The sequence below is a fragment of the Bifidobacterium italicum genome, from assembly GCF_002286915.1.
GTDB classification, from domain to species: domain Bacteria; phylum Actinomycetota; class Actinomycetes; order Actinomycetales; family Bifidobacteriaceae; genus Bifidobacterium; species Bifidobacterium italicum.
On sequence record NZ_MVOG01000010.1, the window covers coordinates 1 to 57671 of the forward strand.

Here is a 57671-nt window from a genome sequence, read left to right on the forward strand (position 1 = left end):
CGAGCGCCGCGACGACGGCCGCGATCGACGAGCCGGTGCTCGCGATGTCGGTCGTCGACGACGCGCCGCCGCCGAGGGACGGACCGCTCTGGCCCGGCGTGCCCGCGGCGCCGCCGGACGGCTTCGTCGCGCCGCCGTTGTCGTCGCNGTCGCCGTTGTCGCCGTTGTCGTCATCGCCGTCGGACGGCGTGTCGACGCGTTCGAAGACGGCGTCGACGTATACGGCCTCGCCCGGCATCGTGAAGGTGCCGTCGGCGGCGACGTCGACGCCGCCCTTCGTCACCTTCCAGCCGGCGAGGCGCCAGCCGGCGTCGGGGGCCGCGGTCAGCGTCACCTTCGTGCCGGGCGCGACGTCGCGCGTCAGGTCGGCGCTCGCGGCACCGCCTTCACCGGCGCCGACGTGCACCGGGAACATCGTGTTCGCCACGCGCCACAGCTGGGTGCCGTAGAACGGGTTGGCGGTGCCGATGAGCATGTGGTCGTCGGTGTTGACGAAGATGCGCAGGCCGTGGTTGAAGGGGTCGCCGAAGCCGTCGTCGGACACGGTCGCGACGTCGACGCCGCCGTCAGCCCCCTCTGTGATCTCGAAGAGGTTGAAGCCGCGCTTCGACTTGGACAGGTACGGCAGCGACTTGAGGAAGGCCTTGAGGTTGTCGACGCTGAGCAGCTTGACGAGCGTCTCGTAGACCTTCTTGAGGCTCTCCGGCATCTGCGGCACGGAGGCGAGCAGCTGCTCGGTCTCCTCGTACATCCCGGCGAAGTCCTCGGAGGCCTTCTCGTCGAGCTGCGCGCCGAGCACGGTGAGCAGGTCGTTCGCATGGAGCAGCCGCGCGGCCGATTCCTCGTCGGACAGGCTCCCGGGGACGATCGATCCGTCGTTGAGGCCGTCGATGAGCGCGTTGCGCTGTTCGTCGCTCAGCGTGACCTTCGCCGCCGCCTCGTCATCGCCGTCCATGTCGGCGAGCGTCGCCATGTGCAGGCGCGCGTCGGCGGCCTCGACGGCCCAGTCGACGAGGGCGTCGGCGTCGTCGGAGCGCGGACGCGCGGGCACCCGCGCCGTGCCGTCGTCCTCGGCGGCGAGCGTCGCCGCGCCGGTCTTGTCGCGGTCGAGGATGAGTTCGATGAAGGTGCGCAGGTAGTGGACGGTGTTGTTCCAGTCCTTCTCGCTCATGTTGAGGACGTCGCCGTTCGTGAACTGCGCAATCGGTTCGAGCAGCGTCGTCGTGTTCATCGTCGACAGGTACATTTTGCCTTCATGCACGGTCGTCTGCCACGTGTACTGGTTCATGTGGTTGCCGTATCCGGAGCCCAGGCCGGTCGTACCGCCGTCGGGGAAGGTCCCGTTCGGGTCGCCGACGAGCATCTCGATGTCCTCATTGGCGTCCATGCGGTAGAGGTTGATCGACTGTTCGAGGTTCGTCGCCTGCGTCACGAAGTTCATGCGCAGCGCGAAGCCCTGCAGCGCGCTCGAGACGTCGTTGTAGTCGCCGATGTACAGATGGTCGTTGTAGATCTGCAGCGTGCAGGCGCCGGCGCTCACGCGGCTCTCGTCCATGCCGAAGGTGTATTTCGCGCCCTTCGTCTTGTCGCCGACGAGCGGACGCCACGTCCAGTCGGCCTTCTCGGTCGGGTCGCCGTTGTTCTCGCCGACGTAGATCGCGAAGGAGCGCACGGTGCCGGTCTGCTCGTTGCGCGTCTCGACGCTGCCGGTGCACACGACGACGTACAGCTTGCCGTTGAACTCGAGCACCTGATAGATGCCGCCGCCTCCGTTGACGTCGGAGCGGTGGATCGCCGGCAGGCCGTCGAAGCTGTCCATGTCGGCGATGACCTTGTAGGAGCCGGGCACCGACGGCGTCTTCGATGCGACGAGGTAGGCCGCGCCCTTGCCGTCGGCGGTCGGCTTGAGGTCGCCGGCGATGAGCGCGTCCTTGAACGAGCCGATCGCGCGCGTCGACGTGAACACGTTCTGCTTGACGAGCTCGCGGAAGCCGGCGGCGTCGACGCTGTCGTAGACCTTCGTCAGGCGGTCGCCGTCGGACGGGTCGACCTCGTAGATACACGGGAAGCCGTTCTGCATCGCCATCGCCGTGCCGATCTCCTGGGCCGTCAGCTCGGTGTTGTTCGTGTCCATGACCATGCCCTCGAAGTACAGCTTGCCGTTCATCTTGAACGCGCTGCGGAAGGTCGGAATGACGCCTTTGCCGCCGTCGACGCCTTCGGACTGGGACATGAGGATCTTCGTCTCGCCGGTCTTCACGTTGAACTTGAACAGCACGCCGCCGGCGCTCTTGCCGTCCGGCTCGCCGAGGTACATGTTGCCGGCGTAGAGCGTCTGGATCAGCGCGGTCGCCTCCTCGACGCTCATGCCCATGTTGGCCGACAGGCTGCCTTTGAGGATCGCCTGCACGCCGAGGCCGCCGTACATCGTGCCGATGTAGACCCAGTCGCCTGCCGATTCGGCCGCGTAGCTGTAGGACTGGCCGCGGTCGCCCTGACCCTGGTCCTTGGCCGAGATCGCGCCGTTGCCGATGTAGTCGACGACGCCGTCGGCGGTCTCGAGACCGTTTTCGGGATGGCTGACCTTCTGGAAGGCCATGCCGTTGCCGGCCGTGTAGACGTTCGCGATGCGCCCGTCAAGATCGGTCTCCTGCGCGCCGGCGGGGCCGGCGAGAGCGCCGATGAGCACGGCGCATGCCGAAAGCGCGCCGATGGCGGCGCGTAGTTTGGTGGTCATTGTTCTCCTCAGGGATGGTTCCGGTGGGGTGCAAAGGCCAGACATTGTGCTGACGGCGAACAAGCTTAGCATGCCGGAAGGCCCCGGCAGGCCGTTTGCGCGCGACGTTTGCACCCATGCCACGCAACGTGTCCCCGGCGCCACGGCATGTGGCCGATGCATAGCTGTGCGGACATGCCGCGATATGCGAAACGGGGAGGCGGACCCGAAGGTCCGTCTCCCCGTTTCCGGTCGGCGCGGCGCCGTTCAGCCGGACGGCGTCACGTCAGCGTCCGCCGTTCAGTGCGAGCGGCGTTCGCGGTTCGCCACGAGCAGCACGGCGGCGGCGATGATCGCGACCGCGGCGACGACGATGACGATGGCGACCGAGGAACCGGTCGAGGCCATGTCGCTCACCGCGCCGGCGGCGTTCGACGCGCCGTCGGAGCCGGTGTCCACATGGTCGTTCGCACCCGGCTGGCCCGGCTGGCCCGGGTTGGCCGGCTGGTCCGGGTTGGTCGGGTCGTCCGGCTCGACCGGATCGACGAGCGCCGACTCCGGACCGAGCACGAGCGCGCTGCCGGCCGGCACGACGACCGCGTCGCCGTCACGGACGGCGATCTTCGCTCCGGCGACCGACGCGTCGACGCCCTGCACGGCCTCGTCGGCCTGCGCCGCGGCCTCGGGGGCGTGGCGGTAGGTGCGGCCGTTCGAGACGAGCACGCCGTAGTCGCCCGCGGTGACTCCCGGCAGCGAGACCGCGTCGGCGTTGTTGTTGAGCGCGACGACGTAGGTGCCACTGTCATCGGAGATCTCGTAGGCCACGACGCCGTCGGCGGACTTGAGGACCTTCGAGTTCTTGCCGATCGCGTCGTAGTCGCCGATGCGGAACGCGGCCGTCTTCTTGCGCAGCGCGATGAGGTCGGCCACATACTGGGCGTTGTCGCCGTAGGCGGCGTCGTTCAGGCGGTCCCAGTCGAGCGCGTTCTTCGTGGCGGCGTTCTTGTAGCTGTTGCCGTCGCCGTCCTTCGAACGCAGGAACTCCTGTCCGAGCTGGATCTCGGAGATGCCGTTGGCGAGGAAGACCGACGAGTTCGCGAGCTTCGAGGCGGCCACCTTCTGCGCGACTTGGCCCTCGTCGAGTTCGCCGTCGGTCTTGGCGCCGAACATCGAGACGTTGAGCTTGTCGTTGAGCGTCAGGTTGTCGTGGATCTCGACGTAGTTGACGATCTGGTTCGCGTTGTCGTACTTGACGTTGGCGTTGCCGTTCGTGCAGTACGCGCCGTCGAACTCGTCGCCGTTGCGGCAGCCGAGCATGTTGTTGAGGATCAGCTGCTCGGTGTCGGCCTTGCCGGTCGCGAAACCGGTGTCCTCGTCGGAGAACACGGAGCCCTTGAGCCCGTCGCGGATCGAGTCGTTGAAGAACGCGACCGTCGAGTTGTGGGTGTCGAGCTCGTAGGCGTTCGGCTGGATCGACATGAGGGACTTGTCCATCGTCGTGTTCATGTCCCAGCCCTCGCCGACGATGACGATCGACGGGTCGATCGCGTCGAGCGCGGCGCGCACGGCCTTCATCGTCTCGAGGTCATGCAGGCCCATGAGGTCGAAGCGGAAGCCGTCCATGTTGTATTCCTTCGCCCAGTAGGTGACGGAATCGACGATGTACTTGCGCATCATCGCACGTTCGGACGCCGTGTCGTTGCCGCAGCCGGAGTTGGAGACGAGCGAGCCGTTCTGGTAGCGGAAGTAGTATCCCGGCACCGTCAGGTTGAACGGGTTCGTGTTGACGTCGCCGACGTGGTTGTAGACGACGTCCATGATCACGCGAAGGCCGTTCCTGTGCAGCCCGTTGACCATCTCCTTGGCTTCGACGATGCGCGCCTTCGGATCGGCCGCGTTCGACGAGTAGGAGCCTTCCGGAACGTTGTAGTTCTCCGGATCGTAGCCCCAGTTGTAGTTGTTGTCGTCGGTCGGCTTCGTCTCGTCGACGCTCAGGTAGTCGTACATCGGCTGGATCTGCACATGCGTGACGCCGAGTTCCTTGAGGTAGTCGACGCCGGTCGCCTTGCCCTCGGAGTTCTTCGTGCCGTTCTCGATCATGCCGAGGTACTTGCCGCGGTTGGCTTCCGAGACGCCGGAGTTGGCGTTGCTCGAGAAGTCGTGCACATGGGTCTCGGCGATGACCGCGTCCGTGTTCTTCGAGAACGGGGCCATGCGGTCGGAGCCTTCAACCGTCGTCTGCTCGTCGGACAGGACGACGGAGCGGCGGCCGTTGACGACCGATGCGCGCGCGTACGGATCCGGCGAGTCGTTCTTCGTGCCGTCGGCGAAGGAGACGCGGTAGACGTAGGCGGTGCCCGGCGCGACCGTCTCGGTCGCGGACCACACGCCCTTGGCGCCGCGCTTCATCGCGACCGTCTTGTCCTCGGGCGCGTCGGCGGTGTCGGAGGCCTTGAACGTGACGAGCTCGACCTTCGCCGCGGTCGGCGCCCACAACTTGAACGTGGAGCCGTCCTTGCCCCAGGTCGCGCCGAGATCGTCGCCGTCGTAGGCGTATTCCTTGTCGAATGCGTCGGTGCGCACGACGGATCCGGCGACGGCGTCGGCGGAGCCGAAGCCTTCGATCGTCACCGTGTACTTCGCGGTCAGGTCGAGGTCGTCCTTGAGCGTGACCGTGACGACGGTGCCGTCGGTCTTCACGTCGGCGATCGCGAGCTTGTTGCCGTCGGCGTCGGTCACCTTGACGTCCGACGCCTTGACGTCGGCCGGCTTCGTGAGCTTCGCGTCGATCGCGTTGTTCTGCGCGATCTCGGCCGTGGAGATGCGGGCGCCGAGCGCCGGACGCGCCGTGTAGACGGTCGGGTCGTCCTGCATGAGCCACACCTCGGCCTTCGCGGTGCCGTCGTTGCTGAAGACGAGCGCGTCGGCGCTCATCTTGATGTCGCCGTCAGAGCCGTCCTTCTTCTTCCACTCGTCGACGCCGTAGCGGCGCAGCAGGCCGAAGTCGGAGTCACCGTTCGAAGCCTGGTAGGTGTAGTTGGAGAAGGAGGCCGTGGCCAGCTCGCCCCAGTCGTCATGGCTCGTGAACTTCGCGGCGAAGCCGTTGCTGTTCGAGTTCCACATCCACAGATCCCACTGCGGGACCTTCGTGTCGGCGTCGGCGGCGTCGAAGTACAGGCCGTCGTTGCGCATGTAGTGGACGGTCACGTCGACCTTGTCCGCCTTGCACTTGTAGTCGGCGGGAGCCTCGGTGAGCGTCGCGTTTGCGTCGCCGGTGCCGTCGACCCACACCTCGACGGTGCCGGTCTTGCTCACGGTGACGCTGCGGTCGCCGCCGAACTTGTTCCAGTCCTCGGTCGTGATGATGAAGCCGAGGTCCTCGAACTTGCCGTCGAAGGTGAGGTCCGCGACCTTGCCGTAGCAATCCTCGCCGGTGAACGGATGGTTCACGGCCGTCATGTCGGCGCCGGCGGTGTCCTTGCCCCAGACGTAGACGCCGCGGTTCGCGGTGGCCTCATCGGCCGCCGGCTTGTAGTGCACGACGAGACGGGTCTGCGCGCCGATCGCCTCCGGGTTGCCCACGCTGAGCGCGCCGTTCTCGACGCCGACCTGCGTGATGCCCTTGGCGATCAGGTAGTTGGAGCCGTTGTTGCTGTCCCAGTCGCTACCGCCGTCGTTGAAGCAGATCTGGTGCTCCTCGCCCTTGGTGTCGATCGTCTTCTTGTAGTAGCCCTGCGCGTCCGGTCCTTCCATCTCCTCGCCGGGGGCGGCCGTCCAGTCGCTGCCGGCGCCGTGGTGCACGAAGACCTTGTCCCACTTCTTGGTCGGCTTGTACCAGACGGTCGTCGTCTGGTCGTCCGGCTTGACGGTGGTGTCCGGGATCACGACGTCCGGGGTGCTCGGATCGACGACCACGTCGGAGGCCGGGTGCGTCGCCTTCGTGGCGCCGCCGTAGATCGCGACGGCCTGCATCGCCGGCACCGTCGTCTTGACCTTGCCGCCGGAGACGGTGACCGTCTTCGAGCAGTCCTGCACGGCGTAGACGTCGCAGTACTCGCCGTCGGGCATCGAGGTCGCGTATTCGGCCTCCTTGTCCTCGGTCGAGTTGTTGATCGCGACGAAGCCCTTGTCACCGCGCGAGAACGCGATGTTGTTGGCGCCGTCGTCCTGCCAATCGGAGACCGACGTGCCGTCGACGTAGTTGTGGAAGGCGATCATGCCGCGCGTCGTCGTCCAACGCTGCTGGCAGTTCCAGTCGCCGTCCTTCGTCGAGCACGCCTGGTCGAAGTCGACGTCCGGCACCGAGGTCTCGGTCGCGCCAGGGGCGCCGGCGGCGTTGTCGTCGTACTTGTAGTCGGAGAGCAGACGTGGCGTGCCGTAGTCATAGGCGAGCATGAATGCGTTCGCGAGCGCGTACATCGAATCGTTCTTGTACGTGATCGCACCGTCGTTGCGAGCGGTGTCCCAGTTCGTCACGAAGACGTTCGCGTCCTTGGACGCAATCGCGTTCGGATTCGACGACAGGTCGCCGATGCGCGTCGAGAGGTCCTTGAGTTCGGCGATCTTGCCCTTGAACTTCGCGTTGAGGTCCGACTTGTAGTCGAACTGCGTCACGGTGCCGGTCTCCAGGTAATTGCGCGGCTGGATGCCGGGCGCTTCGCTCGCATTGCCGATGACTTCCTGGATCCAGTAGATGTCGTTGGCGTTCTTGCCGACCTTCGTGGCCATCTGGTCCTTGATGGCCTTCATGTCCTCGTTGTTGATGTGCTTGACCGCGTCCATGCGGAAGCCCTTGACGCCCATCTTGTAGAGCTTGGCGAGGTAGTCGGACTGGATGTCCTGCACCTTGGCCGACGACGTGTCGAAGTCCCACATCGAGTTCAGGCGGCCTTCCTGCACCTCCTGCTGGTTCTTGTAATCGGAGACGCTTGCGCCGTTGTTGTAGTCATGGAAGTCGGCGGCGGTCACACCTTGCGGATATTGGCCGTTTTCGCCGGTGAAGCCCGGATAGTCGCCGGTCAAGCCGTTGTACTTTGTGCCCGCCACACCGGTCTGCTCGCCTGCAGCGACATCCAAACCGGTCGTCTGGTTGAGCACGACGTCGGCGATGATGCCGACGCCCGCCGCGTCGCAGGTCTCGATCATGTCCTGGAACTCGGCTTCGGTGCCGAGCTTCGAATCGAGCCTGTAGCTGACCGGCTGGTAGCTCGTCCACCACTGCGTGCCCTGGATCGACTCCTGCGGCGGCGAGACCTCGACGTATTTGACGCCCTGCGGCCCGTAGGTGTTCGTGCACTCCTTCGCGATCGACTTCCAGGTCTGCTGGAACGCGATGACCTGCACGTCGGTCGCCGCGGGAAGCGCCGTGCTTCCCGTGTCGGCAGGGGCGGCGTTGGCCGCCATCGGCACCGTGAGCAGCGCACCCGAGCAGGCCATGGCGAAGGCCACGCCCATCCCGGTCGTGCGGCGCATCGCAGTGCGGAACTGCTGATTCACCATATGTTGTCATTCCCTTTTTCTCTGACCGGCCAGGTCCGCCGGCGGCATCGCGATGCCGGCCGTCTCGCCCATCCGGTTTGCCAATGTATGCAGACCCGCTTGCATATCATGCAAGGATTTCCGGGGCATTCGCCAACGAATGGTGCATACGTTTGCAGCGAAATCATCCCTCATAATACCTCAGCTGTGAGCAAAAATCCACCGGAACGCGCGTGCGTGGACGATGCACGTCCCCCTTTCCCCTCCCCCACCACCTTGCTGGGGCCTCTTCAGCCATCGTCGCCCCATGCGGCAGCCAACCCGGAGTCACTTCGGAAACCGCCGATGGCATCCGTATCTGTGGGACGACGAAAAACGTCCGGGTCCCGCAATCCTCTTGGATTATTGCGGGACCCCGACGTCGTCCGCCGCGATATACGCGGACTTCAGGAAATGCACTCCGGCTTCGAACGCGTTCAACCCTTCGTCAGTTCGGCGACGGCCTCGAGCGCGAGCTTGTAGCCGAGGAAGCCGAGGCCGGTGATCGTGCCGGTGGCGACCGGGCTGATCACTGAACGCTTGCGGAACTCGTCGCGCGCCGCCGGGTTCGAGATGTGCACCTCGATAAGCGGCATGTCCGCATCGAGCACCATGTGCGCCGCGTCGGCGAGCGCATACGAATAATGCGTGAACGCCGCCGGGTTCATGACGACCGCCTTCTGCCGCTCGGCGGCCTCGTGCATCCACTGCACCATCTGCGCCTCGTCGTCGGTCTGCCGCACGTCCACGTCGAGCCCGAGGGACTCGCCCCACTGCGTGCACAGCCTGCGCAGCTGCTCGAGGTCCTGCCTGCCGTACACGTCCGGCTGGCGCACCCCGAGGCGACCGAGGTTCGGCCCGTTCACGACGATCACGTTGACCGGCTCATTTTCGGCCATATCCACTCCATTCCTTGGAAAACGTTGTCAGCCCCATGATAGTGCGCGATGGTGCCGGGCGCCGTGCGCGTCATGCCTGCTGGCGCACACGTTCGAAGGCCTCGCGCACCGTCTGCGGGTCGGGGTCGTCGAGGTGGAACGGCCTGCCGATCTCCTCGAGGCCGACGAAGCGCAGCGTGTTTCCGCGCGCCTTCTTGTCGCGGTGCATCAGCGCGAGCACCTCGTCGAATCCGGCGCCGTTCCACGAGGTCGGCAATCCCAGACGGTCGAGCAGGTCGTAGGTGTATTCGACGGTCGGGCGGTCGAGGTGCCCGGTCAGGTTGGACAGCTCGGCCGCGTAGACCATGCCCACGGCGACCGCGTTGCCGTGCCTCCAGCGGAAATGCTCGAGCTGTTCGATCGCGTGGCCGAAGGTGTGCCCGTAGTTGAGGAATTCGCGCAGTCCAGCCTCCTTGAGGTCGGCGCGGACGTGGTGGGCCTTGACGCGCACCGTGCGTTCGATGAGTTCGGCGACGACCGGCTTGAGCGGCGAGTCGAGGAAGGCCTCTCCGTCGAAGGCGCGCAGCTCGTCGGCGTGGTCCTCGAGGATCGTGAGGATCTCGGGATCGCGGATGAAGCCGGACTTGGCGACCTCGCCGAGGCCTTCGATGAAGATGTCGTTCGGCAGCGACGTCAGCGTCCTCAAATCGGCGAGCACGCCCGCGGGCGTGTAGAACGAACCGACGAGGTTTTTGCCCTGCGGCGTGTTGACGCCGGTCTTGCCGCCGGTGGAGGCGTCGACCATCGCGAGCAGCGACGTCGGGCAGTTCACGTAGCGGATGCCGCGCATCCACGTGGCGGCGACGAATCCGGCGAGGTCGGTGCAGGCTCCCCCGCCGAGGCCGACGATCGCGTCGGAGCGCGTGAAGCCCTCGTTGCCGAGCCGCTGCCAGATGCCGTCGGCGACCTGCACGGTCTTGCCGGCCTCGGCGTCCGGGATCACGATGTCGCTCACCTCGTAGCCGGCCTTGCGCAGGATCGCGCGCGCCCTGTCGGAGTGCCGCTGTACCGACTGCGTGTGGATCAGCGCGACGCGCACCGGACCTGCGCCGAGCACGTCGGGCAGATGGTTGAGCGCGCCCTCGCCGATCCTCACGTCGTAGGGTTCGATGCCGGCGCCGTCCACATGGACGATTCCCTCGTTCGTCATTTCGATCATCTTCCTTGCCGCTGCCTTCGGCGTCATGCCGTGCGTGCGCACGATCACGTTCGCCACCTGCCTGTAGACCGGGTCGCGCTGTTCGTAAAGCGCCATCCAGCGCGCGTCGGCGTCGCCGTCGAGCATAGGGCGTCCACCTCCCCTGCGCGCGCGCTCCATCGCCTCCGACGGATCGGCGAGCAGGTAGATGACGCGCCCGCCGTGTTCGGCGTAGTCATGCAGCGCCTCGCGCACGGCCGGCGTCATCGGCGCGCCGCCGCCGAGCGCGTAGATGCCGTCGAAGGAGCCGAGCGTCTCGGCGACGGTCCTTCGCTCGACCTCGCGGAACGCCGCCTCGCCGTGCCGCGCAAAGTACTTCGGGATCGACATGCCGATCGCGTCCTCGATCTGCTGGTCCGCATCCGCGAAGCCGATGCCGAGCATCTGCGACATCTCCTTGCCCAGCCGCGTCTTGCCTGCGCCCATCATGCCGACGATGACGGCCGCCGGGCGCCTGCGCGCGCCGGTGTCGTGTCTGCTGTGCGTTGCCATTGGCCGTCCTCCCGCGCGCTCAGCGCATGTGCTCGGGCCACGAGGCGACGTACGACTCGATGTTGCGTCGCGTCTCGTCGACGCTGTCTCCGCCGAACTTCTCGAGCAGGTACTTGGCGAGCGTGAGCCTGACCATCGCCTCGGCGACGACGGCCGCAGCGGGCACCGCCGTGCTGTCGGAACGCTGGTTGATCGCCTGCGCCGCCTCGCCGGTCGTCACGTCGACGGTGCGCAGCGCCTTCGGGATCGAGGGGATCGGCTTCATCGCGGCGCGCACGCGGATCGGCTGACCGTTGGACATGCCGCCCTCGATGCCGCCGGCGCGGTTCGTCAGACGTTCGATACGGCCGTCGGCGCCGGCGACCATCTCGTCGTGCGCCTGCGAGCCGGGACGCATCGCCTCGAGGAAGCCGTCGCCGATCTCGACGCCCTTGATCGCCTGGATGCCCATGAGCGCGGAGGCGAGCGCCGCGTCGAGCCTGCGGTCGGACTCCACGTAGGTGCCGACGCCGGCCGGCATGCCGTAGGCGATTACCTCGATGACGCCGCCGAGCGTGTCCGCGTTCGCCTTCGCCTCGTCGATGCGGGCGATCATGCGCGCCTCGGCGTCCTTGTCGAGCGTGCGCACCGGGGACGCATCGAGCATGTCGACGTCGTCGGGCGTCGGCAGCGGCATCGCCGTCGGATCGTCGACGCCGGCGCCGCCGATCGAGACGACATGGGAGACGGTGCGCACGCCGGCCACCTGTTCGAGCAGCTGGCGCGCCACCTCGCCGAGCGCGACGCGCGACGCCGTCTCGCGCGCGCTCGAGCGTTCGAGCACCGGCCGGGCGTCGTCGAAGCCGTATTTGCGCATGCCGGTGAGGTCGGCGTGCCCCGGGCGCGGACGGCTCAGCGGGGCGTTGCGGCCCTCGCGCGCGAGCTCATGGTCGAGCGGGTCGGCGCTCATGACCTCGGTCCACTTCGGCCATTCGGTGTTGCCGATCTCGATCGCGATCGGCGAGCCGAGCGTGCTGCCGAAGCGCACGCCGGTGAGCATGCGCACCTGGTCCTGCTCGAACTTCATGCGCGCGCCGCGGCCGTAGCCGAGACGGCGCCGCGCGAGCGCGCCGCGGATGTCGTCCGACGTGATCTTCACTCCTGCGGGGACGCCTTCGATCATCGCGACGAGCGCCTCGCCATGCGATTCGCCAGCGGTCTGCCAACGCAACATGCCAACTCCTTTGGTCCGTGGGAAAACTGTGACTATCTTAACGGTATGCCGTACCTTTGCTGCCTGCCCGGACTGCTTTGTGGAATCGCGGCGTGCGTGACCGACCTGCGTCGGCGCACGGTCCCGCGGCGGCTGATCATGGCCGGGATCACGACCCAGCTTCTGGCATGCGTGCTGCTGGCGTGGATCGCAGGCGACCCATCCGCGCCGTTGCGCGCCTGCGCCGGCCTGATGTGCGGCGCAGGAGTCCAGCTCGCGCTCGCCCTCATCCGCCCCGGCGCGCTCGGCTTCGGCGACGTCACCGCGAGCGCGCTCGTCGGCTGCGTCGTCGGCGTGTTCGGCCCCGTCCCCTTCGCGCGATGGTGGCTGCTCATGGGGGTCTGCGGCCTGCTGTGGCTGGCGGTGTGGTCCCAGTATGCGAAACGGCGCCCCGGCGTGGACGCCAGAGTGCCGTTCGTCCCGGTGGTCGTGACGGCGGGGCTGCTCGCCGTGCTCTCCACGGTCGCGAACTGAGGTGCGGATGTTCCCTCAGTTCGCGTGCTCGTTGTTTGCCTTGTATTCCTGCACGTACTGCTCGAACTGGTCGTAGCTGGACGTGAACTTCGTCTCGCCGGTCTTCAGGTCGGTCGTCACGAAGTACAGCCAATCGCCGTCCTCGGGGTGCATCGCCGCCTCGATCGCGTCGTCGCCGGGGTTGGAGATCGGCGTCGGCGGCAGTCCCTTGTTCACGCGCGTGTTGAAGGGGTTCGATCCGTCGTTGAGCTGTTCGTTCGTCAGCTCGGTGCCGTTGATCTTGAAGCCGTAGGCGACCGTCGAGTCCATGCCGAGCGGCATGTCGTCCTTGAGCCTGTTCTCGATGACGCGGCTGACCTTGCCGTAGTACTCCTGCGAGTTGACCTCGGCCTCGACGATCGACGCGATGATCAGGATGCGCTCGCGCTGGTCGCCTTCGGGCACGCCGAGCGCGTTGAGCTTCTCGATCCTCGCCTGCACCATCTGCTGCAGGATCGAGGCCGGCGTCGGGTCGTCGCCGATGTTGTACACGCCGGGTTCGAGCCATCCCTCGAGCTTGCCCTTCGCGCAGGCGGGCAGGATCGCCCCCGTCTTCGCGGCGTCGCCCACGTAGTCCTCGAATTCCTTGAGGGCGATGCCCGAGGATTCGGCGGCCGTCTTGAGTACGTCGTCGAGGCGTTCGCCCTGGCGCACCTCGACGAAGCCCTTCGCGTTGCCCTCGTCGGAGAGGATCTTCGCGGCTGCCGACGCCTTCATATGGTGTTTGAGCTCGTATGTGCCCGGATACAGCGTGTAGGAGTTGCTCGCGACGACGCTCGTGAACGCGTCGACCGATTTGATGACGTCCGCGCGCCGCAGTCCTTCGGCGATCTCGGCGACTCCCTGTCCGGATTCGACGGTGAAGGCGACGTCCCCATCCCCCGGCCCCGGATAGTCGTCGACGACCGAGGTGTCGGCGAGCGTGTCGCGGCGCCACTGCTTGATCTTGCCGACCGCGAGGACGCCCAGGCCGACGCACAGCGCGACGACGACGATCGAGGCGATGACGACGACGAGGCGCTTGCGACGCCTGTGCTTGCGGCGCCGGCGCATGTCGCGGCGCGAGCGCGGCGGCTCCGGCGGCATCGACGGGCCGTCACCGGAGTCGGTCCGTCCGGCTTCGGAACCGTCGTCCCAAGCGTCGTCGCTGAAAAAATCGTGGAAATCCTCAGGCACTCTCACTCCTCTGAACCGTGCGCGTCAGCGCCGTGCCCGCTCCAACGCCGTCTGCAGGATCGTCACCGCTGACTGCTGGTCGACGACGGCGCGGTGCCGACGGGTGCCCAGCTGCGCATCGAGCAGCCGACGATGCGCGTCGACCGTCGTAAGGCGTTCATCTATGAGCATAATATCAGGCATCCAGTCGATGCCGGACAGATCGTCTTCCATTTCGGCCTCGAGCCGCGCGCCGAGCGCCTTCGCCCACCGGCGCGCCTTCTTCGCGCTTTTGCCCTCGGTGCCGTCCATCTGCAGCGGCAGGCCGACGACGACGCATGCGACGCGTTCGTCCTCGATGACGTTGAGGACGTCGTCGAAAGCCTGGAAATAATCCCCGCGCACGGTGATGTTCCCCGCGGGGTGGGCGAGGGTCAGCTCCGGGTCGGACAATGCGAGTCCGACCCGGGCGTTCCCCAGATCGATGCCTAGCCAAACCATACGGCGTCGGATCAGGCCTTGCGCGCGTCCTTGACGAGCGCCGCGACGGCGTCGTCGATCTTCGACGCGTCGGAGCCGCCGCCCTGGGCGAAGTCCGGCTTGCCGCCACCGCCACCGCCGAGGATCTTCGACGCTCCGCGCACGAGGTCGCCGGCCTTGATGCCTTCCTTGCGGGCCTCCTCGTTCGTCGCGACGGCGACCATCGGCTTGTCGTCCTCGTTGACGCCGGCGAGCGCCACGACGACCGGCCGGTCGTCGCCCAGGCGGTTGCGGATGTCCATGACGGTCTTGCGCAGCACGTCGAAGGAGCCGAAGTGGCCGACGTTCTTCGCGGCGACGACGATCGGCGCGTCGGACGCCTTCGCGTCCTCGACGATCTGCGGGACGGACGCGGCGAGCTGCGCCTCGTACATCGCCGCGAGGCGGCGGTCGGAGTCCTTGAGCTTGGCGAGCAGCGTGCTGACGCGCTCGGCGAGCTCGTCGGGGCGCGCGTTGAGCGTGTCGGACAGCTGCGAGACGAGCGCGTGCTCGCGGGCGTTGTAGTCGTAGGCGCCCTGGCCGACGAGCGCGTCCACGCGGCGCACGCCGGAGCCGACCGACGCCTCCGACATGATGTTGACGAGACCGATCTTGCCGGCGAAGTCGACGTGCGTGCCGCCGCACAGCTCGCGGCTCCAGCCGTCGTCGCCGATCGTGACGACGCGCACGACGTCGCCGTACTTCTCGCCGAACAGATGCATCGCGCCGAGCGCGATCGCGTCGTCGAACTTCATCTCCTGCGTCGAGACGTGCAGGTTGTCGCGCACGCGGTCGTTGACGCGCGCCTCGACGGCGCTCATCAGCTGCTTCGTCGGGGCCTTCGGCCACTGGAAGTCGAAGCGCAGGCGGTTCGGCGCATCCTCGGAACCGCGCTGCGTGGCCTGGGGGCCGAGCTCCTCGCGCAGCGCCTTGTGCACGATGTGCGTGGCGGTGTGCGAGCGGGCGATCGCGCCGCGGCGCTCGATGTCGATCTCGGCGGTCACCTCGGCGCCGACGACGAGCGTGCCCTCGATGAGGCGGCACTGGTGCACGATGAGGTCCTTGATCGGCTTCTGCACGTCGTCGACCTCGAGCACGGCGCCGTCGTCGGAGACGATGTCGCCCTGGTCGGCGAGCTGTCCGCCGGCCTCGGCGTAGAACGGCGTGCGGTCGAGGATGACCTCGACGGTCGCCGGCGCGGAGACGGCCGGCACGGCGCCGACGCCCTCCATCATGATGCCGAGGACGCGGCTGCGCGACGTCATGTCGGTGTAGCCCAGGAACTCGATCGGCGCCTCGAGCTTGTTCTTGAAGTCGTCGTATTCGCTCAGGTCCACGTTGTGGCGCTTCTTGAGCGCGTCCTGGCGGGCGCGCGACTTCTGCTCGTTCATGAGCTCGCGGAACTTCTCCTCGTCCACCTTGACGCCCTGCTCGGCCGCCATCTCGAGCGTGAGCTCGATCGGGAAGCCGTAGGTGTCGTGGAGCGTGAAGGCGGCGTCGCCGGAGACGACCGGCTGCGCGCCGTCCCGCTTGCCGGCCTCGTCCTTCGCCTTGTTCACGGCCATGTCGAAGATCTCGATGCCGTTCGTCAGCGTGCGGCGGAACGCGTCCTCCTCGCCGTAGGCGGCCTCGGAGACGTCGTGGAACGTGTTCGCGAGCTCCGGGTAGTTCGGCTCCATCGCGGCCTCGGACACCGGCAGCAGCTCGGGCATGACCGGCGTCGTGACGCCGAGCACGCGCATCGCCTCGATCGTGCGGCGCAGCAGACGGCGCAGCACGTAGCCGCGGCCGGCGTTGCTCGGGCGCACGCCGTCGCTCATGATCATCAGCGCGGAACGCACGTGGTCGGCGACGACGCGCATCTTGACGTCGGCATCCTTGTCCTCTCCGTACTTGATGCCCGAGAGCTTCTCGGCGGCCTCGATGACCGGGAAGACCTCGTCGGTCTCGTAGATGTTCTGCTTGCCCTGCAGCAGGTAGGCGAGACGTTCGAGGCCGGCGCCGGTGTCGATGTTCTTGTGCTTGAGCTCGCCGGCGATGTGCAGCTCGGTCTTCGACTTGACGTTGTCGACCATGTAGTTCTCGAAGACGAGGTCCCAGATCTCGATATAACGGTTCTCGTCGGCGATCGGGCCGCCCTCCTTGCCGTATTCGGGACCGCGGTCGACGTAGATCTCGGAGCACGGGCCGCCGGGGCCGGGGCCGCCGGTCGTCCAGAAGTTGTCCTCCATGCCGAGGATCTGGATGTGCTCGGGGTCGACGCCCTCGTTCTTCCAGATCGCGCGCGCCTCGTCGTCGTCGGTGAAGGTCGTCATCCACAGCTTCTCGGGGTCGAAGCCGTAGCCGCCCTGCTCGACCGGGCTCGTCAGCAGCTCGTAGGCGTAGTGGATCGCCTCCTCCTTGAAGTAGTCGCCGAAGGAGAAGTTGCCGAGCATCTGGAAGAAGGTGCCGTGGCGGGTCGTCTTGCCGACCTCGTCGATGTCGAGCGTGCGCACGCACTTCTGGTTGCTGGCCATGCGGTGGCTCGGCGGCGTCTGCTCGCCCATCAGGTACGGGATGAACGGCACCATGCCGGCGATCGTGAAGAGCGTCGTCGGATTCGGCGAGATGAGCGAGGCGGACGGCACGATGAGGTGGTCCTGCTTCTTGAAGTAGTTGAGATATCGCTGGGCGATCTCCGCGGTGCGCATTGCTTGCGGCTCCTTATGTACTTTGGTGTCCGTGGATGGATGATGAACAATGTTGAACAATGAAAAAGCCAGGGACGGGCCGCTCTCCTGCGCGAGCCCGCGCCCGGGCGCCACGCCGGCGTCCGGCTCAGGAGAGCCTATCCATGTAGCGGCTGTTGAGCTCCGCCTCGCGGGCGCGGCGCACGTCGGTGAACTCGGTGACGAGCCCCTGCAGCGTGCGCACACCGACATGCTCCTGGTCGGGGCCCAGCAGGAACTGGCGCGCCTTGTCGGGGGTATTGGCCTTCACGTAGGCGTTGGCCTTGCTGACGGCGACGACGCCGGCGATCATACCGAGCGCGATCCACAGTAGACGTTTGCGCATGGCTCACTCCCCCTTGGTCCCGGTGGCGGCCTTGGCGGCCTGCGCCGGCTGCTGCCCCTTGTTCATGAACGAGCGTGCCGTGGTCCTCAGCGCGTAGAAGGTCGACGCGAGCTTGATGATCGGTTTGCCGAGGAAGGAGCCGTACAGATTCGTCAGCGCGCCGATGTTGTTGGCGGTGCTCGAGGCGGCCGACGAGATCTCGTTGACGTCGGCGAGCGACTTGTTGACCTGCTGCACCGTCGTCACACCCTCGTCGAGCGCGGGCAGCGCATGGTCCCCGGTCTCCTTGACGGTGTCGGCCAGCTGGTCGAACAGCTTGCCCAGACGGATCAGCGGATAGATCAGGAATCCGGCGAGCACGGCGAACGCTATCGCCGCGATCAGACCAGCAATTTCTCCAGCACCCATGTTCTCGTGCACCTCTTTCCTGTCACGACGTGCATGTCACGGCACGTTTTCCTACCCGCCTTAGGGTACCCAATCGCCCAGACGGGGCGTTCAGCGCCGGTTGTAGGAGACGACGGCGAGCGCCGAGCCGAAGTCGGCGCCGGTGTCCAGATCGAATTCGCTGACCGATCCGTTCGCCGGCCGCTCGCTCAGGGCGTAGCCCTCCGGGGCGAAGCGCTGCATGAGGCTCAGCAGCGTGTTGCCGTGGGAGATCTGCAGGACGTGGTCGCCGTCCTCGAGCGCCGGGTTCGCCGCGATGAGCGCGTAGCCGCCGGCGATGCGCTCCCAGTACTCGGCGTCCGACTCGGCGTCGTGGAAGGGGTCGGCCTCCTTGAGGAAGTCGCGGGTCGCGGCGACGCCGTAGCGTTCGACGATCGCGTTGTAGGAGGGCGCCCCGTGCGGGCCGCCGGCGGCGAGCCACGCCATGTCCATGTCCTGGCCCTCCCAATAGCCGTAGCACTGCTCGCGGAAGTGCATGTCGGCGATCAGCGGCGGACGCGCGTGACCGTGGGATTCGTTGACGTCGAGGATGCGTTCGGCGGTTACCTGCGCGCGCGTCGTGTCCGAGCAGTAGGCGGCGGCGAAGTCGACGCCGGCGAGCAGTTCGCCGGCGCGCGTCGCGTCATCGAGGCCCGCCGCCGTCAGCGGCGAGTTCGACCAACCCTGCAGACGGTTGTAGCGGTTGAAAAGGGTCTGTCCATGGCGGACGAGATGCAGATGAAGGATCATGGTTTCTGATTATCGCACCAGGTTGCCCTATAATCGGCTCATGAAAGGTTTCCTTATTCGCTGGGCGATCCTGACGATCGCCGCGGGCGTCATGGTCGTGCTGCTGCCGGGCATGCATGCCGTGGGCGCCCCGCCGATCCTCGGCGTCGCCGCGTTCTCGTTGTTCATGGCCCTGCTCAACGCGTCGATCAAACCGGTCGTGCAGATGCTCGCGCTGCCGTTCTCGATCCTGACCTTCGGTCTCCTCGCCCTCGTCATCAACTGGTTGTTCATGGAGCTCGCCTCATGGCTCGCGCTCAGCCTGTTCGGCGTCGGCGTCACGATCGACGGCTTCCTGTGGGCGGTGCTCGGATCGCTGATCATGTCGATCGTCAGCGGCATCGTCAGCGCCGCGTTCTCCTCCTGATCATCGCCGCCGTTCCCCTCCAACACGTAAGGCCCCGCGATCTGCATCGCGGGGCCTTACGCTGTATGTCCTTATACTGTATCGGTTTACAGTATGTGAATCCAGATCAGCGGGCGTAGAATTCGACCACGTACTGGATGTTGACCTGCACCGGGATCTCCTCCGCCTCGGGCTTGCGGGTCAGCGTAGCCTTGAGCTGGGCGATGTTGACGTCCAGATAGCCCGGGACCGGCGGCAGCACGTCGCGGTGCGTGCCTTCGGCGGCGATCTGGAACGGGACCATCGTCTGGCTCTTCGGCTTGACCTGGATGGTCTGGCCCGGCTTGACGCGGTAGGACGGGCGGTCGACGATGTTGCCGTCGACGAGGATGTGGCGGTGCACCACGAACTGGCGGGCCTGCGCGGTCGTGCGGGCGATGCCGGCACGCAGCACGAGGGCGTCGAGGCGCGTCTCGAGATCGGTCAGCATCGCGTTGCCGGTCTGGCCGGCGGTGTGCGTGCCCTTCTCGTAGGCGGCGCGCAGCTGCTTCTCGGAGATGCCGTACTGGGCGCGCAGACGCTGCTTCTCGCGCAGACGGACCGCGTAATCGGATTCTGCGCGGCGACGGGTGCGGCCGTGCTCACCGGGGGCATACGGACGCTTTTCGAAGATGCGCTGAGCCTTCGGGGTCAGTGCGATGCCGAGGGCGCGCGAGAGGCGCACCTGACGGCGGGAACGCTGAACGTTCGTCATTGGTTATCCTTCTTTGTTCTGTCGTTGTCTGAACGGAACACGGCGTGGGTCCCACGCCATGCGAGCCAGCCTCTCCAGCGCTTCGCCGTGCATTGCACGAACGATCCGCGACGGACCGCCGATCCGCTGACGGGCCAAGGCTCCAGACGGCGCCGTCCCATTCGAAACGGCACCAATCGTCGATTGTACACCGCAGCCATGGACGAACGCGCGGCGCCCTCATGGCCGGCCGCCGGGAAGGTCCTCAGAGCTTCTCGATTGGCGCGACGCGCAGCATGAGCCTCTTGACGCCGTCGGATCCGAAGTCGACGGTGATGATCGAGTTGCGGCCCTTGTCCTGCGTCTCGAGGACGGTGCCGAGGCCGAAGCTGTCGTGCGAGACCTTGTCGCCGACGTGGAAGTCGTTGATGTCGAGACGATTGTCCTTGTCGAGCGCCGACGCCGGCTTCGGCGACGACTTCGGCGACGTCCTGCGCGTCGTCACCTTCCCCGAGCGCGACGATGCGGACGCCGCCGAGCCGAAGCGCGACGACGAACGCGTCGACGTCGGGGAGGAGCCGCTCACGCCGTAGCTGAAATGGGCGCCGCCGTTGCCCGACGAGGACGAGGAGGAGCGCTCGCGTGCGGCCGAGCCGAAACGCGGCGCCGCGGCGCTGCTGGACGACCGGCCGCGCGATGACGAACCATAGGACGACGAGCCATAGGACGATCCGCCGTACGACGACGAACCGTACGACGACGAACCATACGAGGAACGCCCGTACGCCGATCCGCCGTAGGACGGCTCGGCGAAACCGTCGTCCCAGCCGCCGAACTCGTCGAGGCCGGCGTCCCAGTCGTCGCCGCGACCGTACGACGAGCCGCCATCGGAGCCGCGTCCCCAGCCCGAGCGCATGCGTTCGACGCCGGCCTCACGGCGCTTCCAGTCGATGAGTTCGTCGGGGATCTCGTCGAGGAACTGGCTCGGCATCATCTCGCTCGCCCTGCCCCACTGCGCGCGCACGGCGGCGCGGGTGATGTACAGGTGCCGCTTGGCGCGCGTGATGCCCACATAGGCCAGACGCCGTTCCTCGCTCAGCTCGCTCGTGTCCTCCATCGCGCGCGAATGCGGGAACGTGCCCTGCTCCATGCCGGTGAGGAAGACGACCGGGTATTCGAGGCCCTTCGCCGTGTGCAGCGTCATCAGCGTGACCTTGCCGGTGTCCTCGGCCTCGTCGGGCAGCTGGTCGGAGTCGGCGACGAGCGCCGTCGTCTCGAGGAAGCCGGCGAGCGTCGCGTCGGGCGTGTTCTGCTCGTATTCGGCGGCCACCGACTGCAGCTGCGAGAGGTTCTCGACGCGCGACTGGTCCTGCGGGTCGGTCGACTTCTGCAGCTCCTCGAGCAGCCCGCTCTGCGCGAGCACCTCGGCGACGACCTGCGACGGCTGGCGGTCGTGCTCGGCCGCGAAGGTGCGCAGCTGCGTCATCATCGCCGCGAAGCGCTTGAGCGGGTTGAGCGTACGCGTCGTCATCCCCTCGATCCGGTCGGCCTGCTCGATGCCCTGCCAGAAGGTCAGTCCGCGTTCGTCGGCCCAGACGGTGACCATCGACTCGGCGCGCGCCCCGAGGCCGCGCTTGGGCACGTTGAGGATGCGGCGCATGTTGATGCCGTCCGCCGGGTTGACGATCGCCTGCAGGTACGCGAGCGCGTCCTTGACCTCACGCCGCTCGTAGAACTTCGTGCCGCCGATGAGCTGGTACGGCACATGCGCCTGGATGAGCCCCTCCTCGAGCGATCGCGACTGCGCGTTCGCCCGGTACATGACGGCGACGTCGGAGTAGCGCACGCCCTCCTCCTCGTGCAGCCGGCGGATCTCGTGGGCGATCCAGTGCGCCTCGAGCTGCGCGGTGTCGGCGGCGTAGCCGGTGATCGGCGCGCCCTTGCCGGCGGCCGTCCACAGCTTCTTCGGCTTGCGTCCCTCGTTGTGCGCGATGACGGCGTTCGCGGCGTCGAGGATCGTCTGCGTGGAGCGGTAGTTCTGCTCGAGCATGATCGTGCGCGCATCCGGGAAGTCCTGCTCGAAATCCTGGATGTTGCTGATGTCGGCGCCGCGGAACGCGTAGATCGACTGGTCGGAGTCGCCGACGACGGTGATCCACGCCGGCCCCTGGCGCCCCGCCCCCACGGCGTCCGACGACGGCCGTTCCCCCGAGTCGACGCCGGCGAGTTCGCGCACGAGCACGTACTGCGCGTGGTTCGTGTCCTGGTATTCGTCGACGAGGATGTAACGGAACCTGCGGCGGTAGTATTCGGCGACGTCCGGCTGCGTGCGCAGCAGTTCGACGGTGCGCACGATGAGGTCGTCGAAGTCGACGGCGTTCGCGAGCGCGAGCCGGTGCTGGTATTCGGCGTAGACGATCGCGTAGAGCTCCTCGACGTTGCCGATGTGCCCGATGCGGAAGCCGCGCGTGCCCGGGCGGAAGTCGGGCGCGTACTGGGCGAGCGTCTCGCGCACGCCGGTGAGTCCGTTCTTGTAGTCGGAGATGCGCGCGAGGATCTGGCGCGGCGTGTAGCGCTTGACGTCGATGTTGAAGTCGGTGGCGATGAGCTTGACGAGGCGTTCGCAGTCGGCGGTGTCGTAGATCGTGAACCCGGATTTCAGGCCGATCCTCTCTCCGTCGCGGCGCAGGATGCGCACGCACGCGGAGTGGAACGTGGAGACCCACATGCGCTGCGCGACCGGCCCGATGAGCGTCGACAGGCGTTCGCGCATCTCGGCGGCGGCCTTGTTCGTGAACGTGATCGCGAGGATCTGGCTCGGCCATGCGCCGAAGCGGGTGAGGATCCATGCGATGCGGCGCGTCAGCACGCGCGTCTTGCCTGATCCCGCGCCCGCGCCGATGAGCAGCGCGGGACCCCGGAACTGCACGGCCTGCGCCTGCTGCTCGTTGAGATCGCCGATGAGTTCCTGCGGCGAGCGGACGATGACCTCCGGATCGTTGTGCACTGTCGTGTCCTTTCGTTGCCTGCGTTCGCATGTGTCCGCCGTGCCCTCCCCGGGGACGCGCGCCTGCGTCCCGGGCGGCGCCCCTACGGATGGGTGGTCTCCGTTACGGGCGGCATCAGTCGTACGTATCACGCACGGCGCTTCACCCGCTCGTTACAGGTGGTACTTGACGAAAACCGGCTTTCATTTCTAGCACACGCTTTGGTCAGCAGCCGACGGCCATGGCGACGATGTGCCCAGAGACAATCGAGCGAATTGCCGTACTCAGGAATCGTTAGGCGCGCGCCCTCTTCATGCCTTCGGCAGTCGCGAGAAGACCATAGAAGTCGCGCATGGCCTTATTCGTTATCCGGTTCACGCACAATTCACTTTCAGCCACTCCCCCGCGGGCGTCCAGCCATGGGGTTTCCGACCGGGTCTGATTGATCAGCTCGTAAGGCTTCAGGTCGCCGTAGGCGTCCAGCACGGCGTCGATGCTTTCCCGCTCGTCGGCTGTGATGTTCGAAGCGTCTCCGATGCCGGCGGGTGGTTGGCTGATGCTGATCATGCCGCGATGCTCGTGGTACAGGTCCGGCATGATCGGGCCGTTCATCCACGCTTCGACCCGTTCCGGAAACAAGGAATGCCCTGTCCATGCCAAATGCCAAGCCTGCGCATAGTAGCAGAGTTTCTGGAGTTTCATCGTCGTCATGCGTCCTTGTTGTTGCAGGATGTACGCGGCGACGTCGAACACATCAGCCATGGTTTCTTGTCTTTCGTGTTGCGATGGCTAGGTGGGAAGCTGCCCCCCATGCGCGCGGGGTTGCCGTTCGTGCCGTGCGCTGCGGCTGACCGTTTCAGTCGTTCTTATGCGCCGCCTTCCTCCGGGCGGCCAGCCCTGTCATGATCGACGCCGCCGCACGGGCCTGCGCCTGCTTCCTCAGGTTCCGTTGCGCCGTCCGCATCGACTCCCCGCGAAGCTCCTCCAGCCGGGAGGAATCAGCCAGTCCGGGAATCGTCGTCAATCGCATCATGTGCCTCATGGTTCCATCGTAGCCTCCACGAGGCCACCGCCCTCAAGAACCGTGCAACGACGACCCGCCCGTCGGCGGCAGGCCGCCAAATCCCGCCCCTCCCCATCGTCCCGCGGGAAACGTGATGAGCCCGCGGATGGACCGGACCGGTCAGGTATGCTTCTTTTTGCTCGGCCACACCTCATGGTTCTTGTCCCACCACAGGATATGGAACTCATGGCCGACAAGGAAACCGTACAATCGTGCCGTTCCGCCAAGACGGAACCTGGCTATGGAATCGCCGTCGCACTCGTAACGTTCGCCCAACCGTTGCCGCGCGCTCCTGTTCGGGCAATCACTGAAATTCGTATACAGGCGGAAAGCCCCATAGTCAGGGCTGAGTATCTCGCCCAGAGTGCAGCGTTCGAACTCCCGAAGCTTGCTCAGCAGGTTCACATGATCGGCTTGGGTGATGTTCGCCAACGACCACGGGCAATCCTCGGCGATGTCCACGCAGTCGAAGCGGAACACGATATGGTGTGTGTTTGGCCGGCCGTCGAAACTATCGGCGTTCTTGGGTACCCTGCATGTGGCCGCCCTGCCAAGCGCCGCCTGCGGGACCCGTCCCATGGGACTCTGCGGCTTCACACGGCCGAATGAAGGCTTGTGACGTGCCATCAGTCCGTGAGGGAACCATAGTATTCGGCCATGGCGGCCAAGGTTATCGTCTTGGTGCACCGGGCGCCCACTGGCAGATCCCCGCGCGCATCCTTCCATGGGGCTTCATGGTGGGTGAGCTCACTGAGATGATAGGCGCCCATGGGCGCGTAGAAGCGCAGCACCTCATCGATGTCCTTGCGCTCCCCCTCGGTCAGATTCTGCGGGTCGCCTTTGGCAAGCTCGGATGCGTCAATGTCGAACCTGCCCTTGTGCAGCCGGTACAGTTCCGGCGCCACGGGGCCGTTCGCCCACGCCTCGATCCGTTCCGAAAACAGCGACTTCTCCGCCCATACCAGATGCCATGCCTGCGCGTAATAGCAGAGCTTCTGCAGTTTCATCGTCGTCATGCGCCCCTGCTGCTGCAGGATGTACGCGGCGACGTCGAACACGTTGGCCATGATACTCTCCGCCCTTTTCATGCCGTTACGGTTCCCGTGCCATTGAACGACTCCAGTATCCCACGACACGCCATGGCGGCACAAATCTATATCTAGGGCGCGTCCCCGCCCATGGACACAACATACGGCCCAGCACGCACGGCCCACGCCCCCCACTGAACGGCGAAGGGCGGCACCGGCAATGCCGGAACCGCCCAGAAAGGAAAGTGGGGGCGATAGAAGACACTCCTACCGCCCAACTAGAGACCGTTAGCGGTCATATGTATCGGTTGTGCTGGTGCATAGCGAACCGCATCCGTGTCCGCCGCTGACAGGGCCGCCACCAGTGTTGCCGCCCGTGCTGGGTGCTGCTGGTTTCGGTGTGGTCTGTTGTGGAGCGGTGTACTGGGGCGCGGCGGGTGCCGTGTACTGGGGTGTGGCGGGTGCCGTGTACGTGGGGGTATACGACTGTTGCGGTGCCGTATACGACTGTTGGGCCTGAGCCTGAGCGTTCGCCTGCGCCTGAGCTGCGGCCTGTGCTTCGGCTTCCTTGCGTGCCTTTTCCTCGGCGGCTTTCTTGTCGGCGTCCTGCTTGGCTTTCACACTCGCGTCCACCTTGCCCATGAGGTCCTTGAGCTGCTTCGCCTGCGAGTTCATCGCCTTGACGTCTTCGCCGTCCTTGGTTTTGGTGGCCTTGTCGATCAGGGTTTTGAGCTCCTTGCGGGTCTTGTCGTCCTTGACCTTGCCGTCCGTCGCCTTGTACTTGGCGGTCGCCGCCTTGACCTGCTTGTCGAGTGCGGTCTTGGCATCCGCGAGGGTCTTGGCGTCATGCGACTGGTTGACCGCGTCCACTGCCTTCGACAGGTCGGCGGTGTGCGTGTCATACCATGCCGTGTTCTTGTCGATGCGTTCCTTCGCCTCGCGCAGCGCGTCCACGCCGGACACGTTGCATGCGGCCAAGGCCGGCGTCTCCTCCTTGTAGGTTTTGGCGAGCGTGGTGACGACGGCCGCGTCCTCGACCTGCTTGTCGGTGATCTTCACGGCCTCGGCCGCGTCCTGGTCGTGCAGCGTGTCGTACTTGTTGCGCGCCACCCGCAATGCTTCGCTCGACTGGGCGCACGCCTCCTTCGCCTCCGCCAGCTGTGCGGACGCGGAATGCTGGTAGATGGCGACCGCGCCGCCGGCGGCCAGAATGGCGACCAGCAGCGCCGAGACGCCGATGATGATCCGCTTCTTCTTGCGGCTGTCGGTGTTCTTCGCCGAAGTCAATTCACCCATGATTGTTCCCTTCAATCAACCGTTTGCCTTTGCCTTCACCTTAATTATTCATGGCGTCGTAGTCCAACCCGGATGGGCTCGCTCCGCGTGTCGGGACATGCCCCGTTAATCGCGCCGCTCGTCGATCCGGAGAGCGCAAGCGCCCGCTGCTGCTCGACGCTCCGACGTTCCTCCGCCTCGTCATTTGCACGGCGTAAGGTGGGACGCCATCACCACGTCCCGCGCGCACCGCACCCCGATCCGGCCCCGCATGGGCATACGCGACGGCGGACGCGCACGACCATCCGAGGAAAGGAACGGCATCGATGAAGGAACTTGAGGAACGCATCGCGCGAGAGGGAACGGTCAAGCCGGGCAACGTGCTCAAGGTGGACGCGTTCCTCAACCATCAGTGCGACGTCGCGCTGTTCAACGCGATGGGCGCCGCGTGGGCCGAGCATTTCGCCGGCAAGACGATCACGAAGATCCTGACGATCGAAGCGTCCGGCATCGGCATCGCCTGCATCGCCGCGCAGCATTTCGGCAACGTGCCGGTCGTGTTCGCGAAGAAGGCGCAGTCGATCAACCTCGACGGCGACCAGTACGTGACGCGTGTCTTCTCGTTCACCAAGCAGAAGGAGTTCCCGGTCATCGTCTCGAAGAAGTTCCTCAACACGGGCGACCACATCCTCATCATCGACGACTTCCTCGCGAACGGGCAGGCGCTCGCCGGCCTGATCGAACTGTGCGAGGACGCCGGCGCGACCGTCGAGGGCATCGGCATCGCGATCGAGAAGGGCTTCCAGGGCGGCGGCGACGGCCTGCGCGCCGAGGGCTACGACCTCGATTCGCTCGCGATCATCGATTCGATGGACGCCGAGACCGGCACCGTGGCCTTCCGCGCATAGCGCAGCTCGCCCCTTCCCTGCGGGGCGCCGCGCAGACACTGGGAAGAGGCCGATGGTCATCGCCTCCGGCTTCTTCCGCGTTTGCGTCTGCACGATTCCCGTTTTTCCGTTTTTCATCCTCATCGTCATTGCGCGATCCCCCCGTCGGCCGCCCCGCACCGCATAGTCCGCACCGCATAGTCCGCACCGCATACTCCGCGCCGACCTTCCCATGCCGCCATCATTTTTTCCCCCATCACTACCCCTGGAGACGATATGACACCCACCGACGATCCGAACACCACGGCACCGACGAGCGACCCCGATCCGTCGGACGGGGCCGGAACCCTCGAATCCACCGTCGTCACCGACGAGCTCAAGCGCGACGAGGCGGCGGCCACGGCCGCCGAGGAGCGCCGCGAGGCGAAGCGCTCCGGCGTCTCCTTCGAGACGCTCTCGAGCCTCGACGCGCCGGTCTCCTTCTGGAAGGGCATACCTTTCGGCCTGCAGCATGTGCTCGCGATGTTCGTCGCCAACCTCGCACCGATCTTCCTCGTGGCCGCCGCCGGCAACATGTCCGCGGCCGACTCCGCGAAGATCATCCAGTCCGGCCTGCTCGTCGCCGGCCTGGGCACCTGCCTGCAGCTGTACGGCGTGTGGCGTTTCGGCTCGCGTCTGCCGATGGTCACCGGCATCTCCTTCACCTACGTCGCCGCCGCCATCGCGATCGTCTCCCATCAGGGCTACGGCGCCGTCGTCGGCGCCGTCATCGTCGGCGGCCTGCTCGAGGTCGTCCTCGGCCTGACGGCGAAGTACTGGCAGCGTTTCGTCCCGCCGATCGTCTCGGCGATCGTCGTCACCGCGATCGGCTTCTCGCTGCTGTCGGTCGGCGCCGAAAGCTTCGGCGGGGGCGCCGGCGCGAAGGACTTCGGCAGCTGGCAGAACCTCACGCTCGGCCTGATCTCGCTCGTCGCCTGTCTCGTGTTCCAACTGTGCATGAAGGGCACCGCCAAGCAGCTGTCCGTGCTTTTCGGCCTGCTGATCGGCTACGTCGCCGCGCTGTGCTTCGGCAAGGTCGATTTCAGCGGATTCGCGCATCTGCAGGTAGTGAGCCTGCCGTCCGTCATGCCGTTCAAGCCCGAATTCGACTGGGGCGCGATCATCTCGATCGGGCTGCTCTACGTCGTCTCGTCGGTCGAGGTGCTCGGCGACACGGCCGCGCTGACGAAGGTGGGTCTCGACCGCGAGCCGACGCAGCGCGAGACTGCCGGCGCGATTGCCGGCGACGGCCTGATCTCATCGGTGTCGGGCGTCTTCGGCTGCCTGCCTCTGACGTCGTTCGCGCAGAACATCGGCCTGGTCGCGATGACGAAGGTCGTCAACAGGAAGGTCATCCTTTCCGGCGGCGTGCTGCTCATCCTCGCGAGCTTCGTGCCGGCCATCTCCGAGGTCTTCAACTCGATGCCGCAGGCGGTGCTCGGCGGCTGCACCATCATGATGTTCGGCAACATCATCCTCTCGGGCTTCCAGATGATCTCCGACGCCGGCTACACGCAGCGCAACATCACGATCGCCGCGCTGTCGCTGACGATCGGCATCGGCTTCACGCAGGTCTCGAGCATCTTCGAGCATTTCCCGCCGCTGTTCCAGTCGATCTTCGCGTCGAACTGCATCGCCGTCGCCTTCGTCGTCGCCGTCATCCTCAACGTCTTCCTGCCGAGCGAGGAGCATTTCCTCGCCACGCCGAAGCAGACGAAGTGAGCTGATCCGACGGCCGCTGCGAGGGTCCCGTCGCGATTGAACCGCACCCCGAAAGTCGGATCGGAAATATTCCGATCTGGTTTTGGAGGTGCGGTTCATTCAGTTCAGAACGCGGCGGGACCCCTCGTCGTTCCTGCCCTGTTGCCGCCCACCCATCTTCCCCGCTACCGATAAGCGCCTCCCTACAGGACGCGCATCGCATGTCCCTCTTACCGGCAGCCGCAATCACCCACTGCCGATACGCGATCCCTTACGGGATGCACCGCGTGCCGCCCGCTACCGGTAGCGTCTCGCCGGGCCGCCACCGATACGCGATTCCCTACGGGATGCATATCCCTTCGCTACCGCCTCCGGCGTCATGCCGGCGACGAATGGCGGCCTTGCCGATTTCGAATACGTCGCCGGGAGAACATCGGCGCCGTCCACGAGGGCCGTCCCTACAATGATTCGTGAATCCGGCCGCCCATGGGACGCGCCGGCGCGCACAAGGCCGCCGACACCGCCCGCAGGCGCACGGCATGAGGACCTTGAAAATACACAGGACAAGGAAAGACATAGCGATTCAGGAAATCCGTGGACAACGACTCACCGGCGAACGCGCGCTGTTCGCGCAGCGTGACGCGCTCATCGAGGACTGCGTGTTCGAGGACGGCGAATCCCCGCTCAAGGAGTCGAGGGACGTCACCGTCAAGGACACGGTGTTCCGCTGGAAGTACCCGCTGTGGTACGGCGACCACGTCGAGGTGACGAACAGCCTGTTCGAGTTCAACGCGCACGCCGCGTTCTGGTACTCCAGGCACATGCGCTTCGCCGACTGCACGATTCAGGTGCCCAAGGAGTTCCGCCGCAACGAGGACGTGACCGTCGAACGCACCGCATTCACCGACGCGGCGGAGACGTTCTGGCAGTGCCGCGACGTCACATTGCGCCATGTGAGCGCCAGCGGCGACTACTTCGCGATGAACTGCGAGGACATGGACATCAGCGACTTCCAGCTCACCGGCAACTACTGCTTCGACGGCGCGCGCGACATCACGGTGGAACGCGCGCGGCTGTTGTCGAAGGACGCATTCTGGAACTGCGAGAACGTGACGGTGCGCGACTCGTTCATCAGCGGCGAATACCTCGCATGGAACACGAGGAACATCACCTTCGAGAACTGCACGATCGAAAGCCTGCAGGGCCTGTGCTACATCGACAGACTGACGATGAGGAACTGCCGTCTGATCAACACGACGCGCGCGTCCGAATACTGCACCGGCATCGACGCGGACGTCACGACGCATGTCGACGGCGTCGTCAACCCGGTCTCCGGCACGATCCGCGCGGCCGGATTCGGCGACGTCGTGCAGGACGATCCGGCGATCGACACGAGCAAGGTCCGGCTCGTCGACACGACGAAGACGGCCCGCGCGTAGAAGGAAGGAAGGCACGACATGGACATCAGCGAACATCTCCCCCAGTTCGACCTCCCCGTCGACCGTTCCGGCATCTCGTCGATGAAATGGGACGTGACCGACGGCGAGCTGCCGATGTGGGTAGCGGACATGGACTTCCGCACCGCGCCGGCGATCCGCGAGGCGCTGTCCGGACGCGTCGCCAACGGCACCTTCGGATACACCGACGTCCCCGCCGCATGGAACGACGCCGTCGCCGGATGGTGGCGACGGCGCTACGGCATGGACGTCGACCCCGGGCATGTGACGTTCACGACCGGCGTCATCCCGGCGATCTCCTCGCTCGTGCGCTCGCTGACGAACGTCGCCGAGAAGGTCGTCATCCAGCCGCCGGTCTACAACATCTTCACGAACTCGATCGTCAACAACGGCCGGCGCGTGCTGGACAACCCGCTGCGCTATGCCGACGGCGTCTACTCGATCGACTTCGACGACCTCGAAGCCAAGCTCGTCGACCCGCTGACGCGGCTGATGATCCTGTGCAATCCGCAGAACCCGAGCGGCAACGTCTGGAGCGCCGACGACCTCGCGCATATCGGCGCGCTGTGCGCCGCGCACGACGTCACGGTGATCTCCGACGAGGTGCACTGCGACGTCGTGCGTCCCGGCGTCGTCCATACGCCCTTCGCCGCCATCAACGACGTCAACCGTTCGATCTGCGTGACCTGCTCGTCGCCTTCGAAGGCGTTCAACGTGGCCGGGCTGCAGTCCGCGTATTTCATCTGCGACGACGCCGGCCTCAGGGCGCGCGCCGTGCGCGGCGTCAACACCGACGAGGTCGCCGAGCCGAACGATTTCGCGGTGTTCTCGACAATCGCCGCATACACCGCGTCCGACCAATGGCTCGACGACCTGTGCCGCGTCGTGCAGCGCAACAAGGACTATGTGGCGGCGCGTCTCGACGCCGACGCCGACGAACTGCTGCGGATGGTGGCATCGGACTCCACCTATCTGGCGTGGATTGACTGCTCCGGCCTGCTCGGGCGCGTCGGCGACATCACGGCCGAGCGCTTCTGCGAGCATCTGCGCGAACGCACCGGGCTCGTGCTCTCCTACGGCGGCATCTACGGGGGGAACGGTTCGAGGTTCCTGCGCATGAACCTCGGCACATGCGCCGGTCTGGTCATCGACGGCGTGCGCCGTCTGCTTGAGGGCGCCGCGTCCTATGCGCGGCGCTGAGGCGGCCGACCGGTGACCCCGGCATGCCGCATATACGTCCCCGTCAGTCGAAGTCGGGCTCGTAGCGGCGGCGCGCCACGCGGATCACGCACCAGCGCAGCACGAGCGCGACGACGGCCGTCACCACGAGCGGCAGCCAGAAGTACGGCGAGCGGAAGCTGGGCAGAAAGTACAGGCCGAGCGCACCCAGCACGCCGATCGCCACGGCGAAGTTGGTCAGCGACGACGACAGGTCGCACAGCTTCTTCTCGCCGAGCCGCATCTCGCGACGCTCGTCGGTCTCGCTCTTGCCCAGCTCGTAGACGTTGATGTTGCGCAACGCCCGGAAGTTGTACAGGAACAGGTCCGTGCGCGTCGCGTACAGACCGCCGAACACATAGCACCACACCCCCGCCGCGATGCTCGTCTGCGCGACGCCGGCGGCGACGTCGTCCGGCATGGCATGTCCGTAGGCGAGCAGCACCCCGTGCGTGATGAGGATCACCGCCGTCCCCAGCATCACGAGCGCGGCCCCGCGAATCCATCCCTGCCGCCGCTGCGCCGCGGTGTAGAACTGCTCGATGCGGTTGAAGGCGGCATCGTATTCCAAGGCGTCCTCATGCGTGCGCTTGAGCAGCATATAACCGACCAGTATGGCGACGATCTCGACGATGAACGATTCGGGATGCCGCTGCAGATGCGGCAGTTCTACCAGTTCCTTGGTCATGAGCCCGATCAGGCGGTCGAGTCCCCTGATCACCTCCTGCACATCCGCGGTGTTGCGTTCGGGAAGCGCCTGCAGGAACCTGCCCGCCGCAAATCCGAGGATGATGATCGCCACACCGTTCGCGATCCGCAGCGCCCGGTTGGTCGCATGATGGTCGTATCCGAAACGATCGTCCTCCTCGGCCAATCTCTGCGTGCGTCTCGCCTGCGCCCGAACCGCGGCGTCGTGCGCCTGCGCGGTGATCTCCTCCCGTATCCGCGCCGTCCCCGCCGTCGCGTGCGTATCGCCGCCGTCTGCCTCTTCCGTCATCATCGCACCCTCTCCCATGCCGCCCGTCTGTCCGATCGCCGTATGGCCGCCGCAGCCCTGCATCATCGGCCTCGTTCGTTCCAGTCTAGAAGACGCGCGGCGACACGCGCCGCGCCTATGCTCTCAGAGGGATTGCGCCGTCGGACGGCCGTTCGCGGCGTGCGGCGCCGCGCTCATCCCTCGCCCAGCGCCGTACGCATCCCCTCGTAGTCGCCGGCGTCGATGTAGACCGCGCACGCCCCTGCGGGGCAGCGCAACCAACCACGGCCATCGTCTCCTACGGCGACCGCGGCCTGCGGATGGCAGACGTCGACGAGCATGCGCGACGCGAGCGCCGCATCGGACACCTCGCGTTCGGTCGCCTCCTGCGCGGTGTTGAGCACGACGCACACCGGATGGTCGCCGCCCACGATCCAGCACAGCGAATGGGCGGTGTCCCCGGGCTGCGCCGCCATGGCGTCGCCCAGCAGATGCGCGCGGATCCACACCATCCGCCTCAGCATCGGCATCGGGGGTATGCGGTCATGCGCGATGCCGTGGTAGTCGCCGAGGAACACGCACGGCATCGCGCAGTCGCGCAGCAGGATGTACGCGTACGCCAACGGCTTGAACCAAGGGGCCACCCATGATTCGAGCGATTGCCCGGGCTGCGTGTCGTGGTTGTCGACGAAGGTGCACGCATACGCCGGTTCGCGTTCGTATAGCGTGCCCGCGTCCAATCCGCGCAGGTCGAACCCGTCGGGGTTCTTCGAGGCCTGCTCGAAACGGAAGTGGAGCGCGACGTCGAACAGCGTCATGCAGTGGCCGCAGTCATGCAGGTAGGCGGTCAGCTCATCCACGTTCCCCGACCAGTATTCGCCGACGGCGAGGTCGGGATGGCTGCCGTGCCGACGCATCGTGCGCAGCCACGGCGCGAAGAAGCGGGCGTCGATGCTTTTGACGGCGTCGAGGCGGAATCCGTCGACGCCGGTCGTCTCGGTGTACCACACACCCCAATCGGTCAGTTCCCCGGCCACCACGGGGTCGTTGACATCGACGTCGTCGCCCATGATGTAGTCGAAGTTGCCGCGCTCATGGCTCACATGGTCGCTCCACCGCTTGCCGTCGAAGCGCATGATGCCGGTGCTTCCGTCATTCGCCGTGTAGTCGGTGCCGGTGAAGTCGCGCCAGTTCCAGCGGAACGTCGAATACGCGCCGTCGCGTTCCGGGAAGTCGTAGACGGTGTCGAGCGTGCGTTCGATCGCCGTGCCGTCGCTGACGGTGCGGTCGTCGACGTCGACGATGCGCGTCCTGACCCTCTCCTCGCCATCGGCGCCCATCCGGTGGTTGAGGACGACGTCGGCGACGACGCGCAGGCCGCGGCGCCGCAGCTCGCCGATCGCCTGGAGGTACTCGTCGCGCGTGCCGTATTTCGTCGGGATCGATCCCTTGGCGTCGAATTCGCCCAGATCGTACATGTCGTACACCCCGTAGCCGACGTCGGCGTCGCCGCCCACACCTTTGTATGCGGGGGGAAGCCAGACGACCGTGAACCCGTCGTCGATCAGCCGTGCGGCCTGCGACGAGAGCCGCCGCCAGAGCCGATGGTCCTTCGGCAGATACCATTCGAAGCACTGCAGCATCGTCTCATGCCTCGCGCCCGCCGCCGCATCCGTCATATCCGTCGCACCCTTCGTAGTCATGCGCATCCATTGGGTCCGCTGCCGTCCATCCTCGGTTCCATGCTAGCCGTATGCGCCACCTCTACGCCCGTAGCTTGCGATGCGGGCGGCGCCGTCAGCGCGCGCAGGCGTCCACGAAGGAGCGGAACAGCCGCCGACTGGCGTCGTCCGTCCCGTACCGGAACTCCGGATGCCACTGCACGGCCCGGAAATACGAGCTTGCAGGCCTGTGGACCGCCTCGACGAGCCCGTCCTCGCTGACCGCCATCGCCTCAAGCCCATCGCCGAGCGTACGGATCGCCTGATGATGGTAGCTGTTGACGGCGAGGCCGTCGGCATGCAGCTCCTCGTGCAGCGGCGTCCCCGCGACGATGTGCACCCGATGGACGGGACGGTCGTACGGCGGCCGCTGATGGTGCTCCACACCGTCCGGCCACTCGCTCGGCAGATCCTGGTACAGCGTGCCCCCGCAGCACACGTTCATGATCTGCAACCCGCGGCATATGCCGAACACCGGCTTGCCATGCCCGAGCGCGAGGCGCAGCAGCGCGAGTTCCATCGAGTCGCGCGCGCGGCTGCACACGATGTTGTCGAATCTGGGCCGCTCCCCGTAGCGTCGCGGATCGACGTCATGGCCGCCGGTCATCAGCAGACCGTCGCACAGGTCGAAGATCTGCCGTATCTCATCATCGTCGGTCGTCAACGCCGGCATGAACGGCACGGCGCCGGCCTCGCGCAGCGCATCCATGTAGCCGGGCAGCATCCACAGGCTTTCGCGCTCGTCATCGACGAGCGGCATCACGGCGATCACGGGTCTCATGCACATCCTCCTCATGCTCGAATCGGCACGGCCGCATCCCAACCTATCCGGATTCGGCATGCAACCGGTGACGAGCCGATTACAGCCCTGTTTCGGATAGTGCGATGGATCATTCCCGCCACACCGTGTATCCTATGGGCATGGAATCCGCAGCACCGCAGCAGGAACCGATGCGCGAGGCAGCCGCGCGTTTCGTCGAACAGCACGCCCGTCCACTTGAACTCGCGCAATACCGCGTCTTCTTTGCCGAAGGCGACCCGAATGAAGTGGTCAACGCGCTGCTTCCATTCCAGAATGCCGACGGCGGCTTCGGCCATGCCCTCGAACCGGACAATTGGAATCCCGACTCCACACCGATCACCACGAACGATGCGTTGTTGCGGCTGTATGACGCCGGAGCGCTCGACCTCAATTCGGGCACCGCCAAGCACATCGCGCAGTATCTGCTGTCTGGAGCGGAATTCGACGCTCACGCCATGCGGTGGCGCTTCGCGGTCAGTGGCAATATCGACCATCCGCATGCCATCTGGTGGGAACGCCGCGGCGATGGCATCTTCGGGTGGAATCCCACGGTCTCGTTGGCCGCGTTCCTTGTCTGCATGCATGCGGAAGGCCCCTGGGAGGCATTGCTCACCGAGGCGTTCGATACGTTGGTGCAGTCCGGCGCATCTTCCGGGGATGAACTCACCTGCTTCATGTTCGCGTGGGAATTGCTCAACCGTGAGCAGATCGAAGGCATCATTGATGGTGAACGGGCACGTACCGCGATCATCCGCGCGATTGACGCCACCGTATGCCGCGACACCGCACGCTACAGCACCGAATATGTGACGATGCCCTCCACGTTCTTCCGCAGTGCCGACTCGCCGTTCCTCGTGGAGTCCTTCGCACCGTTCATTCAAGCCGAACTCGAGACACTGCCTGCACGGCAGGCTCCGGACGGCGGGTTCGACATCAGCTGGCAGTGGCATACCGATTACCCGGAGGCCTTCGCGCAGGCCCGCAATTGGTGGCGTCCTCGTGTCACGTTGGACAAGCTCAGGTTCCTCACCGCGTTCACGAACGGTGGATGAGGCTTCGGTGCCGCGCTGGCGGAGCACGGAACAGGTAGAATATGGGAATCCGTATCCGATGCCGTCAGGGAACGAGGAATCATGGTGGATGAAGCAATGCAACAGGCGCTCGCAACGATGCCGAAATGCGAACTGCACCTGCATATCGAGGGGACGCTCGAACCCGATCTGGCGTTTGCGTTGGCCGAGCGCAACGGGGTCGCATTGCCGTGGGAGAGCGTCGACGAGCTCAAGACGCAGTACGAGTTCGGGGATCTGCAATCGTTCCTCGACCTCTACTATGCGTTGATGAAGACGCTGAAGACGAAGGACGACTTCAAGGACCTCATGGTCGCCTATCTCACACGGGCGAACGCGGATGGGGTCAAGCACGTCGAGGTTTTCTTCGATCCGCAGGTGCATGTATGCACGAATGGTTTGGATTTCAACATGGTGCTCGACGGCCTCCTTGAGGGAATGATGATAGGCCGCGAGCGCTTCGGCATCACCGGTGGCCTCATTCTGAGTATCGTGCGCGACATGGATATCGATTCAGCGGACATGATCCTCGATCTGGCGCAGCCGCGGAAAGACGAGATCCTCGGCATCGGCCTGGATTCAGCGGAAGTGGGCTATCCCCCGGCCCGCTTCGTCGAGCAATTCGCGCGGGCGCGGAGATTTGGCTGGCATTGCGTGGCGCACGCCGGCGAAGAGGGGCCGGCGGCATACATCCGCGATGCGCTCGATCTGCTGCACGCCGAGCGCATCGACCACGGCATCCACATCCAGAACGACCATGAGTTGCTCGAGCGCGTTGTGCGCGATGGGATCCCGCTCACCTGCTGCCCGTTGTCGAACCTCAGGCTGCAGGTCGTGCACGATATGCGCAAGCATCCGATCCCTGAGTTCCTGCACGAAGGACTCATGTGCACGGTCAATTCGGACGATCCCGCGTATTTCGGCGGCTATGTCGCCGCGAACTACGCCGCGCTCGCCGATATCGGCATGTCGATGGAGGAATTGGCGGCGCTCGCCGGCAACTCGATCGACGCGTCGTTCGCTTCGGATGGGCGCAAGGTGCAGCTCCATGAGGAGCTCGCCGCGTGGCGCACGCAGCACGGCCTGTGATCATGCCATATGCATCATCATTCGCCGGTCTCATATGGTTCGACACACACCGGCAACGCGTGCTTGAGTGCATCGACCATCCTTGGACTCAAAACAACGATTCCCTCAGGACCATCATGAATTCATGAAAGGCAACAGCATACTCTCGACCGAGTTGTATGTCGTTTCATTTCGATATATCACCATATATCACCTTGTATTCGGTTATATCACCGTATATTCGTGGATGTCCGTACACACCACATATCCATCGCTGTACCATGACATCATGAGCGCACATGAGATAAACACCCGTCTGATCATCGTCGAAGGGCTGCCCGGCAGCGGCAAGAGCACGACGGCCGCAATGGTCGCCGCCGAACTCGAAGCGCGGGGGAAGGACGTCGTCTGCGTCGACGAAGGAGCCGCGAACCACCCCGCCGATGTCGGCGACTACGACTTCCCTGATTTCGCGAGCGAACGCGCCACGATACTCGATACATGGCGCGCGTTCGCAGCCCGCGCCGAACCTGATACAACCTATGTGTTCAATTGCGTCCTGCTGCAGAACCCGATGTGCGAGACGATGATGCGGTTCGGCATGAACGAGGATGAGTCACGACGGTATATCGGTGAAATCACGGCGATCATCGCACCGCTGCATCCCGTCGTCATCTACATTGACGCACCGGATGCGAAAGCAGTGATTGATGGTGTCCTCGAGGAGCGCGGTGATGGTTGGCTCAACGCCGTCATCGATTACCACACGGCACAAGGGTACGGGGAAGCGCATGGGTTGCGCGGATACGAAGGGTACATCGCGTGCCTTGAAGAGCGCAGAGAGCGGGAGCTGCGCATCCTACGTTCACTTCCGGTTGACAGCCACATCATCCCGCCGTTGAGCGATGCCAAACGGATATCGGCATTGGTAGATTCCATAGGCTGACGCGCCCCCATCCTACAGCCACTGGATGAACGCGGTCTTGTCGGTGCTGTTGTAGCCGGCATGGCGATAGAAATCGAGGGTCTTCGGATCATCAGAGCCGGTGAGCAGCATCATCTTGTAGCAGCCGGCCCGCTGCGCGAGCGCCTTCGCATGGTTCAGGCACGCGGTCGCGTACCCCTGTCCACGTGCATCGGCGCGCGTCACGACGTTCTCAACGAACGCATACGGACGTACGCCACGCGTCAGATTCGGAATGATGACGCATACGCACGAGGAGACGATGTCCCCATCGTGCTCGCATACGATGAGGTGATGGTCGGGATCGGCGAGGACGCGCACCCACGTGTCGCGCAGACGCCCGTCGTGTTCCGGAATCGACTGTTCATGCAGATCGAGATACAGCTCAAGCAATGCGTCAAGGTCCTCCTCACGCGCTTCCCTGATCACCATCGCCCATCTCCTTCCCTTCAGGGAAACCCCCTTACGATCATGCACGATTATCGCGCAGCGCCCGAAGCCCGATCGTCACCGTCTCATTTCCGCGATGATAAACCGCGCAAGGATCCCGACCACCGACCACAACCGCCATTCCCATGCGCGAGGGACACGCAGTCGCCGGCTACATGCCCCTCACAACGCACGGCACTGCAATCATCCGGCCGCGGAATGCCCCCTAACGGCATACCGGACGAGACAGCCGCCCGATGCGAGCAGCAGGAATGCGATGGTGAGGGCATCCCAGATCCCGAACTCCGGCTCGTCAAGCATATGCGACAGGGTGAGGTTGATGGCGATTTCAAGCAACGCCGCCAGCGTGCAGAAGACACCCCACGCAATCAGCCGACGGCGTCCGCCGTATGCCCGGAAGACGAAGGCCGTCGCCCATAGGAACACGAGCACGGGGGCCGCCACCGCGGCCCCGATCGACAGCACGCGGGCGACATGCAGCAGACGGCTGAGCACGAACAGATACGGAATCGTGAGCGCCGTCAACGCGCCCAGGCCGACGTACAGGCCCTTGCCTCCCATGAGCATCGCCGGCACGATGACCATCCACGCGTAGAGGATGGAACTGACGGGCACCAACGACCATGTAAGCGTCCCCGATATCGACAGGTCGCAGATCAGGCAGGTCAGCATGCCCACAAGCATCAGCGCGGAAAGCGCGATCGCCGTGACGCGGTTCCAGCGCACGGCGCGTTCGTCCTTGCGTCGCAGCGCGAGCAGGTTCTCGTCCGCCTTCCCCTCCGCCTCCTCTTGCGTCAGCTCCTCCCCGCTGAGCAGTTCGTTCACCGTGATGCCCAATATGTCGCACAGCGGCAACATGATGGAAGCATCGGGCATGCTCTTGCCCGTCTCCCATTTCGAGACCGCGCGGTCCGTGATGTTCAGTTTGCGCGCCAACTGCAGCTGGGTCAGATCCCTCGCCTTGCGACGTGCGGCGATGAACGCGCCGATCGTTGTCTGATTCATCGTCTTCGCTCCTTTCGCCATTCACGCTACAGGCATCCGGACCGCAAGACGGCGCCGACATCCATCTTTCGCACACACCGTTGGTTGAATCGGCCGGCTCAACCAACGGTTGAGCGGCGCTGGACCGCCGGCGGCCAAGATGACGCGCGCCGCGGCGCCGATCGACGGGGATCCAGCTTTGTTCTAGATGAACTGGCACAACACTCGTTTCTTGGTTATAGTCGAGATATAACAAAAAGGAGACGATATGCTGCTCACCATCGACAAGACCTCACACGAACCCCTGTACCAGCAGATCTACCGACAGATCGTCGCTGGCATCGCCACACGCGCGTTGCGCCCCGCGGACCCATTGCCCACGGTGCGCGCACTGGCCGGCGACCTCGGCATCAACATGCACACCGTGCACAAGGCGTACACGTTGCTCAAGGACGACGGGTACATCACGATGAGGGGCCGCGCCGGCGCGGCGGTCGCCGAACCCGACCCGGGCGACGACACCGAACGGGACGCCCCCGCACGGCGCATGCTGGAGGAACTGCATGCGCTCGCGCTCGCCTACCGTGCCCGAGGCCGCTCGATGAGCGAGTTCCTCGACGACGCAGCCGCGCAGGCGGCACAGGCCTACGCCTCCACAAACGGCCCCACAACCCGACTAGCAAAGGCACAATGACATGCACACCTCAACCACCACCCTTCTGCTCATCCTGAGCGCATTCATCCCTGTATCCGGCGTCATATTGGCGATCACACCGTATCTGATGCCGTCCGGCGAATGCTTCGCCGTCACGATCCCCTCGGCGCGGTCGCACGACCGCACACTCGTCGGATACCGACGCATGTATTGCGGCATCATGGTCGCGTGCACCACCGCCGTGACCGCCGCATGCATGGTCGCGGCGCGCCTCAACCCGGATCATGCCTTCCTGCCGTGCTTCATCATCGGCCTGCCCGCGCTGTTCATCCTCGGGTACGCGCTCATGCTCGTGTTCCGCGTCAAGGTGCAGCACGTCAAACAGGAACGCGGCTGGCATGCGGAGCAGCACCGCGCAGTGGCGATCATCGGTTCGGACGGCGACGTTCCGCACCCCATCTCGATGCGGTGGAACCTGCTGTACGTCCCGGTCTTCGCATTGACGCTCGCCATCGGGTACGCCGGATACGACCGCATGCCGGAACGCATCCCGCTGCAGGTGAACCTCAGCGGGCAGGTGACGCGCTCGATGGCGAAGTCGCCGATGGCCATCTGGCTCCCGGCGCTGATATTCGGGTTGCTCGCGCTGGTGCTCGTGTACTCGCAATACGTCATCGTGCACTCCAAGAAAGGCGTCGACCCGGACGACCCGCGGCGCAGCGCCCGCGCCTACGGGCTGTATGCCCGCGCATGGAGCGTCTTCACGCTGATAGCGGGGCTCATCGTGTGCATGCTCGCCCCGGTCATGGAACTGACCTTCACCGGAGTCATCGCTTCACGACAGGCGATGGTCATCGTGCTCAATGTGCTGATCATCGCAATCGGCGGCAGCGCGACCCTCAGCGTCATGCTCGGGCAGAACGGCAGCAGGATCTCGCTCGGAACGCACGACGGCGCAGGCATGCCGCGCGACGACGACGCGCATTGGAAACTGGGGGTGTTCTACGTCGACCATGACGACGCGAGTGTTTTCGTCCCCAAGCGCTTCGGCGTCGGATGGACCGTCAACCTCGGCCGTCCGACCACATGGATCATGCTCGCGATCCTCATCGCGCTCATCGTCGGCGGCTTCGTTGCGGTCATGATGCTCGCGTGAGCCGGATGCAACTCTGCCGGTATGAGTCGATGGACACGCATGGGATCCGACTGCATACACGGCGACGACGCCATGATGGACGAGTTCCTTCATCTCGCGCTTCGCCTGAACGAGGAACCGGGGCTCGCGCCGCCGCCGTTCGGCCCGTTGGGTCTGGGGCTGCGGCTGGGCATGGACCTGGAGGCGCATGACATCGACGTGCTCGTCCCCGAACACCATCTCGGCGACGGTTGGGACGAGCTCATCACGATCATGCAGCATGACGGAGATCCGCCGGAGCACATCGCGCGCAACGGGGGCGCCGCGCCCGCCCGCGAATGGCCGGGGACGGCGGCTTGGCGCAGGTCACCTCTGCCGGACGCGGGCGCGCTTCTTGCGGAATCCGACGGCGCCCAGCGCGAAGAACACGGTCAGGAAGGCGAACAGCGTCAGCAAATCCGGCCAGACGCCGCCCCATCCTTCGCCGCGCAGCATCACGTCGCGCAGCACGTCGACGCCGTAGGTCAACGGCATGCACCGCCCAAGCGCCTGCATCCACGACGGCGAGCCGGACAGGTCGAACAGGCCGCACAGCAGGATCTGCGGCACGACGAACAGCAGCATCATCTGCACGACCTGGAACGGCGTCTTCGACAATGCCGAGACGAGCAGGCCCAGACTCACCGACGCCATCGCCAGCAGCATGCAGGTGAGCACGACGAGCCATACGACGCCCACACAGGGGAATCCGATGAAGCTGACGGATATCCACAGGATGACCGACGACTGCACGAGCGAGAGCGCGCCGAACGCGCCGGCATAACCGGCCAGGATCTGCACGCCGTTGATCGGCGTCGTCAGGAAACGCGTCATCGTGCCGCCGGTACGTTCGGTCACGAGCGACATGCCAGACGTGATGAACGTGAACACGAACAGGAAGATGCCGATGAAGACGGGACCGTAGTAGTCGAACACCTTCCAGTCCTCGCCGCCGTGCAGATGGACGACGTCGACGCCGGAGACGGCCATCGACTTCGTTTCAGGCTGCGACGACGCCATTATCCGCTCCAGCTGTTCGACCATGTGCGGATCCGCCGGCTGCGAGGCCATCGATCGCCGCAGCCGCTCCATGCTCGCCTCGGCGTCCGATCCGGCCTTGCGCCGTGCGGCCTCGACATCGTTCTGGTACGTCTCGCGCAGCCCCGCCATCGCCTCGTTGACGGCCGCCATGACCTGCTGCGACTTGCCGGCGTCGGTGCCCTCAAGCTCGACGCGCAATGCGCCGCCGTCCATCGACAATACGGCCGCGACATCGCCGTCGGCGATGAGTTCGCCGGCGCGCTCCCCGTCGACGGTCTCGATATGCGCATCGGTCTTCTCCAGCTGCGCGCTCAATGCGTCAGGCAGATCGACGGCGGCGACATGCACCGAGGCCGCCGTGCCGTCGAGGATCACCGTGAGAAGCCACAGCACGATCACCGGAGCCACGAACAGCAGCGCCAACGTGCGTCGGTCATGGCCGAACTGGGTGAGGATGCGCATGAACAGCGCCCGAATCCTACGCATGGCGGACCTCCTCATGTTCCATGGCATCCGCACGATGCCGTTCCAGCGCCAGAAACGCCTCCTCGAGCGTGCCCGTGCGCGTGCGCTCGCAGATCCGCTCCGGCGAATCGTCGGCGATCACGCGGCCGTTTCTGATCATCGCGATGCGCTCGCAACGCTGCGCCTCGTCCATCACATGCGTCGTCAGCAGGATCGTCGCGCCTTGCGCGGCCAATGCGCGCAGATGCCGCCAGATGAAGACCCGCTGTTCGGGGTCCAATCCGACCGTCGGCTCGTCCAGCACCAGCAGGTCGGGCCGTTGCACGAGCGCGACGGCGAGCGAGAGCCGCCGTTTCATGCCGCCCGAGTAATCGCGCACCAGCTTCCTGCGGGACTCCTGCAGATCGGTCAGCTCGAGCAGCTCATCGACGCGGCTGCGCAGCTCCTTGCCGCGCATGCCGAACAGTTCGCCGAAGAAGCGCAGGTTGTCCTGCGCGCTGATGTCCTCGTAGAGCGCCGTCTCCTGCGGCATGAAGCCGATCCTGCGCCGGACGTGGGCGTATGGCGCCCGTTCGCCGAAGACCTCGATCGTGCCGCGCTGCGGTATCCGCACGCCCATGATGGCGTCGACGAGCGTCGTCTTGCCACCGCCGGAGGGGCCGAGCAGACAGAGGATCTCGCCGGCGTCGACGGTCAGCGAGATGTCATCGAGCACCGGTTCCGAGCTCCGCGAATACCGGAAACCCACATCGCGCACGTCGATCACATGCGCGCCCGCATCCGGCCGCGCCGCGGCTCGTCTCCCGTCGGCCGGTCGTCCGTTGGTTCGTCGTTCGTTCACGACGCCACAATATAATCGGACATGATGTTGGATAAAACCACTACGCCACGGTTTCGTGACGGGTTTCCGTTCAGCGGCGACGGGAGGCGGCGATGGGACGGCCACGTAAGGACAGCGCAGAGCAGCCGGTATCCGAACGGCTCGAGCGCGCCATGCTCAGACGGATGTTCGACGAGCCGGTCGCCGCGATCACGGTGCGCGCGCTCATCGCGGACGCGCATTGCAACCGCAGCACCTTCTACTACCATTTCAACGGCGTCGACGAGATCGCCGACGCCGCGGTCGAACGGGCGATACCATACGAGCTGCCGCTCGCCATCGCGTCGATGATGGTCGCCTATACGGACGCATCACCGTCCCCGCAGCGTTTCGACGAACTCCTCCATGACCATGCGACGGTCGTCCCGGAACAGGTCGACACGCTCTGTCTGCTGCTCAACGGGCCGAACAGCGCGTTGGCGGAGCGCAAGGTACGAGACGCGCTTTCGGAGGTCTACCCGTCGATCGTGGCCGCCCTGCCGGGCGACGACGGCCGCGACGAACTCGCGCTGCGTGTCATCTTCACGTACGCGTCGAGTGCGATTCTGGGGCTCATGGCCTACCGCGGCTCCATCGGGCTCGGCGTGCCGGTCGAGCGCATGATCGGAGCCGTGGCGCCGGAGGTGCCGCAGGCCTTGATCGCCTGCATACGGCGGGCGATGCGCGGCTGATGCCCACGCGGCAGATCAGCGTCGTCGCCATCACCCATATTGCGTGCGCGCATCGGCGAGCGCCGTCTCGAATTCGCCGCGTGAGCGCAATGTGCGCACCCGCACGCCGCGCGCAGCCGCATCGGCGAGCATGCGGATGATCTGCGGGCGACGCTCGCGCGGGAAGTCGATGATGTACCGTCTGAACTCCTCGTCGAACTCATGCTCGACCCATGGCATGTCCTCGCGTTGCGTGCCGATGCGCGTCTCGACGCCGGCGAGGCACGTCTCGGTCGGCACATCGAGGAAGAACACGGTGTCGCAGCGTTCGAGGCGCTCCGGCAGCGTTCTGGCGAAATTGCCGTCGATGATCCAGGTGTCCCGTTCGAGTATCCCCCGCAGGCGCGCGTCGAATTCGTCACGGTTGACGTTCGTCCGGTCCGGTTTGTGCCACAGCATGTCCAGATAATGCAGCGGCAGGCCGGTCACGTCCCGCAACCGACGCGAGAACGTGCTTTTGCCCGCGCCGGGGCATCCGATGACAAGTACGCGTCTCATATCCCCTACCATGCCATGGCCTTTTGTCCATCCCGGTCCATGCAGGCGGCATGCGGCTGCTATCATGAAGCTGAAAAATCACCCGGAACAGGAGATGCGCCATCAACGAACCAGCCTTCTATCAGCTTCTTCAGATGGATGCCCATGGGCTATGGGCGAAAGTGAAGGCGACCACGGAACCGCGAACAAAGGCTCGTCTCATCTTCGCCATGTCAGTCAGGAGCATTCTGCTCGTCTCCTTCGCCGTCGTGTTCATCGGCGGTTTGTCGGCGGTGTTCGGCCCCGATAACTCCGGACTGGCCGTGGCGGGATTCTGCATCCTGCTCGGCATCAAGCATGTTCCTTATGGATACCGCGCCACGGACAGTGTCATCGCTCTGGCGTTCGTCTTAGCGGCCATGGTGTGTGGGGGACTGGCGGCCCAGGCATGGCCGCCAGTCCCCTGTCTGATGGTGAACTTCCTGCTCATCACCGTCATCCTGGTACTCGTTGCCGACGAGCCACTGATGGGCAACGCCGGGCTCTATGTGTTCGGATACCTGTTCGTGAGCCAGACGCCTGTGAACGGGGAAGCGCTCGCAAGCCGGTGTGTGCTGGCGTTGCTGCTGTGGCTGGCATGCAGCGCCGTGCTCCTGCACAAGCACCACGGGAAGTTCCAGAATGTTCGTTTGTATGACATGCTGGCTGCATTCAGCGTATCCAGCGCAAAGGGACTCTGGCAGATCAGACTGTCCGCAGGGGTGGCCATGGCTTTGCTCATCGGGGAACTGGCAGGACTGCCCCGAGGCGTATGGGTGGGCTATGCCTGCATGTCGGTGCTTCTCCCCTTCGGCGAAGCGGGAACGAGCCTGCCAATGCGAGCGCTGCAGCGCATAGGCGGAGTTGTCGTGGGATCATTGCTATATGCCGGATTCTCGCTTGTGGTACCGGCCGGGTCCCGCATCCTGTTCGGCCCCATCGCAGGCATCTGCATGGGATTCTCCAGCAAGTACATGGTAAACAACGCCCTCAATTGTTTCGGCGCCCTCCTGCTTGCCGAGAGCGTCTACGGCGTCTCCGGATCCGTGACGTTGCGGATCTACGACAACATGATTGGTGTGCTCTTCGCGGTATGCTGCACCGTGCTGTTCTCACTTCTGGAACGCCATGCCTCCTCCGATGAAGCACCGGCAACCAACCGCACCAAGCCGTCGACGAATATATAATTCCCGTTCCAGACGGTGCCTGTCACAGTGCGCATTCATCCAAAAAGAAAGGCCTGCCGAACGTACTTCGGCAGGCCTCGTCATGCGGAGCACAATCCATAAGGGCGGCAGTTCATGCGTTCTCCCATGGAATGGACCCAATCATGCTCGATGGAGGGGCAACTCAGAAGTGTTCCCAGACCAGAGCGTTGCACTCACTCCCATTCGATCGTCGCCGGCGGCTTCGACGTGCAATCGAGCACGACGCGGTTGATCTGGCGGCATTCGTTCGTGATGCGCGTCGAGATCGTCGCGAGCACGTCGTACGGCACGCGCGACCAATCGGCGGTCATCGCGTCCTCGGAGCTGACCGGGCGCAGCACGATCGGCGAACCGTAGGTGCGTTCGTCGCCCTGCACGCCGACGGAGTGCACGTCGGCGAGCAGCACGACCGGGCACTGCCAGATGTCGCGGTCGAGGCCGGCCTTCGACAGCTCCTCACGCGCGATCGCGTCGGCGTCGCGCAGCAGATCGAGGCGCTCCTTCGTGATCTCGCCGATGATGCGGATGCCCAGACCGGGCCCGGGGAACGGCTGGCGCCAGACGATCTCGTCGGGCAGGCCGAGCTCGGTGCCGATGGCGCGCACCTCGTCCTTGAACAGCGAGCGCAGCGGCTCGATGAGTTCGAACTTGATGTCGTCGGGCAGGCCACCGACGTTGTGATGGGACTTGATGTTCGAGGCGCCGTCACCGCCGCCGGACTCGACGACGTCCGGGTAGAGCGTGCCCTGCACGAGGAACCGGACCTCCTTGCCCTGGGCGCCGGCCTCCTCGATCACCTGACGCTGCGCCTTCTCGAAGGTGCGGATGAACTTCTCGCCGATGATCTTGCGCTTAGTCTCGGGGTCGGAGACGCCCTTCAGCGCATCGAGGAAGTCCTCCGAGGCGTCGACGGCGATGAGCTTGATGCCGGTCGCGGCGACGAAGTCGTGCTTGACCTGCTCGGCCTCGCCCTTGCGCAGCAGGCCGTGGTCGACGAAGACGCAGGTGAGTTGGTCGCCGATCGCGCGGTGGACGAGCGCGGCGGCCACGGCGGAGTCGACGCCGCCGGACAGGCCGCAGATGACTTGCGCGTCGCCGACCTTCTCGCGGATCGCCTCGACCTGCTCGTCGATGATGTTCTTCGCGTTCCAATCGTTCGGGATGCCGGCGCATCCGTGCAGGAAGTTCTCGATGAGATCCTGGCCGAGCGGCGTGTGGCGGACCTCGGGGTGCCACTGCACGCCGTAGAGCCTGCGGGAGCCGTCCTCCATCGCGGCGACGGGCGCGCCCTCGGTGTGCGCGAGGACCTCGAAGCCCTCCGGCGCCTTGTTCACGGCGACGCCGTGACTCATCCACGTCGTCTGCAGCGACGGCGAGCCGTCGAGGATGCCGCTGGCGTCGTCGACGACGGCCTCGGTCTTGCCGTATTCGCCGAGCGCGGCCTTGTCCACGTCGCCGCCGAGCTCATGGGCCATCACCTGGAACCCGTAGCAGATGCCGAGCACCGGCACGCCGGCCTCGAAGACCTTCGGGTCGATCGTCGGGGCGCCGGGCTCGTAGACGGATGCAGGGCCTCCGGACAGGATGATCGCCGAGGGCTTCTTGGCGAGCATCTCGTCGACGGGCATCGAATGCGGGACCAGTTCGGAATACACATTGGCCTCACGTACGCGGCGCGCGATGAGCTGCGCGTACTGGGCTCCGAAATCAACGACGAGGACAGGACCGGTTGCCATACAACTCCCTTTGGTGGACGGATTGCGCTCTTGCGGGCATTACACCATAGATATTGTGCTGCCGCGAGGAGACATTGACCGCGGTCCCCGCGGGCCGCGGCGCCCGGACGGCCCCGCGAAGGTGCGGGGCGCCCCCTGAAGCGGTCAAGCACGTACGGCGCAAGGGCTGCGCACGCATCCGGACGCCCATATGCAACACGCCGCGATTCGCACATGGAATCGAACGGCCAACGAATCCAGGATCACCTGAAACACCAATGATTCCAATGATTCTCAGCATTATTCAGTCATCGGCCGAATTCACATTTCATCGGCAGAATCTTCCAAAATGCGTAAGAAATCTAACATTTTCACTCATACCTAACCAAAAGAACGCAAAACGTCAGCGAGTCCGCGTAACATGTTCCTCGACCGGACACGGGGTCCCTTCCTCACGAAGGGGCATGCGGATCCCGCGTCCTCACCGAAAGAATCAATCGCACACTATGTGCAGGAGTACAGGAGTACATATGACAAATCCTGTTATTGGCACCCCGTGGCAGAAGCTGGATCGTCCGGTTTCCGAAGAAGCCATCGAAGGCATGGACAAGTACTGGCGCGTCACCAACTACATGTCCATCGGCCAGATCTATCTGCGTAGCAACCCGCTGATGAAGGAACCCTTCACCCGCGACGACGTGAAGCACCGTCTGGTCGGCCACTGGGGCACCACCCCGGGCCTGAACTTCCTTCTGGCCCACATCAACCGCCTCATCGCCGATCACCAGCAGAACACCGTGTTCATCATGGGTCCTGGCCACGGCGGCCCGGCTGGCACCGCGCAGTCCTACGTTGACGGCACGTACACCGAGTACTACCCGAACATCACCAAGGACGAGGCTGGCCTGCAGAAGTTCTTCCGCCAGTTCTCCTACCCGGGCGGCATCCCGTCGCACTTCGCCCCGGAGACCCCCGGCTCGATCCACGAAGGTGGCGAGCTTGGCTACGCGCTCTCCCACGCCTACGGTGCCGTGATGAACAACCCGAGCCTGTTCGTGCCGTGCATCATCGGCGACGGCGAGGCCGAGACCGGCCCGCTGGCCACCGGCTGGCAGTCCAACAAGCTCGTCAACCCGCGCACCGACGGCGTCGTCCTTCCGATCCTGCACCTCAACGGCTACAAGATCGCGAACCCGACGATCCTCGCCCGCATCTCCGACGAGGAGCTGCACGACTTCTTCCGCGGCATGGGCTACCACCCGTACGAGTTCGTCGCCGGCTTCGACAACGAGGATCACATGTCGATCCACCGCCGCTTCGCCGAGCTCTTCGAGACGATCTTCGACGAGATCTGCGACATCAAGGCCGCGGCCCAGACCGACGACATGACGCGTCCGTTCTACCCGATGCTCATCTTCCGCACCCCGAAGGGCTGGACCTGCCCGAAGTTCATCGACGGCAAGAAGACCGAAGGCTCCTGGCGTGCACACCAGGTCCCGCTGGCTTCCGCCCGCGACACCGAGGAGCACTTCGAGGTCCTCAAGGGCTGGATGGAGTCCTACAAGCCGGAGGAGCTCTTCAACGCCGACGGCTCGATCAAGGACGACGTCACCGAGTTCATGCCGAAGGGCGAACTGCGCATCGGCGCCAACCCGAACGCCAACGGCGGCCGCATCCGCCAGGAGCTGAACCTCCCGGATCTCGACCAGTACGAGATCAAGGGCGTCAAGGAATACGGCCACGGCTGGGGCCAGGTCGAGGCTCCGCGCTCGCTCGGCGCATACAGCCGCGACATCATCAAGAACAACCCGGATTCGTTCCGCATCTTCGGACCGGACGAGACCGCTTCCAACCGCCTGAACGCGACCTACGAGGTCACGAAGAAGCAGTGGGACAACGGCTACCTGTCGGCCCTCGTCGACGAGAACATGGCCGTCACCGGCCAGGTCGTCGAGCAGCTTTCCGAGCATCAGTGCGAAGGCTGGCTCGAAGGCTACATCCTCACCGGCCGCCACGGCATGTGGAGCACCTATGAGTCCTTCGCTCACGTGATCGACTCGATGCTCAACCAGCATGCGAAGTGGCTCGAGGCGACCGTCCGCGAGATCCCGTGGCGCAAGCCGATCTCGTCGGTCAACCTGCTGATCTCGTCGCACGTGTGGCGTCAGGATCACAACGGCTTCTCGCATCAGGACCCGGGTGTCACCTCCGTCCTGATCAACAAGACGTTCAACAACGACCACGTGACGAACATCTACTTCGCGACCGACGCCAACATGCTGCTCGCGATCGCCGAGAAGTGCTTCAAGTCGACCAACAAGATCAACGCGATCTTCTCCGGCAAGCAGCCGGCTCCGACGTGGATCACCCTCGACGAGGCTCGCGCCGAGCTCGAGGCCGGCGCCGCCGAGTGGAAGTGGGCTTCGAACGCCAAGAGCAACGACGAGGTCCAGGTCGTCCTCGCCGCCGCCGGCGACGTTCCGACGCAGGAGATCATGGCCGCTTCCGACGCCCTGAACAAGGAAGGCATCAAGTTCAAGGTCGTCAACGTCGTTGACCTCCTGAAGCTGCAGTCCCCGGAGAACAACGACGAAGCCATGTCCAACGAGGACTTCGCCGAGCTCTTCACCGCCGACAAGCCGGTCCTGTTCGCGTACCACTCCTATGCCCAGGACGTCCGCGGCCTCATCTACGACCGCCCGAACCACGACAACTTCCACGTCGTCGGCTACAAGGAGCAGGGCTCCACGACCACGCCGTTCGACATGGTCCGCGTCAACGACATGGATCGCTACGCGCTCGAAGCTCAGGCCCTCGAGCTGATCGACGCCGACAAGTACGCCGACAAGATCAACGAGCTCAACGAGTTCCGCAAGAAGGCGTTCCAGTTCGCGGTCGACAACGGCTACGACATCCCGGAGTTCACCGACTGGGTGTACCCGGACGTCAAGGTCGACGAGACGCAGATGCTCTCCGCCACCGCGGCCACCGCGGGCGACAACGAGTGAGTCCCTTTCAGGACTGACATCGTCTAGTCGATAGGAACGGGGATCCGGACATCGCTCCGGATCCCCGTTCTTCGTATCGCGGATGTTATCTAGCTCACATTTGCGTCCGGTGTGCGCGCGCCGGGCGGCTTGCGCGCATCCACGCTGGGTAGAATGGTCGGTTGTGAACAACGCCGTCACGCTGCCCGCCGGCGCCACATTGGCCCGGGGCATCACCGCACTTGCAAACCGCAGAAGGAGCGAACAGTGAGTCTCAAGAACGTCAGCATCCTCAGTCCGAATCCCGGCAACGGACGCAACGCCGTGGCGCTCGGAGTCGTCAACGCACTCTCGAGGCATCTGAGCACCAGCATCTTCCGTCCCGCCGTCTCCCCTGACGAGACCTTCACCGATACGCTGCTCAAGTACACGTCGTCGGACCAGACGCGAGCACAGGCCGTCGGCGTCACGCTGCAGACGGCGCGGCTGCGCAAGAAGGAGGCGCGCGAGCAGATCGTCGCCAACTTCATCGACACGAACGCCGTGCTCAGGTCGCAGGCGCGCGTCATCATCGGCTCCGACAAGACCAGGGTCGGCGACCCCGAACGCTTCTCGTTCAATGCGGACGTCTCCGCCGATCTGCAGTCGCCGGTCCTGCTCACCGTGTGCACGATCGGGCGTACGCCCGACGAGGTGCTCGAAACGATCGAATCATGCTCCGAGGTCGTCACGAACGCAGGCACCAAGGTCATCGGCGTATTCGTCACCGGTTGCAAGGACGACCAGGCGTCAACGCTCAAGGAGTACTTCAAGGACTACGCCGTGCGCGTGTGGACGCTGCCGTTCATCGACCTGTCCGACCTGTCGCACGCCGACGACGCGATCGCGTTGTTCGACGAGCACGTCCCCGAACACGAGCTGTTGGAGACGCTCGACTCCCCCTTCGTGCCGCCGACGACGCCCTATGCGTTCCAGTACGACCTGCTCGCGCGCGCGAAGGCGGACCGCAAAACGATCGTGCTGCCGGAAGGCTCGGACGACCGCATCATCCAGGCCGCCGACTACCTGCTTCAGTCCGACGTGTGCGACCTCGTCATCATCGGCGAGCAGGACGACATCCTTGAACGCGGACGCAGGCTCGGACTGCGTTCCCTCGCCAAGGCGCGCTTCCAGTCGATGGATGACGAGCAGCTGCTCGCCGTCATGATCGACCGGCTGTGCGAGCTGCGCGCGAAGAAGGGCATGACGCCTGACGTGGCGCGCAAGACGCTGCGGGACCCGAACTACTTCGGCACGATGCTCGTCGTGCTCGGGCAGGCCGACGGCCTCGTCTCCGGCGCGATCAGCTCGACGGCGAACACGGTGCGTCCGGCGCTGCAGCTGATCAAGACGAAGCCCGGCATCAAGTCGGTGTCCGGCGCGTTCCTGATGTGCCTCAAGGACCATGTCTCGGTCTTCGCCGACTGCGCGATCAACCTCGATCCCGACCCCGAGCAGCTCGCGGACATCGCGCTGCAGTCGGCGCAGACGGCGGAGGCGTTCTCCATCGAGCCGCGCGTCGGCATGCTCTCCTATTCGACGCTCGGTTCCGGCAAGGGACCGGACGTCGATCTGGTCGACTCGGCGACGAACATCGTAAGGCAGAAGGCGCCGGACCTCGAGCTCGTCGGCCCGATCCAGTTCGATGCGGCATGGTCGTCCGAGGTTGCCTCCGTCAAGGCCGCAGGCAACCCGGTGGCCGGACATGTCACCGTCTTCGTCTTCCCCGATCTCGATTCGGGCAACATCTGCTACAAGGCGGTGCAGCGCACGGCGAACGCCGTCGCGATCGGTCCGATCCTGCAGGGCCTGAACAAGCCGGTGAACGACCTGTCACGCGGCGCCCTCGTCCAGGACATCATCAATACGATCGCGCTGACCGCCATCGAAGCCCAGCAGAACGACTGAGCGATCCATCCACGCCATGCAGCCCGTAGAGGGAACTTCCCTCTACGGGCTTCCTCATCCCCATCATCCCCATCATCCCCATCGGCTCTACGGGTCGCACGTCCCCGTTACGGACGCGGCGTACCGCCCGTAACGTGATGACGGGCGCCGCCGGTTACCGCGGGATGTCCATATTCGGTCATGAAGTTCGTCTGTTTGTAGCATTCGTTGAGTAATCTGTCTTGTGGAAAGTCGCAACCGCGGCGAACGCAATAACCCAATGGAGGATGCCACAATGGCGAAAACCGTCCTTGTTATCAACTCGGGCTCCAGCTCGATCAAGTACCAGCTCGTCGACCTCGAGACCGGCGAGGGAATCGCGTCGGGTCTCGTCGAGAAGATCGGCGAGCCGATCGACGGTCATTACAAGTACGAATACAACGGCGAAAAGCATGAGCTCGAGGAGCGCATCGAGAACCATGAGCAGGGCCTCAAGCGCGTGCTCGGCTTCTTCGACGAATACGGCCCGAAACTCGACGAGGCGGGCATCATCGCCGTCGGCCACCGCGTCGTCCAGGGCGGCAACACCTTCCCGGATCCTGCGCTTGTAACCCCGGCCACGACGGAGAAGGTCGAGGAGCTCGCCGTCCTCGCCCCGCTGCACAACGGCCCGGAGGCGAAGGGCGCGCGCGTCATGCGTCAGCTGATGCCGGAGGTGCCGCAGGTGTACGTCTTCGATTCCTCCTTCTTCCAGCAGCTGCCGAAGGCCTCCAGCACCTACGCGCTCAACAAGGAAGTCGCCGACAAGTACAAGATCCGCCGTTATGGCGCGCACGGCACCTCCCATTGGTTCGTCTCCTCGCAGATCCCGGAGTTCCTCGGCATCGACGCGGAGGCCGCGAAGGGCCTCAAGCAGATCGTGCTGCACATCGGCAACGGCGCATCCGCATCCGCCGAGCTCGGCGGCCGTCCGATCGAGACGTCGATGGGCCTGACGCCGCTCGAGGGCCTCGTCATGGGTTCGCGCACCGGCGACATCGATCCCGCCGCCGTCTTCCACCTGATGCGCAACGCGCACATGGACGTCGACGAGCTCGACGACCTCTTCAACAAGAAGTCCGGCATGATGGGCATGACCGGCTTCGGCGACATGCGCGAGGTCCATCGTCTGATTGCCGAGGGCGATGAGAACGCGAAACTCGCGCTCGACGTCTACGTCCACCGCATCGTCAGCTACATCGGCGCCTACACCGCGCAGCTCGGCGGCCTCGACGTGCTCACCTTCACCGCCGGCGTCGGCGAAAACGACGAGATCGTGCGCCGCATGGTGTGCGAGAAGCTCGCGCCGTTCGGCGTCAAGCTCGACATGGAGAAGAACGACACGCGTTCCAAGGAACCGCGCATCATCTCCACGCCGGATTCCTCGGTGACCGTCGTTGTCTACCCGACGAACGAGGAGCTCGCGATCGCGCAGCGCGCGCAGGCGATCGTCGAGAAGGGCGAGGACACGTACGGCAACAAGATCGCCGCCTGAGCGCATCGATCGCCGCAACGTCGGCCGTGAGGGCCGCGTGTCGCATATGACGCGGAGGGACGACCCGGATGGGGTCGTCCCTCCTTTTCGTTTGCTCGTTCATGAGTTCGCCCATGAATCCGTTCGCTCCCGCACATCGCCGCAGCATGCTACGGACGTCGCATCGCTTACGGGCAGCATGTGCATATGACGTATATCCCGTTCGGGATGTCTTTTCGATGACGTGCACGACATCTCGTTACGGATTGCATAGGCTCACGGCGCGCATCCCGTCGACGAAACCCTACAGGTAGTGTCCGCTCTTCTCGGTCACAGGACCCCTCCTCCCCCGCATTCCGACTCCGTTTGGATGCAGGAAATCCCCGTCATGGACGATGCGACCCATAAGGAACAGCCGCCCGTAAGAGGAGGTCACCCGCTTCCCGTAAGAACGACTTCCTGCGGCGACGGCTTCCAGTGAGAGTGACCGCCCGTAGCGACGGACGGCGACGAACGAAAAGGGCGCCGCATATGAATGGGCGGGCGGCCTCCTATGGGAAAGCCGTCCGCCGCGATGGTGGGGCGCCGCCCGCAACGGGCGGCGCATGGATCACCGATGCTGCGCGAGCATCGCCGTCCACATCCCGGTGAAGTCGGGAATCGTCTTGCGCGTCGTCTGCACGTCCTTGATCTCGATGCCGGGGATGCGCAACCCGAGCATCGCCGCGAAGGTGGCCATGCGATGGTCGGCGTAGGTCTCCATGACCGCTCCGTGCAACGCGTCGTCGCCGACCGGCTCGATGGCGATGCCGTTGTCGAGTTCCTCGGCGTGCGCTCCGACGCGTTCGATCTCCGTGACGAGCGCCTCAAGACGATTCGTCTCATGACCGCGCAGATGCCCGATGCCGACGAGCTCCGACGGGCCGTCCGCGAGCGTCGCGATGGCGGCGATGCTCGGCGCGATCTCCCCCGCCGCGGAGAGGTCGAGCTCGCCGAGTCCGCGGATGGCCCCGTCGCCGGTCACGCACAGCGTTCCGGAGAAGTCGTCGTCGAACATCTCGCAATCGTTGATCTCGTCGAATGGTTCGCCGTCGAGCGTGATCGTCGCGCCGAACTTATGCAACATCGACGGCAGCAGACCACCCGGCTGCGTCGTGTGCGCCGGCCAGTTCGGCACGCGCACGTCGCCGCCGGCGATGAGCGCCGCCCCCAGGAACGGTGCGGCGTTCGACAAGTCGGGTTCGACGGCCACGGTCCGCGGCAGGTCGAGTTCGCGCGGCTGCACAAGCCAGCGTCCCCGCTCCGGCATCGTCACGTCGCCGCCGGCTGCGTTGATGTCCTCCATCGTCATGCGGATGTGCGGCAGACTCGGCAATGTCCGACCGGTATGGCGCAACAGCACGCCGCCGGGGATTCGGGACGCCGCGAGCAGCAGGCCGGAGACGAACTGCGAGGACGACGATGAATCGACGCGGATCTTGATCGGCTTGCCATCGGCCGATCCGAGCCGCTTCGGAGGCGTCACCGTGAACGGGAGGCAGCCTTCCTGACCGTGGTATTCGATATGCGCGCCGAGTTGTTTGAGGCCGAACAGCAACGGCTCCATCGGCCGCGCATATGCCTGCTCGTCGCCGTCGAAGCGTACGGGGCCATCGGCAAACAGCACGAGCGGGGGCACGAATCGCATCACGGTTCCGGCGAGGCCGCAGTAGACCTCCGTGTCGCCGGTGAACACGCCGTTCGGCGGCGGCGTCACCGTGACCGTCGTCGGGTCGTCGGCGTCCTCCTGACAGGTCACGCCGAGCGCACGCAACGCGTTCATCATCAGGTCTGTGTCGCGCGAACGCAGCAGCCCGTGGATGTGCACGGGGTCGGCGCTCAGCGCGGCGAGGATCAGATAACGGTTGGAAAGCGATTTGCTTCCCGGGATCGTGACGGTCGCGTCCAACGGTGCGGTCGCGAGCGGCGCGGGCCACGGATCGGCCACGGCGGCCGTATGGTTCGGTTCGTTCATGTGTCCCATCGTAATGGAGACGGCTGAATTCGGCGCCCCGGCATCTGCATGCCGGAGGAACATGGCAGATGCGTCCGGCACGGCGGAGCAGGGCGTCGGCGGAATCATACGGTGGCCGCCCGGTCCCGTCCGCTGAAATGAAAAAGCCGCCCGAAGGCGGCTTGCTGGCTCCTGCGACTGGGCTTGAACCAGTGACCGTCCGATCTCTGGTCAGCCCCAGCGGCCCTGATGATCGCCTTGATGGCGCTGTCTTCCATTGTACAGGCCGGCATCGTTCGAGACGACGCGGTGGAGGGCTGAACGATGACGGATATCACATGCGAGTTTGTCGAGAGGGATTACCGGGGATCCGCGTTCAGGCTGCAGGTGTCGGCCGGATCAATGCAATGGTCCCGCAATCTTTGGGACATCGATCTGGAGAATCTGGTCGATCTCGCCGACGCGCGCCTCAGAGGCGAGGACGTGCCGAATATCCCTGATTGGCACAACGACAAATATCCCGAGCAGGAGCATCCCGAATTGTACGAGCGTCGCGCACCCGGCTTCAGCATAGAGGCCGTCGCCGAGAACCAGTGGATCGTGACGATCCACGACGAATCGTCGATGTCGGTGCAGATGGACACGGAGGACCTGTCCTCGACCGTCGAGCGGCTGCGGGCGAAGCTCGACGAGCCATGGGAACGCGCCTTCGGACCACAGCCGAACGTCTGGGAGACGCCAACCGCCTATAGCCGGTGATCTTCTCCCATAGACCCTTATCCCCGTATCCCCGTTGAGCCGTGGTTAAGGGCTTATGGGCCGAAACGCTCGTAGGAAGGACAACCATGGAAACCGATACCATTCCGAAATCCCGTGAAGTCGTCAAGACCACGTTCAGCATCCCGGTCGAGCTGCACCGTCGTCTCAAGTACCATGCGCTGATCCATGATACGGCCATGATCGATCTGGTCTGTGAATGGATCGAGGACAACACCGGTGATCTTCCCGCATGACCTCTTAGAAGTAAATGGCTCATGCACCAAAACTCCCTGTAATGCGTAAAGACCACTACCGTGCGTCTCTGCGGCCGGGATTCACCGAGTGTGGCCAGAGGTGTTGTCGTCCATGCCGTAGCTGCCCGAGAAGCGTTCCATGAGGACGTCGATCTCACCGTCATCGACCGGTTCTTCCCCGGCCGTGCCGGCGTCCGTGGTGAGTCCGACCATGTCAAGGGCGTTGAGGAAGCTGTCCGCGAGACGGTCGACGTCTATGAGCGGATCATGCTGCGTGCGGGTCAGGTAGTCGAACTGCTCCACATCCTTGTATTCCAACGCCCGCTGTGCCGCCTTCCTGGCGGATTTGGACAGTTCGTCGTAATAATGCTCGATGATAAAGGTCAGATCGTACAGGTCACGGATCTTGTCCCTGTTCTGATAGGCGGACGCCTTCAACTCGCACAGCTCGCTGATGGTGTAGGTCTTGATGCCGTCGACATGGGTGATGGCATCGGGGTCCACCACTTTGATCCTGTGGGACACTTCGATCTTCAA

The 57671-nt window shown here is 65.1% G+C and carries 47 protein-coding genes (1 of these 47 running past the window's edge); 18 read left to right on the forward strand and 29 right to left on the reverse strand.

Going from position 1 to position 57671, the window contains the following annotated elements; translation table 11 throughout:
• From B1400_RS03655 to aroC, 5 genes are all read right to left on the reverse strand, one after another.
• The coding region (locus tag B1400_RS03655) for an InlB B-repeat-containing protein (RefSeq protein ID WP_456061884.1) at positions 1-2899 on the reverse strand (2899 nt) is incomplete at its 3' end.
• 117 nt (positions 2900-3016) lie between these two features.
• On the reverse strand, positions 3017-8215 hold the full coding sequence (gene pulA, locus B1400_RS03660) for a type I pullulanase (protein ID WP_095613106.1): 5199 nt from the start codon (positions 8213-8215) through the stop codon (positions 3017-3019).
• A 455-nt stretch (positions 8216-8670) separates the two neighbouring features.
• Entirely contained in the window at positions 8671-9132 is a 462-nt protein-coding gene (gene aroQ / locus B1400_RS03665; RefSeq protein WP_095613107.1) for a type II 3-dehydroquinate dehydratase, read from the reverse strand.
• A gap of 70 nt (positions 9133-9202) precedes the next feature.
• Complete coding sequence (locus B1400_RS03670) at positions 9203-10861, reverse strand: bifunctional shikimate kinase/3-dehydroquinate synthase (RefSeq protein WP_095613108.1); 1659 nt, start codon at positions 10859-10861, stop codon at positions 9203-9205.
• 19 nt (positions 10862-10880) lie between these two features.
• Positions 10881-12074 carry a chorismate synthase gene (gene aroC / locus B1400_RS03675; protein ID WP_095613109.1) on the reverse strand — a complete coding sequence of 398 codons (1194 nt, stop codon included), beginning with the start codon at positions 12072-12074 and terminating at the stop codon, positions 10881-10883.
• A gap of 45 nt (positions 12075-12119) precedes the next feature.
• On the opposite strand from aroC, the gene B1400_RS03680 reads away from it, so the two are divergent.
• A complete protein-coding gene (locus tag B1400_RS03680) occupies positions 12120-12587 on the forward strand; it encodes a prepilin peptidase (protein WP_162288167.1) in 468 nt (155 codons plus the stop codon).
• 15 nt (positions 12588-12602) lie between these two features.
• On the opposite strand, the gene mltG is transcribed toward B1400_RS03680, so the two are convergent.
• From mltG to B1400_RS03710, 6 genes are all read right to left on the reverse strand, one after another.
• Positions 12603-13802 (reverse strand): endolytic transglycosylase MltG, encoded by a 1200-nt coding sequence (mltG, locus tag B1400_RS03685; RefSeq protein WP_095613110.1) that lies wholly within the window; start codon positions 13800-13802, stop codon positions 12603-12605.
• 24 nt (positions 13803-13826) lie between these two features.
• Positions 13827-14282 (reverse strand): Holliday junction resolvase RuvX, encoded by a 456-nt coding sequence (gene ruvX, locus B1400_RS03690; protein WP_095613111.1) that lies wholly within the window; start codon positions 14280-14282, stop codon positions 13827-13829.
• Between the two features lie 11 nt (positions 14283-14293).
• Positions 14294-16990: an alanine--tRNA ligase gene (alaS, locus tag B1400_RS03695; RefSeq protein WP_095613112.1), complete on the reverse strand. Its 2697-nt coding sequence runs from the start codon at positions 16988-16990 to the stop codon at positions 14294-14296.
• Between the two features lie 127 nt (positions 16991-17117).
• Complete coding sequence (locus B1400_RS03700; RefSeq protein WP_095613113.1) at positions 17118-17354, reverse strand: hypothetical protein; 237 nt, start codon at positions 17352-17354, stop codon at positions 17118-17120.
• A gap of 3 nt (positions 17355-17357) precedes the next feature.
• The gene (locus B1400_RS03705; RefSeq protein ID WP_095613145.1) at positions 17358-17762 is read right to left on the reverse strand and encodes a DUF948 domain-containing protein; all 405 of its coding nucleotides are present in this window, start codon (positions 17760-17762) and stop codon (positions 17358-17360) included.
• 90 nt (positions 17763-17852) lie between these two features.
• The gene (locus B1400_RS03710) at positions 17853-18530 is read right to left on the reverse strand and encodes a histidine phosphatase family protein (protein ID WP_095613114.1); all 678 of its coding nucleotides are present in this window, start codon (positions 18528-18530) and stop codon (positions 17853-17855) included.
• 40 nt (positions 18531-18570) lie between these two features.
• Between B1400_RS03710 and B1400_RS03715 the strand changes: the two genes are divergently transcribed.
• Entirely contained in the window at positions 18571-18936 is a 366-nt protein-coding gene (locus tag B1400_RS03715; RefSeq protein WP_095613115.1) for a phage holin family protein, read from the forward strand.
• Positions 18937-19042: 106 nt separating this feature from the next.
• Here the strand turns inward: B1400_RS03715 and rpsD are convergent, their stop codons facing one another.
• The 7 genes from rpsD to B1400_RS09480 form a co-directional block, all read right to left on the reverse strand.
• Entirely contained in the window at positions 19043-19669 is a 627-nt protein-coding gene (rpsD, locus tag B1400_RS03720; RefSeq protein ID WP_095613116.1) for a 30S ribosomal protein S4, read from the reverse strand.
• A gap of 244 nt (positions 19670-19913) precedes the next feature.
• Complete coding sequence (locus B1400_RS03725; protein WP_095613117.1) at positions 19914-22655, reverse strand: ATP-dependent helicase; 2742 nt, start codon at positions 22653-22655, stop codon at positions 19914-19916.
• A gap of 274 nt (positions 22656-22929) precedes the next feature.
• Positions 22930-23397: a Panacea domain-containing protein gene (locus B1400_RS03730; protein WP_095613118.1), complete on the reverse strand. Its 468-nt coding sequence runs from the start codon at positions 23395-23397 to the stop codon at positions 22930-22932.
• Positions 23398-23491: 94 nt separating this feature from the next.
• On the reverse strand, positions 23492-23668 hold the full coding sequence (locus tag B1400_RS09625; RefSeq protein WP_162288168.1) for a hypothetical protein: 177 nt from the start codon (positions 23666-23668) through the stop codon (positions 23492-23494).
• Positions 23669-23818: 150 nt separating this feature from the next.
• A complete protein-coding gene (locus tag B1400_RS03740) occupies positions 23819-24325 on the reverse strand; it encodes a hypothetical protein (RefSeq protein ID WP_133064606.1) in 507 nt (168 codons plus the stop codon).
• Positions 24325-24765, reverse strand: a complete 441-nt coding sequence (locus tag B1400_RS03745) for a Panacea domain-containing protein (protein WP_095613121.1) — start codon at positions 24763-24765, stop codon at positions 24325-24327. Before B1400_RS03745 ends, B1400_RS03740 begins: the two co-directional genes overlap by 1 nt.
• A 249-nt stretch (positions 24766-25014) precedes the next feature.
• A complete protein-coding gene (locus B1400_RS09480) occupies positions 25015-26022 on the reverse strand; it encodes a hypothetical protein (RefSeq protein ID WP_095613122.1) in 1008 nt (335 codons plus the stop codon).
• Positions 26023-26327: 305 nt separating this feature from the next.
• Between B1400_RS09480 and B1400_RS03755 the strand changes: the two genes are divergently transcribed.
• From B1400_RS03755 to B1400_RS03770, 4 genes are all read left to right on the forward strand, one after another.
• Complete coding sequence (locus B1400_RS03755) at positions 26328-26909, forward strand: xanthine phosphoribosyltransferase (RefSeq protein ID WP_095613123.1); 582 nt, start codon at positions 26328-26330, stop codon at positions 26907-26909.
• Between the two features lie 255 nt (positions 26910-27164).
• A complete protein-coding gene (locus B1400_RS03760) occupies positions 27165-28649 on the forward strand; it encodes a nucleobase:cation symporter-2 family protein (RefSeq protein WP_095613124.1) in 1485 nt (494 codons plus the stop codon).
• Positions 28650-29209: 560 nt separating this feature from the next.
• Positions 29210-30067, forward strand: a complete 858-nt coding sequence (locus B1400_RS03765) for a DUF3737 family protein (RefSeq protein WP_095613146.1) — start codon at positions 29210-29212, stop codon at positions 30065-30067.
• A gap of 18 nt (positions 30068-30085) precedes the next feature.
• Positions 30086-31285 (forward strand): MalY/PatB family protein, encoded by a 1200-nt coding sequence (locus B1400_RS03770; RefSeq protein ID WP_235607309.1) that lies wholly within the window; start codon positions 30086-30088, stop codon positions 31283-31285.
• Between the two features lie 43 nt (positions 31286-31328).
• Here the strand turns inward: B1400_RS03770 and B1400_RS03775 are convergent, their stop codons facing one another.
• From B1400_RS03775 to B1400_RS03785, 3 genes are all read right to left on the reverse strand, one after another.
• On the reverse strand, positions 31329-32366 hold the full coding sequence (locus B1400_RS03775) for a transcriptional regulator (RefSeq protein WP_235607310.1): 1038 nt from the start codon (positions 32364-32366) through the stop codon (positions 31329-31331).
• Between the two features lie 107 nt (positions 32367-32473).
• Positions 32474-33982: an alpha-amylase gene (locus B1400_RS03780; RefSeq protein WP_235607311.1), complete on the reverse strand. Its 1509-nt coding sequence runs from the start codon at positions 33980-33982 to the stop codon at positions 32474-32476.
• Positions 33983-34076: 94 nt separating this feature from the next.
• Positions 34077-34781 (reverse strand): gamma-glutamyl-gamma-aminobutyrate hydrolase family protein, encoded by a 705-nt coding sequence (locus tag B1400_RS03785; RefSeq protein ID WP_095613125.1) that lies wholly within the window; start codon positions 34779-34781, stop codon positions 34077-34079.
• A gap of 134 nt (positions 34782-34915) precedes the next feature.
• Here B1400_RS03785 and B1400_RS03790 point away from each other — a divergent pair, with 134 nt between their 5' ends.
• From B1400_RS03790 to B1400_RS03800, 3 genes are all read left to right on the forward strand, one after another.
• Positions 34916-35854: a hypothetical protein gene (locus B1400_RS03790; RefSeq protein ID WP_095613126.1), complete on the forward strand. Its 939-nt coding sequence runs from the start codon at positions 34916-34918 to the stop codon at positions 35852-35854.
• Between the two features lie 81 nt (positions 35855-35935).
• A complete protein-coding gene (locus B1400_RS03795; protein WP_095613127.1) occupies positions 35936-36961 on the forward strand; it encodes an adenosine deaminase in 1026 nt (341 codons plus the stop codon).
• A 268-nt stretch (positions 36962-37229) separates the two neighbouring features.
• Entirely contained in the window at positions 37230-37886 is a 657-nt protein-coding gene (locus B1400_RS03800; protein WP_095613150.1) for a P-loop NTPase family protein, read from the forward strand.
• Between the two features lie 12 nt (positions 37887-37898).
• On the opposite strand, the gene B1400_RS03805 is transcribed toward B1400_RS03800, so the two are convergent.
• Both B1400_RS03805 and B1400_RS03810 read right to left on the reverse strand, forming a co-directional pair.
• Positions 37899-38336 (reverse strand): GNAT family N-acetyltransferase, encoded by a 438-nt coding sequence (locus tag B1400_RS03805; RefSeq protein ID WP_095613128.1) that lies wholly within the window; start codon positions 38334-38336, stop codon positions 37899-37901.
• A gap of 201 nt (positions 38337-38537) precedes the next feature.
• Complete coding sequence (locus B1400_RS03810) at positions 38538-39359, reverse strand: helix-turn-helix domain-containing protein (protein ID WP_095613129.1); 822 nt, start codon at positions 39357-39359, stop codon at positions 38538-38540.
• 247 nt (positions 39360-39606) lie between these two features.
• Here B1400_RS03810 and B1400_RS03815 point away from each other — a divergent pair, with 247 nt between their 5' ends.
• On the forward strand, positions 39607-40032 hold the full coding sequence (locus B1400_RS03815) for a GntR family transcriptional regulator (protein WP_095613130.1): 426 nt from the start codon (positions 39607-39609) through the stop codon (positions 40030-40032).
• A 1-nt stretch (position 40033) separates the two neighbouring features.
• Positions 40034-41149: a DUF1648 domain-containing protein gene (locus tag B1400_RS03820; RefSeq protein ID WP_095613131.1), complete on the forward strand. Its 1116-nt coding sequence runs from the start codon at positions 40034-40036 to the stop codon at positions 41147-41149.
• A 345-nt stretch (positions 41150-41494) separates the two neighbouring features.
• Here B1400_RS03820 and B1400_RS03825 read toward each other — a convergent pair whose 3' ends face one another.
• Positions 41495-42694: an ABC transporter permease gene (locus B1400_RS03825; protein ID WP_157909631.1), complete on the reverse strand. Its 1200-nt coding sequence runs from the start codon at positions 42692-42694 to the stop codon at positions 41495-41497.
• A complete protein-coding gene (locus B1400_RS03830) occupies positions 42687-43514 on the reverse strand; it encodes an ABC transporter ATP-binding protein (protein WP_201260190.1) in 828 nt (275 codons plus the stop codon). Before B1400_RS03830 ends, B1400_RS03825 begins: the two co-directional genes overlap by 8 nt.
• A gap of 92 nt (positions 43515-43606) precedes the next feature.
• On the opposite strand from B1400_RS03830, the gene B1400_RS03835 reads away from it, so the two are divergent.
• Positions 43607-44224: a TetR/AcrR family transcriptional regulator gene (locus tag B1400_RS03835; RefSeq protein WP_133064607.1), complete on the forward strand. Its 618-nt coding sequence runs from the start codon at positions 43607-43609 to the stop codon at positions 44222-44224.
• 30 nt (positions 44225-44254) lie between these two features.
• Here B1400_RS03835 and B1400_RS03840 read toward each other — a convergent pair whose 3' ends face one another.
• Positions 44255-44761, reverse strand: a complete 507-nt coding sequence (locus B1400_RS03840; protein WP_133064608.1) for a P-loop NTPase family protein — start codon at positions 44759-44761, stop codon at positions 44255-44257.
• A gap of 209 nt (positions 44762-44970) precedes the next feature.
• Here B1400_RS03840 and B1400_RS03845 point away from each other — a divergent pair, with 209 nt between their 5' ends.
• Complete coding sequence (locus B1400_RS03845) at positions 44971-45966, forward strand: FUSC family protein (protein WP_157909632.1); 996 nt, start codon at positions 44971-44973, stop codon at positions 45964-45966.
• Between the two features lie 194 nt (positions 45967-46160).
• On the opposite strand, the gene guaA is transcribed toward B1400_RS03845, so the two are convergent.
• Entirely contained in the window at positions 46161-47723 is a 1563-nt protein-coding gene (gene guaA / locus B1400_RS03850; protein WP_095613136.1) for a glutamine-hydrolyzing GMP synthase, read from the reverse strand.
• A gap of 509 nt (positions 47724-48232) precedes the next feature.
• On the opposite strand from guaA, the gene B1400_RS03855 reads away from it, so the two are divergent.
• From B1400_RS03855 to B1400_RS03865, 3 genes are all read left to right on the forward strand, one after another.
• Positions 48233-50710: a phosphoketolase gene (locus B1400_RS03855; RefSeq protein WP_095613137.1), complete on the forward strand. Its 2478-nt coding sequence runs from the start codon at positions 48233-48235 to the stop codon at positions 50708-50710.
• A gap of 246 nt (positions 50711-50956) precedes the next feature.
• Positions 50957-52636 (forward strand): phosphate acetyltransferase, encoded by a 1680-nt coding sequence (gene pta / locus B1400_RS03860; RefSeq protein ID WP_095613138.1) that lies wholly within the window; start codon positions 50957-50959, stop codon positions 52634-52636.
• A 274-nt stretch (positions 52637-52910) separates the two neighbouring features.
• Positions 52911-54149: an acetate/propionate family kinase gene (locus B1400_RS03865; protein ID WP_095613139.1), complete on the forward strand. Its 1239-nt coding sequence runs from the start codon at positions 52911-52913 to the stop codon at positions 54147-54149.
• A 589-nt stretch (positions 54150-54738) separates the two neighbouring features.
• On the opposite strand, the gene aroA is transcribed toward B1400_RS03865, so the two are convergent.
• Positions 54739-56142, reverse strand: coding sequence for a 3-phosphoshikimate 1-carboxyvinyltransferase (aroA, locus tag B1400_RS03870; RefSeq protein ID WP_235607312.1), 1404 nt, complete (start codon positions 56140-56142; stop codon positions 54739-54741).
• Positions 56143-56445: 303 nt separating this feature from the next.
• Between aroA and B1400_RS03875 the strand changes: the two genes are divergently transcribed.
• Both B1400_RS03875 and B1400_RS09630 read left to right on the forward strand, forming a co-directional pair.
• Positions 56446-56880 carry a hypothetical protein gene (locus tag B1400_RS03875; RefSeq protein WP_033517650.1) on the forward strand — a complete coding sequence of 145 codons (435 nt, stop codon included), beginning with the start codon at positions 56446-56448 and terminating at the stop codon, positions 56878-56880.
• Positions 56881-56966: 86 nt separating this feature from the next.
• Positions 56967-57134 carry a hypothetical protein gene (locus B1400_RS09630; RefSeq protein ID WP_156100135.1) on the forward strand — a complete coding sequence of 56 codons (168 nt, stop codon included), beginning with the start codon at positions 56967-56969 and terminating at the stop codon, positions 57132-57134.
• An 81-nt stretch (positions 57135-57215) separates the two neighbouring features.
• Here the strand turns inward: B1400_RS09630 and B1400_RS03880 are convergent, their stop codons facing one another.
• Positions 57216-57671: the 3' portion of a nucleotidyl transferase AbiEii/AbiGii toxin family protein gene (locus tag B1400_RS03880; RefSeq protein WP_157909633.1), read on the reverse strand. It continues 243 nt past the right edge of the window; only the last 456 of its 699 coding nucleotides appear in the window; its start codon lies beyond the right edge, outside the window; the stop codon is at positions 57216-57218.

What these genes read in the sequence shown, in the direction of transcription:
- B1400_RS03705 (WP_095613145.1), bottom strand. Translation starts at nt 17,762, where the DNA reads ATGGGTGCTGGAGAAATTGCTGGTCTGATCGCGGCGATAGCGTTCGCC.
- rpsD (WP_095613116.1), bottom strand. Translation starts at nt 19,669, where the DNA reads ATGACGAACGTTCAGCGTTCCCGCCGTCAGGTGCGCCTCTCGCGCGCC.
- B1400_RS09630 (WP_156100135.1), top strand. Translation starts at nt 56,967, where the DNA reads ATGGAAACCGATACCATTCCGAAATCCCGTGAAGTCGTCAAGACCACG.
- B1400_RS03710 (WP_095613114.1), bottom strand. Translation starts at nt 18,530, where the DNA reads ATGATCCTTCATCTGCATCTCGTCCGCCATGGACAGACCCTTTTCAAC.
- alaS (WP_095613112.1), bottom strand. Translation starts at nt 16,990, where the DNA reads ATGCGCACCGCGGAGATCGCCCAGCGATATCTCAACTACTTCAAGAAG.
- B1400_RS03680 (WP_162288167.1), top strand. Translation starts at nt 12,120, where the DNA reads ATGCCGTACCTTTGCTGCCTGCCCGGACTGCTTTGTGGAATCGCGGCG.
- B1400_RS03840 (WP_133064608.1), bottom strand. Translation starts at nt 44,761, where the DNA reads ATGAGACGCGTACTTGTCATCGGATGCCCCGGCGCGGGCAAAAGCACG.
- B1400_RS09480 (WP_095613122.1), bottom strand. Translation starts at nt 26,022, where the DNA reads ATGGGTGAATTGACTTCGGCGAAGAACACCGACAGCCGCAAGAAGAAG.
- B1400_RS03875 (WP_033517650.1), top strand. Translation starts at nt 56,446, where the DNA reads ATGACGGATATCACATGCGAGTTTGTCGAGAGGGATTACCGGGGATCC.
- B1400_RS03810 (WP_095613129.1), bottom strand. Translation starts at nt 39,359, where the DNA reads ATGAATCAGACAACGATCGGCGCGTTCATCGCCGCACGTCGCAAGGCG.
- B1400_RS03805 (WP_095613128.1), bottom strand. Translation starts at nt 38,336, where the DNA reads ATGGTGATCAGGGAAGCGCGTGAGGAGGACCTTGACGCATTGCTTGAG.
- B1400_RS03760 (WP_095613124.1), top strand. Translation starts at nt 27,165, where the DNA reads ATGACACCCACCGACGATCCGAACACCACGGCACCGACGAGCGACCCC.
- B1400_RS03865 (WP_095613139.1), top strand. Translation starts at nt 52,911, where the DNA reads ATGGCGAAAACCGTCCTTGTTATCAACTCGGGCTCCAGCTCGATCAAG.
- B1400_RS03845 (WP_157909632.1), top strand. Translation starts at nt 44,971, where the DNA reads ATGTCAGTCAGGAGCATTCTGCTCGTCTCCTTCGCCGTCGTGTTCATC.
- B1400_RS03835 (WP_133064607.1), top strand. Translation starts at nt 43,607, where the DNA reads ATGGGACGGCCACGTAAGGACAGCGCAGAGCAGCCGGTATCCGAACGG.
- B1400_RS03715 (WP_095613115.1), top strand. Translation starts at nt 18,571, where the DNA reads ATGAAAGGTTTCCTTATTCGCTGGGCGATCCTGACGATCGCCGCGGGC.
- B1400_RS03800 (WP_095613150.1), top strand. Translation starts at nt 37,230, where the DNA reads ATGAGCGCACATGAGATAAACACCCGTCTGATCATCGTCGAAGGGCTG.
- B1400_RS03795 (WP_095613127.1), top strand. Translation starts at nt 35,936, where the DNA reads ATGGTGGATGAAGCAATGCAACAGGCGCTCGCAACGATGCCGAAATGC.
- pulA (WP_095613106.1), bottom strand. Translation starts at nt 8,215, where the DNA reads ATGGTGAATCAGCAGTTCCGCACTGCGATGCGCCGCACGACCGGGATG.
- B1400_RS03855 (WP_095613137.1), top strand. Translation starts at nt 48,233, where the DNA reads ATGACAAATCCTGTTATTGGCACCCCGTGGCAGAAGCTGGATCGTCCG.
- B1400_RS03700 (WP_095613113.1), bottom strand. Translation starts at nt 17,354, where the DNA reads ATGCGCAAACGTCTACTGTGGATCGCGCTCGGTATGATCGCCGGCGTC.
- B1400_RS03770 (WP_235607309.1), top strand. Translation starts at nt 30,086, where the DNA reads ATGGACATCAGCGAACATCTCCCCCAGTTCGACCTCCCCGTCGACCGT.
- B1400_RS03670 (WP_095613108.1), bottom strand. Translation starts at nt 10,861, where the DNA reads ATGGCAACGCACAGCAGACACGACACCGGCGCGCGCAGGCGCCCGGCG.
- B1400_RS03730 (WP_095613118.1), bottom strand. Translation starts at nt 23,397, where the DNA reads ATGGCTGATGTGTTCGACGTCGCCGCGTACATCCTGCAACAACAAGGA.
- B1400_RS03755 (WP_095613123.1), top strand. Translation starts at nt 26,328, where the DNA reads ATGAAGGAACTTGAGGAACGCATCGCGCGAGAGGGAACGGTCAAGCCG.
- B1400_RS03775 (WP_235607310.1), bottom strand. Translation starts at nt 32,366, where the DNA reads ATGATGCAGGGCTGCGGCGGCCATACGGCGATCGGACAGACGGGCGGC.
- B1400_RS03740 (WP_133064606.1), bottom strand. Translation starts at nt 24,325, where the DNA reads ATGGCACGTCACAAGCCTTCATTCGGCCGTGTGAAGCCGCAGAGTCCC.
- B1400_RS03815 (WP_095613130.1), top strand. Translation starts at nt 39,607, where the DNA reads ATGCTGCTCACCATCGACAAGACCTCACACGAACCCCTGTACCAGCAG.
- B1400_RS03825 (WP_157909631.1), bottom strand. Translation starts at nt 42,694, where the DNA reads ATGCGTAGGATTCGGGCGCTGTTCATGCGCATCCTCACCCAGTTCGGC.
- B1400_RS03780 (WP_235607311.1), bottom strand. Translation starts at nt 33,982, where the DNA reads ATGACTACGAAGGGTGCGACGGATATGACGGATGCGGCGGCGGGCGCG.
- B1400_RS09625 (WP_162288168.1), bottom strand. Translation starts at nt 23,668, where the DNA reads ATGATGCGATTGACGACGATTCCCGGACTGGCTGATTCCTCCCGGCTG.
- B1400_RS03785 (WP_095613125.1), bottom strand. Translation starts at nt 34,781, where the DNA reads ATGAGACCCGTGATCGCCGTGATGCCGCTCGTCGATGACGAGCGCGAA.
- B1400_RS03745 (WP_095613121.1), bottom strand. Translation starts at nt 24,765, where the DNA reads ATGGCCAACGTGTTCGACGTCGCCGCGTACATCCTGCAGCAGCAGGGG.
- B1400_RS03820 (WP_095613131.1), top strand. Translation starts at nt 40,034, where the DNA reads ATGCACACCTCAACCACCACCCTTCTGCTCATCCTGAGCGCATTCATC.
- aroC (WP_095613109.1), bottom strand. Translation starts at nt 12,074, where the DNA reads ATGTTGCGTTGGCAGACCGCTGGCGAATCGCATGGCGAGGCGCTCGTC.
- aroQ (WP_095613107.1), bottom strand. Translation starts at nt 9,132, where the DNA reads ATGGCCGAAAATGAGCCGGTCAACGTGATCGTCGTGAACGGGCCGAAC.
- B1400_RS03790 (WP_095613126.1), top strand. Translation starts at nt 34,916, where the DNA reads ATGGGCATGGAATCCGCAGCACCGCAGCAGGAACCGATGCGCGAGGCA.
- aroA (WP_235607312.1), bottom strand. Translation starts at nt 56,142, where the DNA reads ATGAACGAACCGAACCATACGGCCGCCGTGGCCGATCCGTGGCCCGCG.
- guaA (WP_095613136.1), bottom strand. Translation starts at nt 47,723, where the DNA reads ATGGCAACCGGTCCTGTCCTCGTCGTTGATTTCGGAGCCCAGTACGCG.
- ruvX (WP_095613111.1), bottom strand. Translation starts at nt 14,282, where the DNA reads ATGGTTTGGCTAGGCATCGATCTGGGGAACGCCCGGGTCGGACTCGCA.